Consider the following 55348-nt stretch of genomic DNA (forward strand, 5'->3'; position numbering starts at 1 on the left):
CACACCCCACACGGCGGGCCGGCGGGGCTCGGCGACGGGGGCCTCCGGTTCGCACCGCGCTCCTCGCCCGTCGCCGTCCCCGGGAGGTCCTGGTGGTCCTGCTCACCGCCCCGCACGCAGAGCGCCCCCTGAGCGCGCTGCTCACGCCCGTCCGGGCGACGCGGCTCGTCCTGCGACCGGAGGACGTCGGAGGGGCGGCCGCGTGGCAGACCCTCGTGCGCGACGGGTTCCTGCGGGTCCTGCGTAGGGATGCCGCCTGCCCGGCCGACGCCGCCATCGGCCCGACGGTGCGTGCAAGCCTGCTGGCGGCCGAGGTCCCGACGGGCGCCGTCGTGACCGGCCGGACGGCAGCATGGGTACACACCGGGCACGACGACGGTGCGGCCCTCGACCTGACGTACCCGGCCGGCCGCCACCAGCCCGACCGGCCCCCCGGTGCGCGCCTGTGGCAGGGACCCCTGCTGCACGGCGACACGGCGCACCTCGACCTGGTGCCGGTGACCACACCGGACCGCACGGTGGTGGAGCTCGTGCTGCACGTTCCGGCCCCGGTCCCCGCCGTTCTGGCGCTCGCGCGCGGCGCCGGCGCGGACCTGTCCGCGGCACGACGCTCGCTGGAGCGCCGGACCCGTGCCGTAGGGCGACCCCGTGCCCGGGAGCACCTGGACGCCGCCGAGGCCGCGCTCGCACGGGCAGATGCTGAGGCTGAGGCTGGGGCAGCAGTCCTCGACGGCCCGGCGTAGCGTGACCCCATGGCCTCCTCGAAAGCCGTCGAGATCGACGCTGCCGGGCGCTCCGTCCGCATCTCCAGCCCGGACCGTGTCGTCTTCGCCGAGGCAGGGCTGACCAAGCTGGACGTCGTCGAGTACTTCCTCAGCGTGGGCGACGGGATCCTCGGTGCACTGCTGCACCGGCCCACCACCCTCGAACGCTGGCCCAAGGGATACTTCGAGGGCGCCGTCATGGCGACCCGGTCCGACAGCCACGGCGACGCCTTCTACCAGAAGCGGGTCCCGAAGGGCGCGCCGTCGTGGCTCGAGACCGCACGGATCGCGTTCCCCAGCGGACGCACCGCCGACGAGGTCGCGCCGCACGAGCTGGCGGTCGTCGCGTGGGCGGCGCAGATGGGGACCCTGACGTTCCACCCGTGGCCCGTGCGCCGCGACGACGTCGAGTCCGTCGACCAGCTGCGCATCGACCTCGACCCCCAGACGGGCACGACCTTCGACGACGCCGCCGCCGTCGCACCCCACCTGCGCGCGCTGCTCGACGAGCTCGGGCTCGTCGGGTACCCGAAGACGTCGGGCGGCCGCGGCATCCACGTGTTCGTCCCGCTGGCCCCCGAGTGGTCGTTCGCCCAGGCCCGCCGCGCCACCATCGCGATCGGCCGCGAGCTGGAACGGCGCCTGCCCGAGCAGGTCACCACGCGGTGGTGGAAGGAGGAGCGCGGCGAGAAGATCTTCGTCGACTACAACCAGATAGCGCGCGACCGCACGATCGCCTCGGCCTACTCGATCCGCGCGAACCCGCGTGCCACGGTCTCGACGCCGCTCGAGTGGGACGAGGTCGGCGACGTCCATCCCGACGACTTCACCGTGGCGACCGTGCCTGCCCGGTTCACCGAGCGCGGAGACCTGTTCGCCGCGCTGCGCGCCGACCGCGACCCGGCCCTCGACTGCTCGCTCGACGCGGCGCTGGCGCTCGCCCGTCGCGACGAGGAGGAGCACGGGCTCGGCGACCTGCCGTACCCGCCCGAATACCCCAAGATGCCGGGCGAGCCGAAGCGGGTGCAGCCGAGCCGCGCCAAGGACCGCCAGCGCACCGCCGAGTGACCGCGCCGTCCGCGGACGCACGGACCCGTGCGCTCAGACTCCGCGCTCAGGCCCGGCCCGCCCGTACGACAGGTACACCGCCCCGTCGCTGAAGGTCCGGCTCTCCCGCAGCTCCAGCGAGGCCTGCATCCCCTGCGGCAACGCCCGCCGACCCTCGCCGACCGTTCGCGGCAGGACGAAGAGGTCGATCTCGTCGACCCGGCCCGCCCGGAGCGCCTCGGCCGCGGTCGTCGGGCCGGAGACCTCCACGACGCCGTCGGTCTGCGCCACGATCTCGTCCAAGCGGTCCAGAGTCAGCCGCCGCTCGACCGTGGTGCGCGGTGCGTCCACCGGGTCGAGCGCGTCCGAGCAGACGATCTTGTCCGCCCGCGCCCACAGCGCGGCGAACTCGTCCTCGACCTGCCGGCCGGGCGGCCAGTCGTCCCACACCCGCAGCATCTCGTACATGCGCCGGCCCATCACGAAGACGCTGACGTCACCCACGCGACGGTTGATGAACTCGTGCCTGTCATCGCTGGGCGCCGTCCAGCCGATCTCCCCGTCCCCGTCGTTGACGAAGCCGTCGAGCGAGCAGGTGATCATCCCGAATCTCAGTGTTCCCATGCCCTACCGACCGCCTCTGCCTCCGAGACTCATCGCGCCGTGGTGCCCGGAGCACCCGGTAGCAGACCGGCCAGGTCGTAGCCGACCGGCTCGGCGAGCTGGTCGTACGTGCAGCTGGCGGGGTCGCGGTCCGGCCGCCAGCGCTTGAACTGTGCGGTGTGGCGGAACCGGGTCCCCTCCATGTGGTCGTAGCCGACCTCCAGCACGCGCTCGACCCGCAGCGGGGTGAAGGACAGGTCCTTGCCCGCGCTCCACCGTGACTGCGCGCCCGGCCGCCGCCGGCCGCCCTCCGAGCCGGCGGGGTCCTGCCAGTCCGCCCACGGGTGCTGTGCAGACTCCGGCGACCCCGGCTCGACGCGCAGCGGCACGAGCTCGTCGTACAGCGCGGCACGGCGAGCGGCCGAGAATGACGCGGCCACCCCCACGAACTGCAGGGTGCGGCCGTGCCCGGCACCCTCAGGGTCGTTGCCGTACAGCCCGAGGAGCAGCGACCCCACGAGCGGCCGCCCCGGCGTCGACGTCTTGTGCTCACGCAGCCCGGCCAGCACGACGTCCGCGGTGCGGGCGTGCTTGATCTTGAGCCAGCCACGCTTGTTCGGCTCGTACGGGCCGTCGTCCCGCTTGGCGACGACGCCGTCCAGCCCGGCACCTTCGAACGTCTCCAACCATCCCCGAGCGGTCTCGGCGTCCGTCGTGCGAGGCGTGGCATGCACCTGCGGGCCGCCCAGCCCCAGGGCGTCCAGCCGCGCGAGACGCTCCGACAGCGGCAACCTCGACAGGTCCTCGTCGCCCACGGCGAGCAGGTCGAACACCACCATGCTCGCGGGCACCGACTCGGCGAGCAGACGCACCCGCGACTCCGCCGGGTGGATACGCTGGCTGAGCGTGTCGAAGTCCAGCCGAGCGACGTCGTCGCGCCCGGCGGGCGGGCGAGCCACGACGATCTCTCCGTCGACGACGCAGCGTGGCGGCAGCTCGGCGCGCACGGCCTCGACGATCTCGGGGAAGTAGCGGTCCATGGGCTTCGCGCCGCGCGAGTAGATGCGGACCTCGTCGCCGTCGCGATAGACGATCGCGCGGAAGCCGTCCCACTTGGGTTCGTACACCCAGCGGGCACCGTCGTCGGGCTGATCGGGCACCGTCGCGACCGAGCGAGCCAGCATCGGTCGGATCGGTCCGTCCAGAGGAAGGTCCATGAGGGCGAACCTACGCCGTGGGCGCGTGGCGTGCGCGGGGTTCAGGCGTCGACCGGCGCCTCGGGCGCGTCCGACCCGACCTCGGCGGCCTTCGTGCCGGTGATGCGGTAGACGTCGAAGACCCCGTCGATCTTGCGCGCTGCGGCGAGGACCTGCTGCAGGTGCGCCGGCTCGGCCATCTCGAACACGAAGCGCGAGACGGCGATGCGGTCGGTCGACGTGGACACGGTGGCCGACAGGATGTTGACGTGATGGTCGGAGAGGACCCTGGTGACGTCCGACAGGAGCCGCGAGCGGTCGAGCGCCTCCACCTGGATCTGCACCAGGAACATCGTGTTCGCGCCGGTGGTCCACTCGACGTCCACGAGCCGCTCCGGCTGGGAACGCAGCTGGACGACGTTCGCGCAGTCCGACCGGTGCACGCTCACGCCGGCCCCGCGCGTGACGAACCCGACGATCTCGTCGCCCGGCACCGGCGTACAGCACTTGGCGAGCTTGACCCAGATGTCGTCGACGCCCTTCACGGCGATCCCGGGGTCGCCCGTCGAGCGGGACCGACGCGTGGGCTGGCCCGGCCGGGCGACCTCGGCGGTGTCCTCCGCCGTGCCGTCCTCGCCGCCGAGAGACTTCACGAGCGACTCGACCACGTGCTGCGCCGAGACGTTGTTCTCCCCGACCGCCGCGTAGAGTGCGGTGACGTCCGCGTACCGCAGCTCGTTCGCCAGGCCGACGAGCGTCTCGTGGCTCAGCAGCCGCTGGATCGGCAGGTTCTGCTTGCGCATCGCCTTGGTGATGGCTTCCTTGCCTCGCTCGACCGCCTCCTCACGGCGCTCCTTGGTGAACCACTGACGGATCTTGTTCCGGGCGCGACCAGACTTCACGAAGGCGAGCCAGTCCTGCGACGGCCCGGCCGTGTCGGCCTTCGAGGTGAGGACCTCGACGACGTCACCGTTCTGCAGCGGGGAGTCGAGCGGGACCAGCCGGCCGTTGACGCGGCCACCCATCGTGCGGTGCCCCACCTCCGTGTGCACGGAGTAGGCGAAGTCCACCGGTGTCGACCCCGCAGGCAGGGCCATGACCTCGCCCTTCGGGGTGAAGACGTACACCTCGGCAGCGCCGATCTCGTACCGCAGCGAGTCGAGGAACTCGCCCGGGTCCGCCGTCTCCCGCTGCCAGTCCACGAGCTGGCGCAGCCAGGCCATGTCGTTCGCGCGCGGGTCCTTCGACCCGCTCTTGGGAGCGCGAGCGGACTCCTTGTACTTCCAGTGCGCCGCGACGCCGTACTCGGCCCGCCGGTGCATGTCGTGCGTGCGGATCTGGATCTCGACCGGCTTGCCGCCCGGCCCCACGACCGTCGTGTGCAACGACTGGTACATGTTGAACTTCGGCATCGCGATGTAGTCCTTGAACCGGCCCGGGACCGGGTTCCATCGCGCGTGCAACGCTCCGAGGGCCGCGTAGCAGTCGCGGACGGAGTCCACCAGGACGCGGGTGCCGACCAGGTCGTAGATCTCCGCGAAGTCGTGCCCGCGCACGATCATCTTCTGGTAGATCGAGTAGTAGTGCTTCGGGCGCCCGGTGACCGTCGCCCGGATCTTGGCGCCGCGCAGGTCCGCGGAGATCTGCTCACGCACCACCCCGAGATACTCCTCGCGAGCCGGAGCGCGCTCGGCCACCAGGTGCACGATCTCGTCGTACACCTTGGGGTAGAGCGTCTGGAAGGACAGGTCCTCCAGCTCCCACTTGATGGTGTTCATGCCGAGCCTGTGCGCCAGCGGCGCGTAGATCTCGAGCGTCTCGCGGGCCTTGCGGGAGGCCGAGGGCCCTGAGACGTACTTCCAGGTACGAGCGTTGTGGAGGCGGTCAGCGAGCTTGATGACCAGTACACGGATGTCCTTCGCCATCGCGACGACCATCTTGCGCACGGTCTCCGCCTGCGCAGCGTCTCCGTAGGTCACCTTGTCCAGCTTGGTGACGCCGTCGACCAGCATCGCGATCTCGCTGCCGAAGTCCTGGGTGAGGTCGGTCAGCGAGTAGTCGGTGTCCTCGACCGTGTCGTGCAGCAGCGCGGCCGCGAGCGTCGCGCCGTCGAACCCGAGCTCCGCGAGGATCGTCGACACGGCGACGGGGTGCGTGATGTACGGGTCACCGGACTTGCGCTGCTGGCCCCGGTGGGCGCGCTCAGCGGTCGCGTAGGCGCGCTCGAGGACACCGAGATCGCTCTTCGGGTGGTTCGTGCGCACCGCCTGCAGCAACGGCTCCAGCGCGGGCGTGTTCGCAGGTGCGCCTCGTACGCCGAGGCGGACCAGGCGGTTGCGCACCCGGCTCCCGCCGGACGGCCGGGGCGCGTCCATGTTGCTTCGGACCTGCGTCTCGTCGCTCACGGGCACCTCCTTTGACCAGCGTCGGGCGGGCGACGTCCGGGAGGGCAAGTCTACGACCCCGCCCTGAGCAGGGTGTCGACCGTCCTTCCGGCGAGCCTGTCACGGCCGCCCAGGCCCGCGAGCTCGAGCAGGAAGGCCAGCCCGGCAACCACTCCCCCGCAACGTTCCACCAGGGTGGCCGCGGCACGCGCGGTGCCGCCCGTCGCCAGGACGTCGTCCACCAGGAGAACACGAGCACCCGGCCGGAGTGTTCCCGGCCGCAGCTCGATCGCCGCGACCCCGTACTCGAGCTCGTACTCGACCCGCTCGACCGGGGGCGGAAGCTTGCCCGCCTTGCGCAGGGGGAGGAATCCCACACCCAGGCGGGTGGCCAGCGGCGCCCCGAGCAGGAACCCGCGCGCCTCCATGCCGGCCACCACGTCGACGCCCCCGTGCGCAGCGACGATGCGGGCGAAGGCCTCGATCACGTCCGCCAGCGCCGCCCCGTCCGCGAGGAGCGGTGTGATGTCCCGGAAGACCACCGGGGGGTGCGGGTAGTCCGGCACGTCATGGATCAGCGCGCGGACCTCGGCGGCCCTGGCCGGGCCCAGCCCGGCCAGGGCGACCAGCGAGATGTCGTCCGTCAACGTCGTCCCGTCACCGCTTGCGCCGCGGCTGCGCCGCGTTGCCCTGGTGATGCCCCGGGATCAGCTGCGACCGGCCGGCGGCCGCGGCCGCGAGCTCGGCCTCCTGGCCACCCGAAGCGGCCAGCTGCTGGCGCTCGACGAGGACCCTCTCGGTGTGCTCGCGGTACTTGGGCTCGCGCTCACGCAGCGCCACGTCGAGCGGTGTCGCCAGGAAGATCGACGAGGCGGCACCGACGGCGATACCGACGAACAGCGACAGCGACAGGTCGCGGAGCGTGCCTGCCCCCAGCCACAGGGCACCCAGGAAGAGGATGCCGGCGACCGGCAGCAGAGCGACCACCGAGGTGTTGATCGACCGGACGAGGGTCTGGTTGACCGCCAGGTTGGCCCGCTCGGCGTAGGTGTTGCGCGACTGGTCGAGGACGCCTGTCGTGTTCTCGCGGACCTTGTCAAAGACGACCATCTTGTCGTACAGCGAGAAGCCGAGGATCGTCAGGAAGCCGATGATCGTCGACGGCGTGACCTCCCAGCCGACCAGGGCATAGATCCCTGCGGAGATCAGCAGGTCGGACAGCATGGCGAGGATGCCCGCCACCGACATCCGCCAGGCCCGGAAGTAGGCGGCCATGAAGCCGGCAGCGAGCACGATGAAGACGATGACGCCCCACAGCGCACGTTCGGAGACCGCCTCGCCCCACGTCGGACCGACGAAGGACTGGTCGACGTCCGCGGTCTCGACCCCGTAACCCCGCGCGAGCGCTTCGGCGATAGCGGTCGCCTCGGCGTCCTCCACGATCTCGGTCTGCACCCGCACCGCGCTGCCGCCGATCACGGCCACGCGCGGCTCGTCCTCGGGCAGCACCTCGTGCACCGCGTCGATGGCCACGGACTGCTCGGTCGAGCTCACCTCGTTGACCGTGAACTCCGTGCCGCCGCGGAAGTCGATACCGAGGACGAGCGGCTTGACGACGAGGATCGCGACCGAGGCGATCCCGAGGATCGCGACGATCGTGAACCAGATCTTGCGCTGGCCGATGATCGGGTAGGAGCGGCGACCGGTGTACAGGTCGTTGCCCCACTGGGCGAAGGTCATGCTGCCGGCCATCAGCGGTTCTCCTCGTTCTCGCCGGAGCCGGCGTCATCGTTGCGTGGCGAGCCCGGAGCGTCGTTTGGTGGTTCGTCCCCGGATCCGCTCGAGGCCTTGCGCTCGGCCGCGCGGCGCTCCGCGATCGTCAGACGGCGCCCCGAGGCATCGGTCGCCGGCACGGCGCCGGCCCGTGCACCCGCCAGGGCGGGCTCCGGCTCGGGCGCGTCCACCGCGGCGTCCGCTGCCGGACCGGGCGTCGAGAACCTGCCGGCGCCCGCGTAGCGCGGACCGGCGGCGCGGAGCCGTTGCGGCGACAGGCCCGACCAGGCGTGGCCGTCCCGGAAGAACGGCACCTTGGTCAGCAGCTGCAGCATCGGGTGGGTGAACCAGAAGACCACGGCGATGTCGATGATGGTGGTCAGACCCAGTGTGAAGGCGAACCCCTGGACGCCGCCGACCGCGAGGAAGTAGAGCACGATCGCCGAGATCAGGGTGACCGACTTGGCCGCGAGGACGGTGCGCTTCGCCCGGCGCCAACCGCGCTCGACGGCCATCGCCATCGACCGTCCGTCGCGGACCTCGTCGCGGATGCGTTCGAAGTACACGATGAACGAGTCAGCCGTGAAGCCGATCGCGACGATCAGGCCGGCGACGCCGGCCAGCGACAGCCGGTATCCCATCCCCCAGGACAGCAGAGCGATCGAGAGGTAGGTGATGACGCCGGCCACGAGCAGCGAGCCCACGGTGACCAGGCCGAGCGTGCGGTACTGGAAGAGCGAGTACACGACCACCAGCGCCATGCCGACCAGGCCCGCGAGCAGACCGTTGCGCAACTGCTCCGAGCCCAGCGTGGCCGAGATGGTCTCCTGGCTCTGCACCTCGTAGTTGATGGGCAGGGAGCCGAAGCTCAGCTGGTTGGCCAGCGTGGCGGCGGAGTCCCGCGTGAAGTTTCCGGAGATCTGCGGCCGGCCGTCAGAGATGATGACGCCCGGGTCGAGCGACGGCGCGGAGATGACCAGGCCGTCCAGCACGATGCCGAACTGGTTCTGAGGGCTCTGGAGGCCCTGGAGGCGCTGCGTCGTCTCGCGGAACTGTGCGGAGCCCTCGGAGTCCATCTCGATGAAGACGCCCCACTCGTTGGTGACGGAACCGTTCGGTCCCGGCACCAGGCCGGAGCTGGCCGTCGTGACGTGCGTCCCGTCGACCTCCATCGGCCCCAGGATGTACTTCATCATGCTGCCGTCGTTGGCACACGTGACCAGCACGAGGTCGGGGTCGTCGCCGCCGCCGCCCACGAGGTTGTCCGGGTCGGTGCAGTCCAGCGCGTCGAACTTCTCCTGCACGGCCGGGGTGATCTGTGCAAGGTCCGACGCGTCCGTCGGCTCGACGTCGGCCGCTTCCTCGGCGATGCGGGCGTCGACGTCACCGGTCTCCTCGGCGTCCTCGGAACCTTCCTCGGTTCCCTCGGAGCCTTCCTCAGATCCCTCGGCGTCGTCGCCCTCGGTCTCCTCGGCGGGGTTCTCCTCGGCCGGTAGCCCCATCTCGTAGGTCAGCACGGGCCGGAACCGCATCTGCGCGGGCTGGGACACGAGGTCGATCGTCGCCTGGTCCACCTCGCCGGGGATGCCGACGACGATGTTCTCGCCGCCCTGGTTCGCGATCTCCGCCTCGGCGACCCCCGAGGAGTCGATCCGCTGCCGGATGACGTTGATCGACTCGTCGATCGACTCCGGAGTGATCTCCGAGCCGTCCGTCGAGACGGGCGTCAGGATGATCTGGGTGCCACCCTGGAGGTCGAGAGCGAGCCCCGGGGCCAGGCTCGCGCCCGCCGGGTTCTCGTCAGTCTTGGGCTCGAGGTAGACCCCGGCGAGCAACGCCGCGAACGGCACCACCATGGACAGGATCGCGAAGACCACGAGCGTGCGTACTGGACGCGATCGCTGCGTGCTGGAGTTGGCCACTTGGTTCTCTTCCCGTGTGCGCGCGGCCGCCATGGCCGACGCGTGATCGCGCCGACCGGGCGTACCCGGTCGGCGCAGAGGTCACTTGTCCTCGGTCTCGCCGCTCTCCCGGCGCTTGTTCTCCAGGTACTCCCGCTGCGCGGTGTCCAGCCCGGAGAGGTCGTCGGGAACCTCGACGTTACCGTCTGCGGGGGTGATGCTACCTGCATCGTCCGAGCTCTCCGAGGCCTCGGCCTCCTCGGTCTCGTCAGCGACGGCGGTGTCCGTCCGCTTGGCGACCGCGGCACGCAGCCAGCGGGTCCGGGTGCCCGGCGTGGTCTCGATCGTGATGGTGTCGGACTCGTCGTCGATCTCGACGACGGTGCCCACCATCCCGGAACCCGTCATGACCTCCTGACCGGGTGCGAGCGCAGCACGGAACTCTGCTTGCTGCTTCTGCTGCTTGCGCGTGCGCGAGCTCATGAAGAACATGAGCGCCGCCAGCACGACGAAGAGGATGATGATCGAGAAGTCCACGTGGAGTCAGTCCTTCGGCGGTGGTCGGGGTGTTCTGCCCAGTCTAGGGCCGCGGGACGCGGCCCTAGGCCTCGTCGAACAACGTGCGCGACGCCCGGGAGGTTCCCGGCTCCGCGGCCGGAAGACCGGCAGCCCACGCCCCCGCCGGCGGTTCCAGACCCAGGTGGTCCCACGCCTCGGTCGTCGCGACGCGGCCGCGGGGCGTCCGCGCCACCAGTCCTTCCCGCACCAGGTACGGCTCGGCGACGGTCTCGACCGTCTCCGGCTCCTCACCGACCATCATCGCCAGCGTCGTCAGGCCGACGGGCCCGCCCCCGAAACGCCGGCACAGCGCGTCGAGGACGGCCCGGTCGAGCCGGTCGAGCCCGATCGGGTCGACCTCGTAGACCTTCAGCGCCGAACGGGCCGCCTGCAGGTCCAGGACGCCGTCGCCGCGCACCTGCGCCCAGTCGCGGACACGCCGGAGCAGCCGGTTGGCGATGCGGGGCGTGCCCCGGGAACGACCGGCGATCTCGTGCGCGGCCTCGTGCCGGACGTCGACCCCCAGCAGGCCCGCGGACCGCAGGATGACCCGCTCGAGCTCGGCCGCGGCGTAGAAGTCGAGGTGCCCGGTGAACCCGAACCGGTCGCGCAGGGGGGCCGGCAGGAGCCCTGAGCGGGTGGTCGCGCCGACGACGGTGAACGGGGGCAGGGCGAGCGGGATCGCGCTCGCTCCCGCGCCTTTGCCGACGACGACGTCGACGCGGAAGTCCTCCATCGCGACGTACAGCAGCTCCTCGGCCGGCCGGGCGAGGCGATGGATCTCGTCGATGAAGAGCACCTCGCCCTCCTCCAAGGAGGACAGCACCGCGGCGAGGTCGCCGGCGTGCTGGATCGCCGGTCCGCTGGTGACGCGCAGCGAGGTGCCGAGCTCAGCGGCGATGATCATCGCCAGCGTGGTCTTGCCGAGGCCCGGCGGTCCGGAGAGCAGCACGTGGTCGGGAGCGGTGTCGCGGGCGATGGAGGCGTGCAGGACGAGCGACAGCTGATCGCGCACCACTTGCTGGCCGACGAACTCGTCGAGCTTCTTGGGGCGCAGCGCGGCCTCGGCCGCACGCTCGACCTCGTCAGCGCCGGAACCCACCGTGCGACCGCCGAGCTCGGCCGGGTCGATCGCGCCCTCAGCCACGGGGCCCGAGCCTCCGTAGCGCGGCACGCAGCGTCGCGGGCACGTCGGTCTCGGCGACCGTCTCCGTCCCGGCCTCTGCGAGCACCTTGGCCACTGCGTCCTCCGCGACCTTCACCGACCACCCCAGTCCGGCCAATGCGTCGACCACCTGGCCCCGTCCGTCCGTCGTCGGTGCGGCGACGTGCTCCGCCCCGCCGTCGGCCCCGGGCGCGCCCAGCTTGCCCGTGAGCTCGAGGACGATCCGCTGGGCGCTCTTCGCCCCGATGCCGGGGACCCGTCGCAGTGCCGCGAGGTCCTCGCCGGCGATGGCGCGACGCAGGGCTTCCGGCGTGAGCACGGCCAGCATCGCGAGGGCGATCCGTGGGCCGACGCCTGAGACGGACTGAGCGGTCTCGAACACCTCACGCTCGTCGGCGTCCGCGAAGCCGTAGACGGTCATCGAGTCCTCGCGCACCACCAGCATGGTGTGCAGCTGCGCGGGCTCCCCCGGGCGGAGCCCTGCGAGGGTCGCCGGGGTGGCGTGGACCAGGTATCCCACACCGTTGACGTCGATCACCGCGCGGTCGAGGTTCACCTGCGTCACCGTGCCGGCCAGGGATGCGATCACCGGGCTCCCTCCTTTCCTCGAACACCCGTACGGTACCCCGCGGGCCGCTGCGCCGTGCGCTCCGCGGCCGCCCAGGCGCGTTGCGCCGGGGTGGTCTCGTGCCGGTCACCACCTTGCAGGGCGCCGGCCGGACGCCACAGATGGGTGATCGCCAGCGCGAGCGCGTCGGCCGCGTCGGCCGGCTGCGGGACGCTCTGCAGGCGCAGGATGCTCGCGACCATGCGCTGGACCTGTTCCTTGCCCGCCCGGCCCGAGCCGGTGACCGCGGCCTTCACCTCGCTCGGCGTGTGCAGCGCGACCGGCACGCCTCGGCGCGCGGCCGCCACCATCGCCAGGCCGGCGACCTGCGCGGTCCCCATGACCGTGCCGCGGTTGTTCTGCGCGAAGACGCGCTCCACCGCCACCACGTCGGGCGTGTGGTCGTCGAGCCAGGAGTCCAGCCCGCGCGAGATGTCGAGCAGCCTCAGGTCGGTGCTCGTCTCCGGCACGGTGCGCAGCACGCCCACGCCCACCAGGTCGGCCCGCCGGCCGGGACGGGAGTCCACCACCCCGACGCCACAACGGGTCAGACCCGGATCCACTCCCAGCACTCGCACGGCGTCACTGTCTCACGCAGCACCGACAACCTCTGGGAGCGAAACGTCCGGAGGTGCTCAGTCGTCGCCGTCGAGGGCGGCCATGACCTCGTCGGAGGCGTCGAAGTTCGCGTAGACGTTCTGGACGTCGTCGCTGTCCTCGAGCGCGTCGATCAGGCGTGTGATCTTGCGGGCACCCTCGACGTCGACCTCGACCTGCATCGAGGGGTGCCAGATGGAGTCCGCCGAGTCGTACTCGATGCCCGCCTCGACGATCGCGGTGCGCACGTCGACCAGGTCGGTCGCCTCGCTCAGCACCTCGATGTGCTCCCCGACGTCGGTCACCTCCTCGGCGCCAGCGTCCAGCGCGGCGAGCATCACGTCGTCCTCGGTGACGCCGTCCGTTTTCGGGACGACGACGAGTCCCTTGCGTGAAAAGAGGTACGACACCGACCCGGGGTCGGCGAGGTTGCCACCGTTGCGGGAGAAAGCGGTCCGGACCTCGGCCGCGGCACGGTTCTTGTTGTCGGTGAGGCACTCGACGAGCACGGCGATGCCGTTGTTCCCGTAGCCCTCGTACATGATCGTCTGGTAGTCGACGGCGTCGGCGCCCTCGCCGGAGCCGCGCTTGAGCGCGCGGTCGATGTTGTCGTTGGGGACCGACGACTTCTTCGCCTTCTGGACGGCGTCGAACAACGTCGGGTTGCCCGCCATGTCGCCGCCGCCGGTGCGCGCCGCGACCTCGATGTTCTTGATCAGCTTCGCGAAGAGCTTGCCCCGCTTGGCGTCGATCGCCGCCTTCTTGTGCTTGGTCGTGGCCCACTTCGAGTGACCTGACATGCCTCTACCTGACTCCCTGCGTCTCCGTTGGCTCTTTCACTGGCGTCGAACGGCGGCGGGGAACCTCCGCCGGTCGCCCGCGACCATGCTGACGAACAGCCTGTGCACGCGCGTGTCCCCCGTGATCTCCGGGTGGAACGCGGTGGCGAGCAGCGGCCCCTGCCGTGCCGCAACGATCCTACCGGCGGCCGCTACGGCACGGCCCTGGGTATCCACGGCCGGGATACGCGACAACACCTCGACGTCGCGCCCGGCCTCCTCGATCCAAGGAGCGCGGATGAATGCGGTGCGCATCGCAGCCCCGGCGGAGACGCCCACGACGTCGAGGTCGGTCTCGAACGAGTCGACCTGCCGGCCGAACGCGTTGCGCCGCACGACGACGTCCATCCCGCCGAGGGTCTGCTGGTCGGCCGTGCCGTCGAGGATCCGGTCCGCGAGCAGGATCATCCCGGCGCACGAGCCGTACACCGGAAGCCCTTCCTTGATCCGTGCCCGCAACGGGTCCCGCAGCTCGAAGATGCGCAGCAGCTTGTCGATGGTCGTCGACTCCCCGCCGGGGAGCACGAGCCCGTCGACGAGTGCCAGCTCGTCCGGTCGTCGCACGGTCACGGGGCGGGCGCCCACAGAGGCCAGGGCAGTCAGGTGCTCATCGACGTCGCCCTGCAGGGCCAGGACGCCGATGGTCGGAGTGTTCACAGCCATTCATCCTACGACCGGCCGACTCGTGCGGGCGGTGTGCGCCACCTCACAGCCCAGGGGCTTGAGCCCGTCGCGACGACAGGGTCTGGACTGCTCAGGCAAGCACCCAGCACCGATCGCGGCAGAAGAGGACGAAGCAGCGTGCGTTCCGACCATGAAGACCAGAAGGCCCTGGCCAGCGGGCCTCACCAGGCGTCAGTCCCACCCGGGGTGGAGTACCACCGGGTCCTGGCGGGAGAGAATCGTCGCATCGGTCGCGGCGTCCTTGCCATCGCACTTCTCATCGGCGGCATGTTCGCCTTCATCTCCGCCTTCTACTACCTCGGTAGCTGGGTCGACGGGCTCCTCTCGCCCGGCGGGCCGCACGACGACGGTCGGGTCCTCACCCCGGTGGCGCACACCGCCAGCCTGATCGCCACCGCGCTGCTCGTGCCGTGGAGCATGGTGATCCAGCACTGGCTCTACGGAGTGCGTGGCGCCTCGCTGACCTCGGTGGCCTCTCGCTTCCGCTTCGGCCTGTTCGGGAGAGCGCTGCTGGCCATCGGCCCCGCGCTGCTGATCGCCTTGGCGATCGCAGAGCACGTGACGCCCTACCGGACCACCGAGTGGCTGCAGAGCGACGTGATCTGGCTGCTCGTCGTGAGCCTCGCGCTGGTGCCGCTGCAGGCCGCGGGCGAGGAGTACGGCCTGCGCGGACTGGTCTTCCGCATCGCGGCGAGCTGGGAGCGCGGTCGGACGACGTCGCTGATCCTGGGCATCGGCGTGTCGTCCCTGATCTTCTCCGTGATCCACACCACGGGGAACCCGATGTGGAACGCGTTCTACGTCGTCTTCTCCGTGACCACGGCGTTCATCACCTGGCGCACCGGTGGGCTCGAGATCGCGATCGTGCTGCACGCCGTCGTGAACACGCTCACGTTCGTCTTCTGGATCGCGCTGAACGCCGACCTCGCCGAGCGGCTCGACCGTTCCGCTCCCCTGAGCCCCGGCCTGGTGATCTTGAACAGCCTCGTGTTCGTCGGCGCGGCGGTGGTGGTGTGGCTGCGCACCCGGCGCTCGGGGCCGGTGACCACGTGACCCGGCCGACGTCGCGCTGAGTGATCTCAGGCCGGAACGCCGGCCGCCCTCCGGGTAGACGCCGGAGGGCGACCGGCACGGGTTCACGCCGCGGCGAGCTCCAGGCCCGGGCCGAAGACCTCGTAGTGGAGCTGGTCGTCACGCACGCCTCGATCGGCGAGTGCTGTGCGTGCCGCCGCCATGAAGGGCAGCGGACCGCACAGGTACACCTCGGCGTCGGCCGGTACGTCGACGCCGTCCAGGCTGAGCCGTCCGGCCCGCAGCAAGGAGTCGGCGTCACGGGCGCCGAGGTCCTCGTACCAGCGCACGAGCTCGCCGTCGGCCAGGTCCCCGACGAGCTCGCGCAGCTCGCTGCGGTGGGCGTGCCGGGCCGGCGACCTGTCGGCGTGCAGGACCACGACTCGCCGGTCGGTCCCCGTGGCTCGCAGGTGGTGCAGGAACCCGATCATCGGCGTGACGCCGATACCCGCGGACATCAGCAAGAGCGGCGCCTCGCCGTCCACCAGCGTCAACTCTCCGAAGGGCAGGGAGACCTCGACGAGGTCGTCCTCGAAGAGGTTGGCGTGCAGGTGCCCCGACACCTCGCCGGCCGGCGCGATGCGGTCACCGTCGTGGGTGGCGGGAACGGCCTTGACGGAGATCGACCAGGTGCCCGGCGCACCGATCCCGGTGAGGCTGTACTGGCGGATCTGACGTGCGCCGTCAGGCAGGGTCACCGCAACGGACACGTACTGCCCGGCGCGCCCCGCCGGCAGCTCGTGCCCGTCGGCGTCCCCGAGCTCGAACGAGACGGTGTCCGGCGACTGCTGCGTGCGCCGTCGGACCCGGACCGTGCGCCAGACCTGGCCGGGATCGACGGCGGCCTCGGCGTACAGGCCCTGCTCGATCTCGATCAGGGCGTGCGCCATGTGCCAGTAGACCTCGCTCCACGCGGCCGCGACCTCGTCCGTCACCGCCTCGCCGAGCACCTCGGCGATCGCACCGAACAGGTGCTCGTGCACGATCGGGTACTGGTCGGCGGTGATGCCGAGCGAGGCGTGCTTGTGCGCGATCCGCGCCAGCACCTCGTCTGGCTCCGGGCCGTCGTCGTCCACGAGGAACGTCGCGTACGCGGCGATCGCCCCGGCGAGCGCGCGCTGCTGGTCACCGCGAGCCTGGTTGCCACGGTTGAACAGGTCCCGCTCGAGCTCGGGGTGCGCGGCGAACATCCGTCGGTAGAAGGCCGGGGTGATGTCGCCGATGGCACCTCCTATCACGGGCAGCGTGGCACGGACGACGTCGGCGGACCGGGACGAGAGCATGAGTTCTCCTGTCGTTCTTCTGCGGGTGCTGGCTGGACGCGATGCGCTCAGCGAGGTGGTCCCGACCCCAGGGTGAGGAGCAGGGACCGGGTCGGTGGGGCGGCAAGGTCCTGGATCGTCAGGGGGTCCAGGACCTCGAAGAAGGCCTCGCGGGCGCGGGCCAACGCACCGCGCAGGCGACACCCGCCACGCAAGGGGCAGGGCACCGCGCCGTCGCAGTCGACGACCTCACCGTCGCCCTCGAGCGCACGAGCCACGGCCCCCACGGAGATCAGGTCGGCCGCAGAGGTCAGCCGCACTCCCCCGCCGCGGCCTCGCCGCGCCTCGACGACGCCGAGCGCCGCAAGCCGCGTGACGACCTTCGCCGCGTGCGCCGCCGAGACGTGGAGCTCCTCGGCCAGCCCGCGGGTGGTGGCCGAGCTCTCGTCGTCGAGGACGGCAAGCCGCATGACGATGCGGAGTCCCAGGTCGGTGTACGCGGTGAGCTGCACACGGCAACGCTATCTAAAGTCGCATCCGATATGCGTCTTTAACGGGTGTGAAGGAGAGCACACCTGCGCAGCCGACGATCAGTCGTCGTCGTGCTCGGTGCCCAGGTGGCGCACCACGCCGTCCCACCCCGCGCGGAGGGCCTCGACGACGTCGGGCAACACCGTCGGGAAGATCTCGACCCGCTGGTCGCGCAGCTCAGCCACGCTCATCCAGCGCATCTCGTCGAGCACGTGACGCTCCTGAGCGGTCCAGCCGGCGTCCGTGGGCTCGTGGTCCGTGACGCGGGCGACGAAGAACACCTCGTCCTGGTGGCACGTCTCGGCGAAGAAGTGGAAGATCCCCGCGCGCGTCAGGACCGGGCCCTCCAGATCGTCCTCGGTCAGCCGCAGGCCGGCCTCCTCGCGCGCCTCGCGCACCGCCGCCGCGGCCTCGGACTCACCCGGTTCGATGCCGCCGCCGACGGTGAACCACCAGCTGCGCTCCGGCTGGTCGGCGTCGTGCCCGCGGACGAGGAGCGCGCGCCCCGCGGCGTCCAGGATGATGACACGAGCCGCACGGCGGTGCCGCCGTCCGTCGACACCGAGGACCCAGTCGGGTCCCAGCGAGGACGACGCGTTCGATCGGACCGGCATGGCGTCCAGCATAGGTGCCCAGCATCGCCAAGGTCGGGACCACCTGCAACAATCCGTGGTCGTGAACGACGTCGTGAGCACCGTTGTCCTGAGCACCGTGCGGGGGCTCGGGTGATCCACACCTTTCACCTCGCCGAGATGCCGGCCACCGTGACGGCACGCGCGCTGCTGCGCCCGCCGTCGGGCACGACCGCGCCCGGGCTCGACCACGCCGAGTGCCTGGCCCTCATGCGCCTGGGCGCGCCCGCCGTCTCCCTGGACCGGCTGCAGCTACGACGGATCGCGGTCTTCGCGCAGTGGCGCGACGCGGGTGCCGTGGACCGCTTCCTGTCCGACGACGTCCTCGGCCGCCACCTGGCGAGCGGCTGGCACGTGCGCCTGGAGTACCTGCGCCGCTGGTCCCGGCTGGCGGCCTTGCCCGGTCTGCCGGCCCGGGCGGGCGACTGGGACCAGGAGGAACCCGTGGTCGCGGTGACCGTCGCCCGGATGCGCCTGCTCGAGGTGCCGCGGTTCCTGCGGTGGGGCAGGCCCGTCGAACGCCAGGTGCGGGACCACCCCGCCACCACGCTCGCCCTGGCCGCGTTCCGACCGCCGAGCACGATCTCCACCTTCTCCGTGTGGCGTACCGTCCGCGAGATGGAGGAGATGGTGCACGGCCGCACCACCCTGCCCGGCGCGGAGCGGCACGCGGACGCCATGGTCGAACGCCGGCGTCGCGACTTCCACCACGAGTTCGCGACGTTCCGCTTCCGCCCGCTCTCGGAGCACGGCACGTGGGAAGGGCGCACGGGGATCGTCCCGCCGGGCTGACCCTGCTTCCCCGCGGATCCGCGGCCATGCCCCCCCGTCCGAGCTACGGAGACTGTCCACATCAGGGGGATTCGCGTCCCCACGGTCTTCCATAGGTTCTCCGGTAGCGGCGCCGACGCGTCGTGACACGCAGAGAGCTGGAGGGCATGACGTTGAGGACGACACGACGCACAGCGAGCACCGGAATCCCCCGGAGGATCACGAAGGCGGTGGTCGCGGCGGCGCTCACCGTCGCGGCGGCGGCAGCCTGTGCCGCCGCTCCGGACGCGGACGCGGGGGGCGGGACCGCACCGTCGGTCGCCACCGAGACGGCCGACGCACCGTCCATCACCTGGGGCCCGTGCCCTGCGCCGGCCGAGGGCGCCGGTCGCGACCCCCGGCTCACCTGCGGCACCGTGACGGTCCCGCTGGACTACCAGGACCCGGATGGCGAGACGATCGAGGTGGCTGTCTCCAAGCTGCCGGCGACGACGTCCAGCGACCGCCGCGGCGCCCTGCTCCTGAACCCGGGCGGCCCGGCGTTGCCCGGCCTGGACACCCCGGGCGTCGTCGCGCCGACCCTGCCGTCGTCGGTCCTGGAGGCCTACGACCTGATCGGCTTCGACCCCCGCGGGGTCGGGCACAGCACCCCGCAGAGCTGCGGCCTCGACGACCCGTCCCTCGCCGGCCTCTTCCCCTACCCGGCCGCGGACGGCTCGATCGACGCGAACGTCGACCACGCCCGCGCCGTCGCCGAACGGTGCGCGACGAACGCCGGGGAGCAGCTCCGGTACTTCACCACCGCCAACACGGCCCGCGACATGGACCGCATCCGCGCGGCCCTCGGCGAGGAGAAGATCTCCTACTGGGGCCAGTCCTACGGCACGTACCTCGGCACCGTCTACCAGTCGCTGTTCCCGGACCGCGCCGACAAGATGGTCCTCGAGGGCAACGTCGACCCCACGAAGGTCTGGGCGCACGCGAAGGACAACTGGGGCAAGGCCATGTCGGAACGCTTTCCCGACGCGGCACGGGTCGCCGCGGCGCAGCACGCCACGCTCGGACTGGGCGGCACGGTCGACGAGGTGACCGAGAACTACCTCGCGCTCGCCGACCACCTCGATCGGAGCCCGGCACCGGTCCCCGACACCCCGCTGGTCCTGACGGGCCCGATGCTGCGCACGGTCACCTACAGCCTCCTGCTGCACGACGAGAACCTCCCGGTGCTCGTGCAGTTCTGGAAGGCCGCCGCCGGGCTGGCGGACGGCACGCTCACCGAGGCGGACGGTCAGCTGCTGCAGCAGGTGTTCAGCGCGCCGCCGCCGACCCCGGGCGTGCCGGCCGACAACCAGGCCACCATGTTCCTGGCGCTGACCTGTGGCGACGCGCAGTGGTCGGACGACGTCGACGAGTACGCCCGCCGCACCTCCGAGGACCGGGCGGCCTGGCCGCTCACCGCGGGCATGCCCGCCAACGTCTGGGCATGCGCGTTCTGGCCGGAGCCGATCGAGGAGCCCGTCCGCGTCACCGACGAAGGACCGCGCAACACGCTGATCCTGCAGAACCGCCGGGACAACGCCACACCGTGGGAGGACGGTCGCGGGCTGTCCGTGGCCCTCGGCGAGCGAGCGGCCTTCGTCGGCGCGGACCACGGCGGGCACTACGTCTACGGCCAGGGCTCCACGTGCGTGGACGAGGCGACGGTGGCGTTCCTGACCACCGGCAGGCTGCCGGAGGAGGAGATCTACTGCACGGACGTCGACCCGTCGCAGTCACCGCAGCCAGGTAACTGACGACCGTGCCATCGCGGCCGGTGGCGAGCAGGTGTTGCGGGCACTCTGCCCGACCTGCTCGCTACCAGCCGCGCTCGGCGAGCCGGACGGGCTCGGGCTCGTCCTCGACGTTGATGCCGACCATGGCCTCGCCCAGCCCGCGAGACACCTTGGCGATCACGTCCGGGTCGTCGTGGAACGTGGTGGCCTGCACGATCGCCTTGGCACGCGCGGCCGGGTCGCCCGACTTGAAGATGCCGGAGCCGACGAAGACGCCCTCGGCTCCGAGCTGCATCATCATCGCGGCGTCGGCCGGCGTGGCGATACCGCCCGCGGTGAAGAGCACGACAGGGAGCTTGCCCGTACGGGCGACCTCGGCCACGAGCTCGTACGGCGCCTGCAGCTCCTTGGCCGCGACGAACAGCTCGTCCTCGGGCAGCGAGGCGAGGCGCCGGAGCTGCTGACGGATCTGGCGCATGTGCGTGGTGGCGTTCGAGACGTCGCCGGTGCCGGCCTCACCCTTGGAACGGATCATCGCCGCGCCCTCGGTGATGCGGCGCAACGCCTCGCCGAGGTTCGTCGCACCGCAGACGAAGGGGACGGTGAACTTCCACTTGTCGATGTGGTGGGTGTAGTCGGCCGGTGACAGCACCTCGGACTCGTCGACGTAGTCCACACCGAGGGACTGCAGGACCTGCGCCTCGACGAAGTGTCCGATGCGGGCCTTCGCCATGACGGGGACCGACACCGCGTCCACGATGCCCTCGATCATGTCCGGGTCGCTCATCCGGGCGAGCCCGCCCTGGGCGCGGATGTCGGCCGGCACCCGCTCGAGCGCCATGACCGCGACCGCTCCGGCGTCCTCGGCGACCTTGGCCTGCTCCGGGGTGACGACGTCCATGATGACGCCGCCCTTGAGCATCTCGGCCATGCCTCGCTTGACGCGGGCGGTGCCCACCTCGCCGACGCCCGTCGTGCCGGCCGGGGTTCCGGTGGTCTCGGTCAACGCAACCTCACAGTGTTCTTGCGAGCACGCCCCTGGCGCGGTGCCGGGCATGCCGACGTGGTCCACGCCGTGCCACCCATCCTACGGGCGTGTCAGGAGAGGTCGATCCCGTCCGGCATCTGGTCGTCGAGCTCCACGGTCTGCGGCAACGGTGCCCGCCCGGCCAGCCGCAGCCACCGCACGCGACGCGGTCTGCGCGCCCGCTGCGCCTGGGCCACGGCCTCGTTGTGGAAGCGCCGGGCGAGCTGGGCGCGGTACCACGCCGCCCCGAGGTCGCCCACCAGCTCGGCGCCCGGCTCGGAGTCCCGCAGGCCCGCGACCGTCTCGGAGTCGTCGAGCACCGAGCGCAGCGTCACGGACAGCTCGGACTCGGCTCCCTCGCGATCGGCGGGCAGGCCCGTCAGGGCGAACGCCTCGGACGACGACGGCTCGCCCGCCGCGGTGGGGGCCGACCGTTCGGACGTCTCGGTCACCGCGAAGGCTGCGTCAGCGACGAGCACCGAGCTCGCCGGGTCCAGCAGGCCGGACGACGCCAGGTCCAGGGACGTGCGTACGCGACGGTCGAGCTGCGCCTGCAGGGCGAGGCGTGAGGCCACGACCTTGTGGTGCAGACGGTCCAGGCGCGAGGCGGAGACCCAGACGAACCACAGCGCCAGGCCGACGACGACCACGGCCAGCAGGGCTACCTCGGACCAGCTCATCGCTCACCCGCCACGTCCGCGCGGGGCCGCCGGCCCAGCAGCCAGGACGACCGCCCGGCCAGGAGGTCCTGGCGCACCGTCCCGTCGCCGAGCGCCTCGGTGGCGGCGACGGCCATCTCGTAGACGGCCAGCACCTGGTCGGTGACCGTCGTCCAGTCGAAGCGGCGGACGAACGTCGTGGCGCGCTCCCGGCGCGCCCGGGTGTCCGCACGGTCGGCCAGCGCCCCGACGACCGCCTCCGCGAGGGCGCCCGCGTCACCCGTGCGGAACAACCGGCCCGCGGTGCCGTCGTCGAGCACCCGGCGGAACGCCCCGAGGTCGCTGGCCACGACGCCGGTGCCCGCGCTCATCGCCTCGACCAGGACGATCCCGAAGCTCTCGCCGCCGGTCTGCGGAGCGACGTACAGGTCGGCGGACCGCAGCAGCGCCGCCTTGTCCGCGTCGCTGACACCGCCGAGCCACTCGAAGGCCGCTCCGTGCTCGCCGAGCACGGCCTGCGCCGCCGCCCTCCCGGCGTCCCCCTTGCCCGCGACGAGGAAGCGAGTCCCGGGTTCTCGGGCGAGGATCGCCGGCGCGGCCTCCGCGAGCACCTGCAGGCCCTTGCGAGGCTCGTCGAGGCGGCCCAGGAACGCCACGGTGGGCGCCTCCGGGGTCCCCCGCCACCGCTGCGCGTCGGGCGCGTCGGCGAAGCGGTCGACGTACACGCCGTTGGGGATGACGACGGCGTCCCCGCCCAGGTGCTCGACCAGCGTGCGCCGCGCGTCCTCCGACACCGCGATGCGGGCCGAGATCTTCTCCAGGGACTGGCGCAGCAGGGGGTGCGCCACCTGCAGCGCCCGCGAGCGCACCTGCGAGGTGTGGAACGTCGCCACGACGGGTCCTTCGGCGACCCAGAGCGCGAGCATCGACAGGGACGGCGTCATCGGTTCGTGCAGGTGCAGCACGTCGAACCGGCCGGCGTCGATCCAGCGGCGGACCCGGGCCGCGGCGCGCGGACCGAACGCCAGCCGCGCGACGGAGCCGTTGTAACGGACCGGGACCGCACGCCCCGCCGGGGTGACGACGTCGGGCACCTCGGTGTCGTCGTCGGCCGGGGCCAGGACGGAGACCTCGTGACCCGCGTCGCGCAACGCCTCGGCGAGGTCGCGCACGTGGAACTGCACCCCGCCCGGGGCGTCGAACGAGTAGGGGCACACGATGCCCACCCGCAACGGCCGCATCACGCCTCCCCCGCCAGGGCTCGCGTGCGGGCGTACCGCTGCGGGTCGAGATCCTCGACGAACACCTTCTGCAGCATGTGCCAGTCAGCCGTGTGCTCGCCGATGAACCCGCCGAGCACGTCGACCCAGGCCTGGGTGAGCTGCTGGACCTGCTCACGCCGGTTCCCGGCGTCGGGCGGCCCGACGGGGGCGTGGAAGCGGATGACGATGCCCCACGCGGTCCCCGCACGACGGCGGCGCTCGCCGTCCAGCCGCTCGTGCCGGATGCCGACGGGGATCAACGGCACACGGGCGGCCACCGCGAGGGCGGCAGGCCCGGCGGCGACCCGTGCCCGGTGGCCGCACAGGTCGACCTCGATCCCGCGGGCGGTGAGGTCGCGGTCCGCCAGGAGCGGCACGAGCCGGGGACCGTCCTCGGCGCCGCGCACCAGGTCGCGGAAGACGCCGTCGTCCCCGAGGGGCAGCACGTCGATGCCGATGGAGCTCCGGAACCTCACGAACTCGTCGAACAACGCCTCCGGCCGTAGCCGTTCCGCCACCGTCAGCACGGGTGCGACGTTCAGCGACGCCCAGGCACCGGCGAGGTCCCAGTTGCCCAGGTGCCCCAGCGCCAGCGAGACCGCTCCGCCCTGCTCCACCGGCTCGAGGTTCTCGTACCCCTCGACCCGGACCCGGGCGTCGAGCTGTTCGCGCGTGGCACCCTGCAGGGTGAAGGCCTCGCGGAAGTACCGCAGGTACCGCCGCATGCCCGCCCGGGACAGTCGCCGGACGGCCCGGACGTCGAGGTCCGGGCGTACCTTCGCGTAGTTGGCCTCCATGCGGCGCACGCCCGCGCCGCGGCGCAACCAGGCGGCATCGGCGGCCAGGTCGAACACGGCACGGAGTAGCGTCTCGGGCACCTTCGGGGCGTGGCGCCAGGCGAACGTGTAGGCGGCAGTGAGGTCCATCACGCCTCCTCGGTGGTGGGCAGGAGCTGGTTCCGGACCGTCAGGACACGTTGGGCGACCGTCACCAGGCTGGCGAGCGCGAGCAGCCCGAGCACGACCACCAGGACGGCGACCGGCAGACCCAGCTGGACGAACGCGGTGGGCACCAGTGCCACGACGAGCCGGTCGGAGCGCTCGGCGATGCCGACGGCCGCCGTCGCACCGACCGACTCGGCGCGAGCGCGGGCGTAGGGGACGACCGACCCGAGCACCAGGCAGGCCAGGGCCACGATGGTCCCCGCCGTGCCCCACGGCTCGTCGGCGTGCAGCACGAACCACAGCGTGATGCCGGCGAACACCGCGCCGTCGGAGACCCTGTCGAGCGTCGAGTCGAGGAACGCGCCCCAGGGACCGCTGCGACCGCTCGCCCGCGCCATGACGCCGTCGAGCGAGTCGGTCAGGACGAAGAGACCGATCAGGAGCGCGCCGAGCGTGAGGTGGCCCGCGGGCAACAAGGTCAGCGCGAGGACGGTGACGATCACGGTGCCGGTGACCGTCACAGCGTCCGGAGAGACCCCGCGACGGATCAGCAGGTTCGCCAGGGGGGTGAACAGGCGCTGCATCGTGGCCCGCAGGCGGCCGAACATGGGAGCTCCTCGTCTCGTCGTGCGTGCCGGCAGGCCGGCGTCGCCAGGCTAGCGCCCGGCGCCGGTCAGCGGGCGGGCCACGCCGCAGCGAGCCGCGCGCGGGTGTCCGCGAGCAGCTCGGGCAGCGCCTTCGTCCGCCCGACGACGGGCAGGAAGTTCGCGTCGCCCTGCCAGCGCGGGACGACGTGCTGGTGCAGGTGCGCGGCGATGCCGGCGCCGGCGGCCTCGCCCTGGTTCATCCCCAGGTTGAACCCGGCCGGCGCGTAGACCTCGCGCAGGACGCGCATCGCGGTCTTCGTCATGGCGGCGAGCTCCGACGTCTCGCCGTCCGTCAGGTCGGTGTAGTCCGAGACGTGCCGGTAGGGCAGGACCATCAGGTGGCCACCGTTGTACGGGTACAGGTTGAGCAGCGCGAAGCAGTCCGCCCCGCGGGCGACGACGAGGCCCTCCTCGTCCTCGCCCGCGGGGATCCGGCAGAACGGGCAGTGCTGCGGCGTGGAGTCAGCGGGCTTGTCCTGCCCGCCGATGTACACCATCCGGTGCGGCGTCCACAGCCGGGAGATGTCGTCCTCCGGCGGGCCGAACCGGTCCGCCGGGTCGAGCCGCGGCTCGCCCTCCTCGCCGGTCACGCTCAGACCTGCTCGCGGCTGCGGACCGCCGTCACGATCCGCTCGACGGCGTCGGCCACGGGCACGCCGTTCTCCTGCGTGCCGTCGCGGAAGCGGAACGAGACGGCGCCCGCCTCGGCGTCCTCGCCGCCCGCGATGAGCACGAACGGCACCTTCTCCTTGGCCGCGTTGCGGATCTTCTTGCCGAACCGGTCGTCGGACCGGTCGATCTCGGCACGGATCCCCTGGCGCGTGAGCTGGGCGACGACGTCCGACAGGTAGTCGTCGAACGCGTCCGCCACGGGCACGGCGAGCACCTGGACCGGTGCCAGCCAGGCCGGGAACGCGCCCGCGTAGTGCTCGACGAGGATGCCGAAGAACCGCTCGATCGACCCGAACAGCGCCCGGTGGATCATGACCGGCCGCTGCCGGGAGCCGTCCGACGCCGTGTACTCGAGCTCGAACAGCTCCGGCTCGAAGAAGTCGAGCTGGATCGTCGAGAGCTGCCAGGTCCGTCCGATGGCGTCCTTCGCCTGGACCGAGATCTTCGGGCCGTAGAACGCCGCGCCGCCCGGGTCGTCCACCAGGTCCAGCCCGGAGGCGGTGGCCACCTGCCGCAGCACCTCGGTGGCCTCGTCCCACGTGGCGTCGTCGCCGACCGACTTCTCGGGGTCGCGGGTCGACAGCTCGAGGTAGAAGTCGTTCAGGCCGTAGTCGCGCAGCAGCTCCAGGACGAACGTCAGCAACGAGCCGAGCTCGTCGCGCATCTGCTCGCGGGTGCAGTAGATGTGCGCGTCGTCCTGCGTGAAACCGCGGGCACGCGTCAGACCGTGCACGACGCCGGACTTCTCGTACCGGTACACGGTGCCGAACTCGAACAGCCGCAGCGGCAGCTCCCGGTAGGAGCGTCCCCGCGAGGAGAAGACGAGGTTGTGCATCGGGCAGTTCATCGGCTTCAGGTAGTAGTCCTGGCCGGGCTTGCGCACATTGCCCTCGTCGTCGAGCTCCGCGTCGAGCTGCATGGGCGGGTACATCCCGTCCGCGTACCAGTCCAGGTGGCGCGACGTCTCGAAGAGCTTGGCCTTGGTGATGTGCGGCGTCGCGACGAACGAGTAGCCCGACTCGATGTGCCGCTTGCGCGAGTACTCCTCCATCTCCATGCGGACCATGGCGCCCTTGGGGTGGAAGACGGGCAGGCCGGACCCGATCTCGTCGGGGAAGGAGAACAGGTCGAGCTCGCTGCCGAGGCGGCGGTGGTCGCGCCGCTCGGCCTCGGCGAGGCGCTCCAGGTGGGCCTTCAGGTCGTCCTTGGTCGGCCACGCGGTGCCGTAGACGCGCTGCAGCTGCGGATTCTTCTCGCTGCCGCGCCAGTAGGCCGCCGCCGAGCGCATGAGCTGCACGCCGTTGCCGATGAGCTTCGTCGAGGGCAGGTGCGGGCCCCGGCACAGGTCCGACCACACGACGGTCTCGCTCTCGCGGCCCGCCCCGCGGACGTTGTCGTAGATCGTCAGCTCGCCGGCGCCGACCTCCACGGAGGATCCGTCGTCGTCGGACGACGATCCCTTGAGGCCGATGAGCTCCAGCTTGTACGGCTCGGCGGCGAGCTCGGCGCGGGCCTCGTCCTCGGTGACGACCCGACGGCGGAACGTCTGGCCCTCCTTGATGATGCGGGTCATCGCCTTGTCGAGCTTCTTGAGGTCGTCGGGCGTGAACGGCTCCGCGACGTCGAAGTCGTAGTAGAAGCCGTCGGCGATGGGCGGGCCGATGCCCAGCTTCGCGTCGGGGTTCACCTGCTGCACGGCCTGGGCGAGCACGTGCGCGGCGCTGTGTCGCAGCACGGCGAGCCCGTCGGGCTCGGCGATCGTCACCGGCTCGACGACGGTGCCCGGCTCCAGCTCGCGCGACAGGTCCAGCAGCTCGCCGTCGACCCGCATCACGACGACGTCGCGGCGATCGGCGAAGAGCTCGGTGCCCGTCGTCGTCGACTCCACCGTCACCGTGGTCGTGGGCTCGGCGGGGTGCGGTACGGCGTCGGACACGGTGGTGCTCCTTGCGGTGGTCGATGGTGGCGCCGCCCGGTGGCGACGCCCCCCGATCGTACCGACACGGCGCTCCGTCGTCGCACCGCTCCGCCCGGTCCGGGACAATGGCACGGTGGTTCCGCACGACACACCCGCCGACGCCCGCGACGCCCCCGACCTGGCAGCGCTCGACGCGCACGTGATCAGGTGCCACGCGTGCCCCCGGCTCGTGGCCTGGCGCGAGCAGGTGGCGTCCCAGCGGCGTGCCGCGTTCCGGGACGAGACCTACTGGGCCCGGCCGGTCCCGGGGTTCGGCGACGAGCACGCCGCCGTCGCGGTGGTCGGCCTGGCGCCGGCCGCGCACGGCGCCAACCGCACCGGGCGCATGTTCACGGGCGACCCCAGCGGTGACTTCCTGTTCGCCGCCCTGCACCGCACCGGGTTCGCGAGCCAGCCCCGTGCGACCGGGCGCGACGACGGCATGCGGCTCACCGGGATGCGTCTGGTGGCGCCCGTGCGCTGCGCGCCACCCGACAACCGGCCCACGCCGGACGAGCGGCGCCGCTGCGCCCCGTACCTCGCCCGCGAGCTCGAGCTGCTCGCCCCGACCGTGCGCGTCGCCGTCGCGCTCGGCGCTGTCGGATGGAACGCGCTCCTGGCGACCCTCGGCGAGCAGGGCTGGGCGGTCCCCCGCCCGCGCCCGCGGTTCGCCCACGGTGCGCAGGTCACCCTCGCCCCGGCCGACGACGGCACGCCGGGGAGCTCGACACGCACCAGCCTGACGGTGCTCGGCTGCTACCACGTCTCGCCCCACAACACGTACACCGGCCGGCTGACTGAGCCCATGCTCGACGACGTGCTGCGCACCGCGCGGACCCTGGCGGGGCTCGACGCGGTACCGTCCTGACATGACGCCCCGGGACCTCGCGGTCGACCGCTCCGACCCGCCGCTGCAGGCTGACGAGGCCACGACGCTGCGCACCTTTCTCGACTACCACCGCGACACCCTGCGGTGGAAGACGGCGGGCCTCGACGCAGCGCAGCTGGCCACACCGCTCGCCCCCAGCGACATGACCCTGGGCGGCCTCCTCAAACACCTGGCCTACGTCGAGTCGAACTGGTTCTCCGCCGTCATGACCGGTGGTGACGAGCTCGACCCGTTCGACACGGTCGACTGGTCCGCCGACCGTGACTGGGACTGGCACAGCGCCGCCGACGACTCCCCCGCCGAGCTCCGCATCCTCTTCGACCGCGCCGTGGCCGCCTCGGACCAGGTCATCGACGGGGCGCTCGCGAGCGACGACGGACTCGACCTGCTCTCCGTGCGCACCGACGGACGCACCGGTGAGGCGTTCACGCTCCGCTGGGTCCTGGTGCACATGATCGAGGAGTACGCGCGGCACAACGGGCACGCCGACCTGCTGCGCGAGGCGGTCGACGGTCTCACCGGGGAGTGACACGCCCGCTCATGCGGCACGCGTCGGCTGCTTCGCGATGATCTGCTCCGAGACGAAGGCCACCACGACGGCGACGAGCACCACCGGTGCCATCGCGGCGGAGTGCGGTCCGAGCAGCAGGACGACCAGGACCGCGGAGGAGACAGGGAACGGCAGCACCGCCGCCGTCGCCGCCCCCATCCCGATCGCCATCGCCGGGACGGGACCGAGTCCCGGCAGGCCCGAGGCCAGCACGCCGGCCGCGGCGCCGAGCAGCACCGCGGGGAAGATCCCGCCGCCCCGCAGCGCACCGAGCGAGACCCCGTAGCCGATCGCCTTGAAGGCGAGCAGCGCGACCAGGGCCCCCGCCGACCACGCCGCCGGGTCCGCCGCGAGCGGCCCCAGCAGCCCCTGACCGGAGAGGGTGACCTCCTCGGGGGACCTGCCGGTCAGCAGCGCGTACGCTCCCGCACCCAGGCCGACGACCACCGCCGCACCGACCGCAGCCTGGAAAGGGCGGACGGTGGCACGCGCCTTGGTCCAGTGCCCCCACCGGTGCACCTGGCGGATGCCGAAGGCGATGACCACTGCCAGCGGCACCGCCCACAGCACGTCGGCGAGGTCGAGGCGCACCGGGGCGTCGAGGTCGGGCATCGCGAGCGACGGGATGCTCAGGCCGGTCCACGCACCCATACCCGTGAAGACGAGCGATCCGATGCCCGACGCGAGCAGGCAGGGCAGGACGACGCGGGCGAGCTTCGGCCCCGCCAGGCCGGCGGCCTCCAGGACGAAGACGGCCGCCACGAGCGGGCTGCCGAAGATGGCGGCGAGCGCGGCGGAGGCCCCGGCCGCCGTGATCAGCGCGCGGGCGGTCGGGTCGTCGAGCCTGGCCACCGGCCGCACGAAGATCAGGGCGAAGGCCGAACCGAGAGCCAGGAGCGGCGCCTCGGGTCCAAGGACCGCACCGAGCGGCAGGCCGCCGAGGGAGGCCAGCAGGATGCCCGGGACGTAGGAGGCCGGTACCGGCTCCAGGCCGAGCCCGTCGATCGGCACGTGCCCGCCGTGGCCGGGCAACGAGCGGATCGCGACACCGACCAGCACTCCGCCGAGCATCAACCAGGGCAAGGCCCACCACCACGGCACGCCGTCCAGGCCCACAGCGTCCGGCAGGACCTCCCAGACCGCGTGCTCGATCGCGTGCAGCAGGGCGAGGAACCCGAACGCCACCAACGAGACGGGCATCCCGATCGCCGCCGCGAGCAGGAGCAGACGCACATATCCGCGGGTCCGCACGGCCCGCTGCTCGCCGGAGACCGGGCCGTCGGGCTCGACGACGGGTCCGCGCTGCTCGGCGTCCGACACGTGGGGTCTCGGGTCAGCCGAGGATCTTGGCCTTGGCCGCGGCGAACTCCGCGTCCGTGAGCAGGCCCGCCGACCTCATCTCCCCGAGCTGCTGGAGCTGTGCCAGCGTGTCCGCGCCGGACGGAGCGGTTGGGGCCGGCTGCGCCTGCTGCTGCGCGAGCCGGGCCTGCTGCGCGTCGTAGGCCGCGGCACCGGCCTGCTGCTCCGCCTTCGCGCTCGCCCGGTTGTTCATCCCGCGGCTCACCGCGTTCGCCGTCCCGGCGACCACGGCGGTACGCGCCATGGTCCCGATCAGGCCGGGGCGTCCGATCCTCCTGGGCATCTGTCAGTCCTCCTCGGCGAGGGTGGCGGCCAGCTCCTCGATGGCCGCGGGCGGCACCGTGGTCATGTCGATCAGCGACCCGCCGGCGTCGCGCAGGGCCGAGGTGAGACCCGTGGCCCACGTGTGCTCGAAGACGAGCATCCCGACCGCTGCGCCGGGCGTCAGGTCGTCGGCGACCGCCGCGACGTCGTCCTCGGCGAGGAGCCCGCTCGGCTCCCCGACAAGGTCCGCCAGCTCGTCCGCGGCGTCCGCCGCCTCGAGCCACTCGACGGAACCGTCCTCGTTCTTGCGGATCGCCAGCATGTCCAGGACCTTGATCGTCCCGGCCTGGGAGAGCCGGACGAGCTCCGCGACGATCTCGCCCTTGAACTCGCTGTGCGGGAACTCCAGCAGGAGGAGCTCCACCGGTGCGGCGGCGTTCATGTCCTGCCTCTCGGTCGGCGAGTCGGGCGCGACGAACGTCCAGGTCACCCGTCACGATCATCGAACCGCACCGAGAGGACCGCAACAGGAGGCAGCACCGGGCACGCCCTCGCGAGGGTCGTGTGAGGTGACTGTGAAGGCGGCCGCGTCGGGCGGCGCGCCTCGGGCAACCGCTCGCAGAATGGCAGGGTGCGTACGACCGACACCCCGATCTTCGATGCTCTCGCCCGCGAGTTCGAGGCCCAGCGCCCTCTGGTCCACGTGGCTTCCGCGCTGGGTGCCGACCCGCTCGGCGATCCGCTCTCGCGCACCCACGCCACGGAGGTCTCATGGTCCGGACAGCGGCGGGGCACGCTCCCCCGGCGCGCGCGTTCCCGCGCGGAGGGCTCGCCCGCCTGAGCCCGGGCTGCGGTCGGATGCCTGGAATCTCCAGCCGCCCCGCGACGTTGAGAAGAAAAGCACAAAGTCCATGTCCCGGTGCGGGCCGTCGGCCCCCGGGACCCACCCGAGGGGGTCTTATGCCACGCATCCGAATGCCCAAGCGCATCGAGTTCGAGAACGACGCCGGCCAGACCGTCCGTTATGTCCGGCGCGGCGACGGCGGCTACGTCTCGCCGCAGGCCGTGGTCGCACCCGACGTCGTCGTCGGCCGCGGGACGTACGTCGAGAGCGGCGCACGCGTCGACGCCGGCGCCCGGCTCGGTGAGGTGACCTGGGTCGACCATGACGCGGTCGTCGGGCGCGACGCCCGGATCGGCAGCAGCGTGCACCTGGGTCCCGGCTCGTTCGTCGGCGCCGGGGCGCGCGTCGCCGACCATGTCCAGCTCGGGCGAGACGTCCGCGTCGAGGCGTCCGCGACCGTCGAGGCGGAGGCGTCGGTGCCGGACGGGGAGGTCGTCCGACACCGCTACGCCCAGGCCGCCTGACCGCGGCGCCGCCCTCACCTCGGCAGCGTCGCCGCGCGCCCCCTTGCCGGACCGCGCCGCAACCGGCACGCTGGTGTGACGTGCCTCACGACGACGTGGGGTGCCGCGCTGAGGAGGTGCCGGATGACGTCCACCGAGCTTGCCGCTCTCCGCCGTGCGATCGAGCAGCTCCGCCACACCGTCGCTGGGGTGCACCACGCCTTCGGTGACGTGCCCGCGGTGCGCCGGCTGCGCAACGACGTGGAGCGGTTGGAGATCGACGCCGGGGAGCTGGCATCCGCCCCGCCCCCGCGCGCGGACACCCTGACCGAGCACGTCGTCGTCCCGGACACTCCGCTGGACGAGTCGCTGTGGACCGGGGCCGACGACGAAGGGGTCGGCGGCTACCACGGCGACCGGCCGTGACGGCGACCGCCGGAGGGGTCGACGCCCCCGGGCGCGCCGAGGTCGGTGCGCGGACGCTGCGCACGGACCGGTGGTGGCTGGCTCCGGCGGCCACCGCCGTCGGCCTGCTGGCCTTCGTCGTGTACGGGGGCGTGCGGACGTTCCAGCAGCAGTACTTCTTCGCCGACGAGCGCTATCTCACGCCGTTCTACTCGCCGTGCGTGTCGCTCGGGTGCGCGTCGGAACCGGGAGCGGCGCACTTCGGGATGTTCCTGCCCGACCATCCCCTCATCCCCTACGCGGCCCTCAGCCTGCCGTTCCTGCTGGGTTTCCGGCTGACCTGCTACTACTACCGCAAGGCCTACTACCGGTCGTTCTGGCTCTCACCCCCGGCGTGCGCCGTGCCCGAGCCGCACGCGCAGTACTCGGGCGAGACCCGCTTCCCGCTGATCCTGCAGAACGTGCACCGGTACTTCTTCTACGTCGCCGTGCTGGTGTCGCTCGTCAACACCTACGACGCGCTCGTCGCGTTCCGGCATCCCACCGACGGGTTCGTGGTCGGCGTCGGCAACCTCGTGCTGCTGGTCAACGTCGCGCTGCTGTGGCTCTACACGGTGTCCTGCCACTCGTGCCGGCACGTGATGGGCGGGCGGCTCACGCACTTCTCGAAACACCCCGTGCGCTACCGGTTGTGGACCTGGATCTCGGTGCTCAACACCCGCCACATGCTGTTCGCGTGGGTGACGCTCGGCACGCTCGTGCTCACCGACCTGTACGTCGCGCTCGTCGCTGCCGGGACGATCACCGACTTCCGCATCCTCGGCGCCGGGGGCATGTGATGACCGAGACGGAACGCCACGACTACGACGTCCTCGTCATCGGGGCGGGCGGCGCCGGGCTGCGGGCCGCGATCGCGGCGCGGGAGCGCGGGATGCGCACCGCCGTCGTCTGCAAGTCCCTGTTCGGCAAGGCGCACACGGTCATGGCGGAGGGCGGGTGCGCCGCCGCCATGGGCAACGTCAACTCGAACGACTCGTGGCAGGTGCACTACCGCGACACGATGCGGGGCGGGAAGTTCCTCAACAGCTGGCGGATGGCGGAGCTGCACGCCCAGGAGGCGCCCGACCGCGTCTGGGAGCTCGAGACCTACGGCGCCCTGTTCGACCGCACGGACGACGGGCGGATCCACCAGCGCAACTTCGGCGGCCACACCTACCCCCGGCTCGCGCACGTCGGCGACCGGACGGGCCTGGAGCTGATCCGGAGCCTCCAGCAGCGCATCGTCGCGCTCCAGCAGGAGGACCACGCCGCCACCGGCGACTACGAGTCCCACCTGCGCGTCTTCGCCGAGTGCACGGTCACCGAGCTCCTGACCGACGACGACGCGATCGCGGGTGCGTTCGGCTACCGGCGGGAGTCGGGTCGGTTCATCGAGATCGCGGCGCCCGCGGTGGTCCTCGCGACCGGCGGGATCGGCAAGTCGTTCCAGGTGACGTCGAACTCGTGGGAGTACACCGGCGACGGGCACGCACTCGCTCTGCGCGCCGGAGCCAACCTCGTCGACATGGAGTTCGTCCAGTTCCACCCGACGGGGATGGTCTGGCCGCCCAGCGTCAAGGGCATCCTCGTCACCGAGGGCGTGCGCGGCGACGGCGGCGTGCTGAAGAACTCCGAGGGTGAGCGGTTCATGTTCCGCTACGTCCCGGAGGTGTTCACCGGCCAGTACGCCCAGAGCGAGGAGGAGGCCGACCGCTGGTACGAGGACCAGGAGAGCAACCGCCGCACCCCCGACCTTCTCCCCCGCGACGAGGTCGCGCGGGCCATCAACACGGAGGTCAAGGAGGGCCGGGGATCACCGCACGGCGGCGTCTACCTCGACATCGCGAGCCGCATGGAGTCCGAGGAGATCAAGCGCCGCCTGCCGTCGATGTACCACCAGTTCAAGGAGCTGGCCGACGTCGACATCACCGCCGAGGCGATGGAGGTCGGCCCTACCTGTCACTACGTGATGGGTGGGATCGAGGTCGACCCGGACACCGGGCGGTCCAGCGTGCCGGGGCTGTTCGCGGCCGGCGAGTGTGCCAGCGGCATGCACGGCTCGAACCGGCTGGGCGGCAACTCTTTGTCCGACCTGCTCGTCTTCGGCCGCAGGGCCGGTCTCGGCGCGGCCGACCACGTCGAGGCGCTCGACCGCCGGCCGGCGGTCGACGAGCAGGCGGTGGGCATGGCCGCCGCGAGGGCGCTCGAGCCGTTCGACGCGCCGCCCGGCACCACCGCCGAGAACCCCTACACCCTGCACACCGACCTGCAGCAGACGATGAACGACCTCGTGGGCATCATCCGCACGGACGCCGAGATGGTCTCGGCGCTCGAGCGCCTCGACGAGCTCCGCGACCGGGTGCGCGACGTCGTCGTCGAGGGCCACCGCCAGTACAACCCGGGCTGGCACCTCGCGTTGGACCTGCGGAACATGCTTCTGGTGGGCGAGGCCGTGGCGACGTCGGCCCTCCTGCGCACGGAGAGCCGCGGCGGTCACACCCGCGACGACTACCCCGACCTGGACCCCGCCTGGCGCCGCCGCGTCCTGGTGACCCATCTGCGCGACGACGCCGACGGCGGGACGCGCGGTCCGGTGGTGCCGCGCCTCGTGGTCGAGCCCGCCGAGCGAGCGGCGATGCGCGACGACCTCCTCGCACTCTTCGAGCTCGCGGAGCTCGAGAAGTACTACACGGCGGACGAGCTGGCGACGCATCCCGAGCGCTCGGGTGAGAGGGGCACGGCATGACGTACACGGGCCGGTTCCGCGTCTGGCGCGGAGACGCCGAGGGCGGCGCGCTGCACGACTACGAGGTGGAGGTCAACGAGGGTGAGGTGGTCCTCGACGTCCTGCACCGGCTGCAGGCGACGCAGACGCCGGATCTCGCGGTGCGCTGGAACTGCAAGGCGGGCAAGTGCGGGTCGTGCTCCGCGGAGATCGACGGCCGCCCTCGGCTGCTCTGCATGACGCGGATGTCCGTGTTCGCCCCGGACGACGTCGTGACGGTGACCCCGATGCGGACGTTCCCCGTCCTGCGGGACCTCGTGACGGACGTCTCGTTCAACTACGCGAAGGCTCGTGAGGTCCCGTCGTTCAGCCCGCCGGCCGATCTTGCACCCGGCGAGTACCGCATGCAGCAGGTCGACGTCGAGCGGTCCCAGGAGTTCCGCAAGTGCATCGAATGCTTCCTGTGCCAGGACGTGTGCCACGTGGTGCGCGACCACGAGGAGAACAAGGAGGCGTTCTCCGGGCCCCGGTTCCTGATCCGCATCGCCGAGCTGGAGATGCACCCGCTCGACGTCGCGGACCGCGTGGACGCCGCCCAGGACGAGCACGGCCTCGGCCGGTGCAACATCACCAAGTGCTGCACCGAGGTGTGCCCCGAGGGCATCAAGATCACCGACAACGCGCTCATCCCCATGAAGGAGCGCGTCGCAGGTCGCCGGTACGACCCGCTCGTCTGGCTGGGTCGGACGATCTCGCGCCGCCGCTGAGGGTCACCAGCGGTTGTGGACCTCCTCGGCCCAGCCGACGAGGCCGGAGAACTCGACCGGTTCGCCGCCGCCCGGAGGCGTGAACGTCCCCGACCAACGGCCGAAGCACTGGTCGGTGACGGAGGACACCACGGCGAGGTTCGTCCGCGACACCTTGTCGTAGAACGGCTCGAACGTCGCGTCGAGCCCGCCGCCCGTCACCCGCCACGGACGGCGCCAGTCCGCGACGTCGTAGTCCCACGTGAGCTCGGCGGGGATGAAGTGCAGCCGCCCGTCGACGACGACGGCGTTCTCGGTGGACCCCGTCCCGGCCGTCCATCGTCCACCGACCTGGATCCCGACCGTCCGCCCGCCGGAGCGCCCGGCCCCTGCACCCCAGTTCCAGCTGACGTCGTACGGCCACCGTCCGCGCCCGTGGTCGAGCACCGCCCACGACTCACCGTCGACCAACTCGTGGGTCTCGCCCGCCGTCGTGACCGTCCCCCGCGCCGGCCGCGCGACGTCCTTGACGGTGTACTGGAAGCGGGTGTCGCTCCACGGCACCACCACCGCGAGCCGCTCGTGGCCGTCGGGCAGCTCGGCGACGACGTCGAACGATGCGTCGCCGGTCCGCGCACGCAGCCGGGTGCCGCCCGGCACCTCGTGGAAGGCGATGTCCAGACCTCGTGCGCGAGCACGGACGGGGCCGGCACCGAACGTCCCCGGCAGACGGACCCCTCGCGGCGGGACGACCGTCACGGCAGCGCCGTAGGTCTCTTCCGTCGCACGGTCGAGCACCCACACCTCGTGCACGGCCGCGTAATCGATCGAAGACACCGTGGCGGCCAGGACGTGCGTCGGGGTGACGACGCCCCAGTACTCCCACCTCTTGTTGCGGCCGAGGAACCGCCGCCCGTCGCGGGCGATGCCGTCGGTGTCAACCAGCGGACGGCGTGCCCATCCGACCGCGCGACGGTCCAGCCGCCCGTCGGGCCGGGTCAGGGAGGTGCGCGCGGTGAGCTCGGGGAGCGTCATGACGCCCGATCATAGGCTGCGGCGGGCCGCCTGCAGGAGACTTGCAGAAGGCCCGCCCCCCGCCTGACCCCCCGGCCCGGGGCCGAGGCAACCGGCGGCGGCGGGCGGCTTGCTGTTGCGTTGCAGAAGGCCCTCGACCGGAGTCTCCGCCGGTCGAGGGCCTTCTGCACAGGGTGGGCGATACTGGGTTCGAACCAGTGACCTCTTCGGTGTGAACGAAGCGCGCTACCACTGCGCCAATCGCCCGAGTGCGAGGTCGATAGTAGTCACAGATCGGGCGCTGGTCCAAACCGGGACGGTGCGGCGTGGCCCACAGGCCGGGCGGCGTCGCCCCAGGTGAGATCGGGCGCGGGTCAGGGGTCGACGCGCTCGCGGCAGAGCTCCTCGAACAGCACGCGCGCCTCCGCCGAGACCTCCCCCACCGCGACCTCGACCCCGTCGAGCCAGGTCACCGGCTGGATGTTGCGTCCCGAGGACGTCAGCACGAGCTGCACGTCACCGGAGTCGACCTCGTCAAGGACCGCAAAGGGTAGTTCCCCCGCACGGGCTTCGCGCACGGGGAGCCCGTTCTCGGCGCCCCACTCGAGCAGCAGCTGCCGAGTGATGCCGGCCAGTGCCCCGGACTCGAGCAGCGGGGTCACGAGCTCTCCGCCCCGTTCGACGAACACGTTGGAGCCCGTCCCCTCGCAGAGGTCCCCCACGGTGTTGGGCAGGATGGTCTCGTCCGCGCCCTGCGCCTTGGCGTGGGCGAGGGCCACGACGTTCTCGGCGTACGACGTCGTCTTGAGTCCGGCGATCGCTGAGCGCTCGTTGCGCGGCCACGGAGAGCGCACCGAGCGCGACTCCGGTGCCATGACCGATTCCTGCGCGGCGACGACCACGGTCTGCGCGCCCTCCACACGGTTCGAGCCGAGCGGTCCCACGCCGGCCGTGACGGTGATGCGCAACCGGCCGTCGAACGCCCCGCCCGACCGCACCGCCTCCTGCAGGACGGCCGCGACGCCGTCGCGCACCTTCTGCTCGTCGGGCACTTCCAGACCCAGCCCGGCGGCGGACCGCGCGAGCCGTGCCAGATGCCGCGTGAGCGCGAACGCCCGCCCGTCGAGCACCGTGCACGTCTCGAAGACGCCGTCACCCACCGTGATGCCGTGGTCGACCGCGCTCATCGCGGCCTCCCCCGCACCGACCAACCGGCCTTCGGCCCAGATCACCAGACTCATAGGGTCAGTCTGCCCGACGACGGCGGTAGACCAGGTGCGTCCGTCACCGCGGGCAGTGTCGCCCCGACCGCCAGAGGTTGCTCTCGGGGGCGGTGACCGTCGTCGAGGCGAGCCCGACGAGGCGCTCCGCCTTGAGCTCGGTCTCGCGCCACTCGGCCACCGGGTCCGAGTCCCACGTGATCCCGGCGCCCGTACCGAACCGCAGGACGCCGTCGTCGCGCGGGCCACGCTCCCACCAGAAGGTACGGATGCCGACGGCGAGCTCTGCGCAGTCGCCGTCCACCCAGCCGACCGCGCCGCAGTACGGCCCCCGAGGCGCCGTCTCGAGCTCGTCGATGATCCGCAGCGCCGAAGACTTGGGAGCCCCGGAGACGGACCCTGGCGGGAAGGTGGCTCCCAGCACCTGGCCCCACCGGTCCTCCGCCGCCGCGACCTCGGGGGCCAGGGCGCCGCGGACCCGCGAGACGAGGTGCACGAGCCCGGGGTGCTCCTCCAGGCCCAGCAGGTCGGTGACGGCCACGGTTCCCGGCGTGCACACCCGTTGCAGGTCGTTGCGCACCAGGTCGGTGATCATCACGTTCTCGGCCCGGTCCTTGTCCGTAAGCCCGGCCGCTGTGCGGGCGGTGCCCTTGATCGGACCGGACGCGAGCGCTCCGCCGTCCAGGGACAGGTACAGCTCGGGCGAGGCCGAGACGACCCACACCGGTTCGACGCCGGAGCTCGCCGGCACGTGGACGCCCGCACCGTACGGTGCAGGGTTCCCGGCGGCGAGCCGGGCCGCGAGTGCCGCAGCGTCCGGCTCGACCGGTGTGCCGCCGTCGTGCACCAGCGGGAGCGGCGCCTGGAGCACCCGGCACACGTTGACCTGGTAGACGGTCCCCTCGCGGACGTGGTCGTGGACGCGACGCACGGTGGCCTGGTAGGCGTCCCGGTCCAGGGAGCTGCGCCAGCTCGTCGGCTCCGGGCCACGCCATGCGGTGCCCGACGGCGCGAGGTCGCCGGGCGGGACGCCGTCGGACACGTGGGCGAACCGCCAGGCCCGCGCGCGGCCGCCGCGCCCGAACGCCTCGAAGTCGACCACGACGAACCACGGCCCGGTCTCCGCGAGGCGGTGCGGCTCCTGGTCGAGGTCGACGCACTCGACGACGTCGCTGGCGAGGCGGCCGGCGAAGGAGGCCCAGGATCTCTGTTCGTCCACGCAGCGAACGCTATGCCAGGCACGCCCCGCGGGACGATTGGACGGAATCGGGCTAGGTCAACTAATGTTTCCCTCGCGCCGGAACGCCGGGGAGCGATCCCCTCCGTCCGGTCGTGCGGATGTAGCTCAGTTGGTAGAGCACCACCTTGCCAAGGTGGATGTCGCGGGTCCGAGTCCCGTCATCCGCTCGGAGGCCCACTCCCTGCCTCCTCGGCGACGAGGTAGCGGGAGAGCACGCTTTCTCAATGGTGGGTTGGCCGAGAGGCGAGGCAGCGGCCTGCAAAGCCGTATACACGGGTTCGAATCCCGTACCCACCTCGGGCGATTGGCGCAGCGGTAGCGCGCTTCCCTGACACGGAAGAGGTCACTGGTTCGATCCCAGTATCGCCCACCACCCACGAAGGCCCCGGACATCCGTCCGGGGCCTTCGTGCATCCTGAGCCCGCCCGGCGTAACGTCACGAGCATGTGCCGGAACATCACCACCCTGCGAGGCCTCGAGCCTGCGGCCACGGCCGAGGAGATCGAGGCCGCTGCTGCCCAGTTCGTCCGCAAGGTGACTGGCGTCGCGTCGAACGCGGCCCCGGCGTCGCGCGAGCCCTGCGAGGCCGCCGCCGCCGAGATCACCCAGATCGTCACCCGTCTGCTCGGCGAGCTGCCTGCCCGCCGGCAGCCACCGCAGACCGTCCCGCCCCTGCGGCGCCCGGAGGTGCAGGCGCGCCTCGCAGCGCAGCAGCCGGCCTGATCCGCACCCCGCGCCCGGCGATGGCCCCGGCCTGCCGAGGCGCAGGTCACACCCGTGGCGATTGGACCAGCACCCGAGGGTTCCAGTAATGTTCCTCAGGCGCCGGAACACCGGGGAGCGATCCCTGGAACACCTGTCCGGCCATGCGGATGTAGCTCAGTTGGTAGAGCACCACCTTGCCAAGGTGGATGTCGCGGGTCCGAGTCCCGTCATCCGCTCCACGGGCGATTGGCGCAGCGGGAGCGCGCTTCCCTGACACGGAAGAGGTCACTGGTTCGATCCCAGTATCGCCCACCACCCACGAAGGCCCCGGACATCCGTCCGGGGCCTTCGTCCGTCTCAGGTGGTGTCGACGACGCCCACGTGGCGGTGTGCCAGAATGCGGACGAACCTCGCGAAGGAGACGCCCGTGACCCGCTCGTCCTCGGACCGCCCGGCCCGTACCCGCCGCCGTCTCGTGCGCCTGGCGATCGTCGCCGTCGTGCTCCTCGTGACCGGGGTGTTCACGCTCGACGGCCTCGCACGCAGCACCGAGGGCACGCTGTCCTCCTTCCTGGCGGGCGTCACCGCACCGGAGGCCTCCCCCGGGTCCGCCCTGGCCGCGGTGGACGACCTCGCGGTCAAGGGCCGCGCGCCGAAGACCGGTTACGACCGCGACGAGTTCGGCCCCGCCTGGGCCGACGTCGACCGCAACGGGTGCGACACCCGCAACGACATCCTCGCGCGGGACCTCACCGAGGTGACCTACGAGGAGGGCACCCACGAGTGCATCGTCCTCACCGGCGACCTGGCTGACCCGTTCACGGGCGAGGCGATCGCCTTCCAGCGCGGGCAGAAGACGTCGACTGCCGTCCAGATCGACCACGTCGTCGCCCTCTCGGACGCTTGGCAGAAGGGCGCCCAGGCGCTGGGCGAGGACGAGCGCCGTGAGCTGGCGAACGACCCGCTGAACCTGCTCGCCGTCGACGGCCCGTCCAACGGCGCCAAGGGTGACGGCGACACCGCGAGCTGGCTGCCGCCGAACACGTCCTACCGTTGCGAGTACGTCGCGCGCCAGGTCGCGGTGAAGCTGCGCTACGAGCTGTGGGTCACCACCGCAGAGCAGGCGGCCATGACCGACGTCCTGTCGACCTGCCCGGACGAGACGCTGCCGACCGCCGGGTAGGCTCACCGCCGTGGACACCGAGCGCAGCGCCGAGAGCCCGTCGGCAGTCTCCGCAGCCATGCACCGCGCGAAGGTGCACGCCCGCGCCTCGCACGTGACGGTGGGCCAGGCGCGTCACCACGACGACGGGACCGTGGAGATCGACTGCTCGTGCGGCATGGTGCTGTGCAACGGCCCTCAGTGGTCGCTGGACGAGCACATCCGTCTGCACCGGGCCGAGGCGCGCTACCTGGCCGTCAGCGAGGTGGCCCCGGCGGGCATGCCCCGGCTCATCGCCGTCGGTGCGGACCGCCGGCCGCGCTGAGCGCTCGCTCAGAGCTCCTCGGGGTCGTCCCAGGAATGTCCGCTCGAGGCATCCTCGTGCAGATGCCGTTCCGCCTCGGACAGCGAGTGCGGCGCCTTGCTGGCGTCTCCGCCCGACCGAGGGTCGCCGTGCGGATCGGTGTGCGACCGGCGTCGGGGCGCGATCCGTGCCTGTGACGCGATCGACTCGTCGAGGAGGTGCCGGGCCCGGTCGGGGCTGCCCTCCGGGTGCTCTGTGCTCATTCACCAGGTCTACCAGCGGCTGGCTCCGTTCGCTGACGCTTGGCACACTTTTTTGGTCGAATTGCGAGTCCTGCACCGCACCGGCCCGCGACGTTCACCGGGCCGGCCCGAACCCAGCCCGACGCGCCCGCAGCCGGGTTCCGTGGAGCGACACGGACCGGGCTATGGTGTCGGGCGTGACCGCAGCCGATCCCACCGACGAGGCAGCGTTCGCCCCCGGCACCCGCGCACCGCAGCCACGGACCAGGGAACGCTGGCCCGGACGCAGGCCGTTCGTCTGGGCGCCTCGCGCACGCACCGTCGAGGTGCTCCTCCCCCAGGCGCACGGCCACGCCGAGCGCCGTCCCATGCGCCTCGTCGGCGCGCACGAGCCCGGCTACTGGCGCGCGGACGACGAGCTGGCGCACGGGACGGACTACGCCTTCTCGATCGACGGCGGGCCGGCCCTCCCCGACCCCTGCAGCACCCTCCTGCCGCACGGCCTGCACGGACCGAGCCGCGTGCTGGACGAGACGTTCGCGTGGCAGGACGACGCGTGGCGCGGCGTCGACCTCCGGCGCGGGGTGCTGCTGCACCTCGACATCGCCTCCGTCACCGCTGAGGGCACGCTCGACGGCGCGGCGGCGCTGCTGCCCGCCATCGCAGCCCTCGGTGTCGACGGCGTCGAGCTCTCCCCGCTCACCGCCTTCGACCCTCGGACCGGTCCCGAGGCGGGGGTCCGCCTGTTCGCCGTGCACGAGCCCTACGGTGGCCCCCGTGCGCTGCAGCGATTCGTCGACACCGCGCACCGTGCCGGCCTGGCCGTGGTGCTCGACCTGCCGCACCGCTGGTCGGTCGCCGACGCGCTGGGCCTGCACGCGTTCGGCCCCTACGCGACCGGTGCGCGCATGGGGCCCCGCGGCGGCTCTGCACCCGCCCGCGACACCCCCCGCATCAACCTCGACGGGTCGGGCAGCCGGGGCTCCCGAGACTTCCTGATCGCCGACGCCCGGCGATGGCTCGAGGAATACCACGTCGACGGCCTGCTGCTCGACGTGGAGGCCCTCGTCGACCGTTCCGCGATGCCGTTCCTGAGCGAGCTCGCCGACGCCGTCCAGGCCGTCGCCGCGCAGTCCGGCCGGCCCCGGACGCTCTTCATGGACGGCCCCGGACGCAGCGACCGGCTCACCACCATCATCGAACACATCCTGTCGGGCGCGGGCGGGTCGGCGCCGCTGGCCGCCCTGAGCGACCTCGCCGAGGCGACGTTCCCGCCGGGTTCCACGGTCGCCCGGCCCCCGTCGACCTTCCGCCGCGCCCAGCGGGCGGCCGCACGGTCAGCCTCCGTGCTGGTCGGCGACCTCACCCGGCTCCCCGCGGCCGCGCGCGCGGTGCCCTGGCCCGACCCCCGAGCTGCGCTACCGCCCGCGGACCCCGACGACCAGGCCGCGCTGCTCGCGTTCGCCGCCCTCGCCGGCACCGGCCTCGTCCTCGACACCGAGCACGTCCCGGTACGACACCACGAACCCGACGACCAACGGCTCGTGAGCTGGACCCGGCGACTCCTGACGCTGCGCCCCTCGTCGCTCGCCGACCTCGCCGAGGAGGTCCGCCCGAGCCCCGCGCCCGGCGTGCTCGTCGTGCGACGCGGCCGCAGCGCACTCGTCCTCGTCACCGCACGCGAGCCCGTGGAGGTCGACCTCGAGCGACACCTCGACGAGCCCGCCGGCACCTGGCGGGTCGCCGCGTCCTGGGACCCCGACGGGACCCACCTGCTCGCCGGCACCCTGCAGGTCCCCGGCCGCACCGTCGTCGTCCTGCGCGCCGACCTCGAGCCTGCCGCCGAGGTGGACTGACCCGCCGACCTCGGCGGCGGCCGACTCATGCGTCGGCCAGGCGGCGACCCTCCTGCGCCAGCGCCCCGAGGCGGGACAGGGCGCGGAAGTACTTCTTGCGATAACCGCCGTCGAGCATCTCGTCGGTGAACAGTGCCCGCTGGGTGGCGCCGTCGACACCCGCCAGCAGCACCGGCACGTCCCGGTCGTAGAGTCGGTCGACCAGCACGACGAGCCGCAGGGCGACCTCCTGGCGCGTGACCGCCCGCACACCCGTCAGCGCCACGAGCTCCACCCCGTCGAGCAGCGCGCCGTACCGGCTGGGGTGCACCGTGGCCAGGTGTGCGAGCAGGTCGTCGAAGTCGTCCAGCACCGCACCCGGCCGCGTCCGCGCCGTGGACCGCACGGACTCCTCCGGCAAGGGGTCCGCGTCCGTGACCACCGAGCGGTGGCGGTAGTCCTCCCCGTCGACCCTGAGCACCTCGAAGCGCCCGGCGAGCGCCTGGATCTCCCGCAGGAAGTCCTCCGCCGCGAACCGCCCCTCCCCGAGCGCGTCCGGCAGCGTGTTCGACGTCGCGGCGAGCGCCACACCACGGTCGGCGAGCTCACGCAGCAAGCGCGACATCAGGACGGTGTCGCCCGGGTCGTCCAGCTCGAACTCGTCGATGCAGACCAGCCGCCGCGTCGCAAGCGCGTCGACGGTCGGCAGGAAGCCCAGCGCGCCGACCAGGTTGGTGTACTCCACGAACGTGCCGTAGGCCGCGCTGCCCTCACCGACCGCCTCGGTCACGGCGTGGGCCAGCGAGGTCAGCAGGTGGGTCTTGCCGACCCCGAACCCGCCGTCCATGTACACGGCGGGCGCCGCGCGCCGTCGGCCCAGCAGCGCCCGCAGACCGGTGGGCGCCGGTGCCGCGATCTCTGCGGCGACCTGCTCGAGCCGCGTGAGCGTGGCACCCTGGCTCGGGTGCCGCGGGTTCGCCCGGTAGGTGGCGAAGCGCGCGTCGTCGAAGTGTCGCGGCGGGACGAGGTCGGCCAGGAGACGCTGCGGGGACACCGTGGGGCGCACCGACACCAGGGAGCCGTACTCGTCCACGGTCGTGCGGGACGGGGCTCGAGAAGCGGCTCGGGAGGCCGAGGACTGGGCTGCGGTCACGATCCTCCAGCGTACGTGCGCGGCGTACGCTGGCCGCTGTGAGTTCTGACACCACGCCGTTGCGCGTCCTCGTGCCGACCCTCGAGGACCTGCCCCCCGACCCGCAGGAGCAGCGGCTGGCCGCGCTCTACGGGCTGCCCGAGCACCCGCACGTGCGCGTGAACATGGTCTCCAGCGTGGACGGCGGCGCCTGGGGCGACGACGGCCGCTCGGGCTCCATCAACGACGCCGCGGACTGGCGGCTCTTCCGGGTCCTGCGCGCGCTGGCCGACGTCGTCCTGGTGGGAGCGGGCACCGCGCGGGCCGAGTCCTACACCGCGCTCGACCGCCCTCGCGGGCTGGAGCACCTCTCCCCCGGCCCGCTCGAGCTCGCGCTCGTGACGCGCAGCGGTCGGGTGCCGGCCGGCGCCCTCGACGGCCCGCGGCTCCCCTGGGTGGTCACGGGTGCGGCGGGCGCCGCGACGGCGTCCGCGGCGGTCGGTGACGACCGCGTGGTCGTGGTCCCCGACGACGACGGCGCGATCGACCTGGAGGCCGGCCTCGCCACGCTCGCAGCCCACGGGCTGGGGCGCGTGCTGTGCGAGGGCGGCCCGCGTCTGCTGGGCTCGATGCTCACCGCGGGCCTGGTCGACGAGCTGTGCGTCACCACCACGCCGCATCTCGTCGGCGCCGGACCCGGCCGGATCGTCGCCGGCCCGCCCACCGCGGACCCGGCTCTCGCCTCCGAGCGCGTGCCGGCCGACCAGCTCCGGCCGGCGCGGCTCGACCGTCTTCTCGTGGCGCCGTCGGGCACGCTCCTGGCGACCTGGGACCTGCGCCGTCGCACGTAGGCGCTGGGCACCGGCGCCCGGGGTGCCGTAGGTTGCTGGCATGCCTGACGCACCCTGGTCCATCGTGGTCCTCACCGAAGACGCGCTGACGTCGGCCGACGTCGCGCACATCACCTCGCTGCACGGCGACGACGAGGTCGCCTATCGCGTGCTGGTCCCCGCGGACACCGAGCACAACGTCGTGGCATCCTTCCTCGACCATCTCGGGATGCTCGAGCTGCGCGAGGCGTGGGACGACCTGACCGGCCGCGAGCCCGACCCCCAGCAGGCGACGTCCACGGCCTCGGAGCAGGTCGTGGAGTCCGTCGAGCTGCTGCGCGCGACGGGCGCGACGGCGCAGGGCGAGGTCACCGAGGACGACCCGCTGCCGACCCTGCGGGCCGCCGTCGAGGCCGGTGCCCAGGAGGTCGTCGTCGTGACCTACCCCCACGCCGTGGCGGACACGTTCCACACCGACTGGGCCTCCAAGGCTCGCGACGAGCTGCACGTGCCGGTGCTCCACCTCTACGCGGGCACGTCCGAGCTGGGCTGACCGAGCTGGGCTGACCGAGCTGGGCTCCCGTTCAGCGCACCCGGTGACCGGCCCGGGTGATCGTCGCGCGCACGAGCTCGTCCATCGAGTCCAGGAACGGCGGTTCGTCGAGCAGCCCGTGGTCCACCGCGGCGACCGACAGCTCGGTGCAGCCGAGGACCACGACGCCGGCACCGCGACGGACCAACCCTGCCGCGACGGCGCGGAGCTCGTCCGGGTCGGCAGGGTGCCCGGCCTTCACCTGGTCGTAGATGACCGCGTTGACCCGCGCCTGGTCGGCCTCGTCCGGCGTCACGACCTCGATGCCGTGCACGGCGAACGCGTCGTCGTAGACGCCGGAGGCTACCGTCCCGGCCGTGGCCAGCAGACCGACCTTCGTCAGCCCGGGGGCCCGTCGCCGCGCCGCCGCGACCGTGACGTCCACGATGGAGACGAACGGCACGGTGATCGCGTCGAGCACCTGCTGGGTGAAGTAGTGCGCGGTGTTGCACGGCATCACCAGGAAGCTCACGCCGAACCGCTCGAGGCGGCGCGCGTCGCGAGCCAGGACCGGGCCCGGGTCGAGCGTTGAGCGCCCGACCACGAAGTCCGTGCGGTCCGGCACCGTGGCGTGGTTGAGCACGACGAGGTCGACGTGCTCCTGGTCCCGCTCAGCCTGGGTGAGCTGGACGACGCGCTGCAGGAAGTACGCCGTGGCGAGCGGACCGACGCCGCCGATCACACCGACCGGCGGCGTCTCGTCGTGCGGGGCAGGCCCGTCGGTCACGCCGCGCCCTTCCACGCCAGCCGTCGTGCCTCGGCCAGCGGGTAGTGGCGGGCGTACTTGCGCCACTGGTTGAGCTGGGCGATGCACAGGTAGGCGATACGGCGCGGGTCCGTCTCGGCCCGGTACCACAGCGGGTTGGTGGACCGGCCCCGCCGCGCGAGCTGCCGTGCCTCGGCCCGCACACCGGGGTCGAGCACGTAGCGCCGCAGCAGCGGTCCCGGCAGCACGGTGTACAGGCTCCGCGCCTCGAGCTCGCCCGTCGCCGAGAGCGGCACGTCCGGACCGAGCACGGAGCGCGGGTCGGGGTCGAGCCCGCGCACGTGCTCGTGGACGGAGAACTTCACCGCGTGCGCCCCGGCGGCGGCGATGTAGAAGTTCGACCGGCCGAGGCGGGGGTTGAGCTCGAAGAAGACGTACCGACCGTCACGCGGGTCGTACTTCAGGTCGAAGTTGGCGAACCCGGTCCAGCCCACGTGCTCCAGCAGCCGCGTCGCCTGCTCGACGACGTCACGCTGGGTCTGGGTGATGATCCCGGCAGGGTTGCCGAGCGCTCCCGGGGTGTGCTCCTCGAGCAGCACGTGCCCGAACGCCGAGAACCGCACCTTGCCGCTCGCGTCGGAGTAGCAGGTGAGGATCCGCATGCCCGAGTCGTCACCGGGGATGTAGTCCTGGATGACGAACGACCCCGCGTAGCCGGCAGCGCCCACGCGGGCGAGCAGCTCGACCAGCTCGTCGCGGGAGTCGACGAGGAAGACCTTCTTCTTCCCCACGAACTCCACGTCGTGGTAGGCGGCCGTGCTGGCGGCCTTCGCGATGACCGGGAAGGTCAGGCCGGAGGTGTCGGGCTCGGCCCCGTCGGCCCCGCCGATCTTGTGGATGACCGTGGTCGGGTGGGCGATGCCGAGCTCGGCGCACAGGTCGCCGAAGCCTTCCTTGTCGGTGAGCCGCAGCAGCAGCTCTTCCCCGACGTACGGCACCGTGTAACGGTCCTCCAGCCGGTCGCGGTTCTCCACCAGGGTGCGCACGAGCCAGTCCGCCGAGCCCATCACGACGAGGTCGGCGTCGGTGTGCTCGTCGGCGATCGCCCGCAGCCGGGCCACGATCGCGTCCGGGTCGTCGATGCGGGGCTCGGCGACGTGGTGCAGGATCCGCGAGTAGCGCACAAGCCCGGTGGACATCCCCGAGACGACGACGGGCTTGACGCCGTAGGCCTCGTGGAACGTGCGGGCCAGGGAGTACGCCCCGATGTCGCCGCCCAGGACGACGGGCTGCAGCCGGCGGTTCATCGGTTCCTCCGTCCACCGGTGGGCCGTGCGGCCGCGGCCCGCTGAGCGGCCGCGTAGTTGGCCTTCAACGCGCTCGTCGGGTAGTACCGCCGGTACTTGCGCACGTGGTTGACCAACGCCGTGAGGATGTACAGCCGGCGTCGCGGGCTCGCGTCGGCCGGGTACCGCAGCGGGTGCACGGTCCGGCCGGTGCGCATGAGGCCCACGACGCGGGCGCGCAGCCCGTCGTCGAGCACGTAGCGGCGCAGCATCCGGTGCGGCACGACGGCGTAGAGCACCTCGCGCTGGGCGGTCACACGCTCCCGACGCTGCCGGTGGATCACGTCGTCGACCAGCACCTCGGTCGGGTTCTGGCCGCCCGCGGTGACGTAGTAGTTGTTCCGCCCGATGCGGGGGTTCTGCTCGAAGAACTTGAAGACGCCGTCGCGCGGGTCGAGCTTGACGTCGAAGTTCGCGAAGCCACGCCACCCCGTGTGCTCGCAGATGCGCTGCGCCGCGTCGAGGATCTCGTCGATCGGCTCGACGATCATGGCCGACGGGTTCCCGCGTGCCGCAGGCGTCCGCTCCTCGAGCAGCACCTGCGCGGAGCAGCGCAGCGTGACCCGGCCGGACGTGTCGGAGTAGGTGGTGACGGACCGCATCTGGGTGTCGTCGCCCGGGATCATCTCCTGGACCAGGAAACGTCCGCGGAAGCCTGCCCCGCGCAACGCCGTCCAGAGCTCCTCGAGCTCACCGGGCGAGGCGATCTCGTAGATCTTCTTCTTCCCGGGGAACCGCGCCTCGTGGTAGTCGGCGCTGGATGCCGGCTTGGCGATCACGGGGTAGTCGAACGCGACCGGCTCGGGACGCCAGGCGTCATCGGCGGCCGTGGCGAAGTCCTGGATCACGGTGGCGGGCGTCGGGATGCCGAGCTCGGTGCACACCGCGGAGAACTCGGCCTTGTCGCAGATCCGGTCGATGAGGTCGACGTCGGCGTAGGGAAGGACGTACCCGGCGGTCTCGAGGACCGTGCGGTGATGGGCGAGGATCCGCACCACCCAGTCCATGTTGGACTGCAGCAGCAACGGCTCACGATGGCCGGCGGCCCGCCGGTCGGTCGCCACGCGCTCGAGGGTCGCGACGATCTCGTCCGGCGCGGTGCCGGACAGCACCGTGTCGATGAGCTGCGAGTGCGCGATGGGGCCGGGCTCGGCGAACGCGACCACCGTGGTGCGCAGCCCGAACTGCTCGTGGAAGGAACGGGTCAGGCCGTACACGCCGATGTCCGACCCGACGATCACGGGATGGAACCCGGGGCCCGCGACGGCCCCGGGTCCCGCGAGGGAGCTGGTCACGAGGGTGTCAGGCCTCCTGCTCGGTGCGGTCGGCGGACCACTGCGTGTGGAAGGTCCCGTCCCGGTCCGTGCGACGGTAGGTGTGCGCGCCGAAGAAGTCGCGCTGCGCCTGGATCAGCGCCGCCGGCAGGCGCTCGGCCCGCACGCCGTCGTAGTACGCCAGCGACGAGCTGAACGCCGGTGTCGGCACACCGTTCTGCGCGGCGCCTGCGACGACGCGGCGCCACGCCGCGAGACCGTTGCCGACCGCGTTCGTGAAGTACTCGTCGGCGAGCAGCAGCGGGAGGTCCGCGTCACGCTCGTAGGCCTCGGTGATCCGGTTGAGGAACCGGGCGCGGATGATGCAGCCACCGCGCCAGATGCGGGCCATCGCACCCCGGTCGATGTCCCAGCCGTTCTCGGCCGACGCCGCCGCGATCTGGTCGAAGCCCTGGGAGTAGGCCACCACCTTGGAGGCGTAGAGGGCGAGACGGACGTCCTCCACGAAGCGGGCACGGGACTCGTCGTCCGCGCCGACCTCCCAGGCCTGGGTGTGGGCCGGCAGCGCGGCCCGACCGGCCTCGCGCTGCGGCACCGAGCCGGACAGGGCACGGGCGAACGTGGCCTCGGCGATGCCGGTGATCGGTACCCCCAGGTCCAGCCCGTTCTGCACGGTCCAGCGGCCGGTGCCCTTCTGCTCGGCCTGGTCGAGCACGATGTCGACGAACGCGGAGCCGGTCTCGGCGTCGACGTGCTTCAGGACGTCGGCCGTGATCTCGATGAGGAACGACTCGAGGTCGCCCGTGTTCCACTCGGCGAAGATGTCGCCGATCTCCGCCGCGGACGCACCGAGCCCCTGCTTGAGCAGGTCGTAGGCCTCGGCGATCAGCTGCATGTCGGCGTACTCGATGCCGTTGTGCACCATCTTGACGAAGTGGCCGGCACCGTTCGGGCCCACGTAGGTGCAGCACGGCGTGCCGTCGACCTTCGCGGAGATGGCCTCGAGGATCGGTCCGAGCGACTCGTAGGACTCGCGCGTCCCGCCGGGCATGATCGAGGGCCCGAGCAGCGCGCCCTCCTCACCGCCCGACACGCCGGTGCCGACGAAGTGCAGGCCGCGGGCGCTCAGCGCCTCCTCACGGCGGATGGTGTCCGGGAAGTGGGCGTTGCCGGCGTCGACGACGATGTCGCCGTCCTCCAGCAGCGGCAACAGCTCGTCGATGACGGCGTCGGTCGCGGCGCCGGCCTTGACCATGATGACGACCTTGCGCGGCCGCTCGAGCGACGCGACGAAGTCGGCCATGGTCTCCGACGGCACGAAGTCACCCTCGTCGCCCGCCTCCTCGACCAGCGACCGGGTCTTGCCGTAGCTGCGGTTGTGCACGGCCACGGTGTAGCCGTGCCGGGCAAAGTTGCGCGCGAGGTTGCGGCCCATCACCGCGAGTCCGGTGACGCCGATCTGGGCACGTGCTGTCATCGATTCCTGCTTCCTCGTGAAGATCGTGTCCGGGCGTCTCGTCGTGGCACACCCGGGAGGCCGCGAACAGCCTAGTCGTCCCTGTGACGCGACACGCCCACCCGCCGGGATCCGGACACCGCCGGTCGTCGTACGGTGGTCCGGTGAGCGGAACCCGGCGTGACGTGCCCGAACGGTTCGCGGCCGCCCTCGAGTCGTTGCGCGGTCGGCGGCTGCGGCCGGAGGTCCGGCTGGTCGAGGTCCCCGGGCCCCAACGGGTGGCCCCGTTCGCTCTCGCGCTCGAGGGCGAGGTCCTCGTGGACGACGACGAGATCGCCACCGGCCGGTTCGTCGGTCTGCACGACCCCGACGGCCAGGAGGCGTGGCGAGGCGACTTCCGCGTCGTGACCCTGGTGCGCACCCGCCTCGAGGCCGAGCTCGCCACCGAGGAGATGCTCGGCGACGTCGCCTGGACCTGGGTCACGGAGAACCTGGGGACCGCCGGCGTGGGTGCCGTCGCCGCGGGCGGCACGGTCACCCGGGTCCTGTCGCAGAGCTACGGCGCGCTGGCCGCCACGCCCGCCGCCGTCGACCTCGAGATCCGCGCGTCGTGGACCCCGACGGACACCGACCTCGGGGCGCACCTCGAGGTCTGGGCGGACCTGATGTCCACGGCGGGGGGCCTGCCTCCGCTGCCGGACGGCGTGACGGCCTTGGACGTGCGGCGCCGTACGGTAGGCCCATGAGCTCTGCGGTCACCCCCGACGCCATCGACCCGGCCGAGATCGCGCCGCTGACGGAGCCGGCCGACGGCGTGGGGCGGGTCGTGGACGCCCCGGCGGCGCTGGAACGGGTCGCCAGCGCTTTTGCGGCCGGGTCCGGACCGGTCGCCGCGGACGCCGAGCGAGCCTCGGGCTACCGCTACGGCCAGGCGACGTACCTGGTCCAGGTCCGCCGCCAGGGCGCCGGCACAGCGTTGATCGACCCGGTCCCGCTGCGGGACCTGTCCGTGCTGAGTGCCGCCGTCGGGGACGTCGAGTGGGTGCTGCACGCCGCCTCGCAGGACCTGCCCGGTCTCGCCGAGCACGGCCTGCGCCCGGCCCGGGTCTTCGACACCGAGCTCGCCGCGCGGCTGCTGGGGATGCCGCGCGTGGGCCTGGCCGCCGTCGTGGCGGACACCCTGGGTCTGGGGCTGGCCAAGGAGCACTCCGCCGTCGACTGGTCCACCCGACCGCTGCCGGAGGACTGGCTGCGGTATGCCGCCCTGGACGTGGAGGTTCTCGTCGAGGTGCGCGACGTCCTGGCGGCCCGCCTCGAGGAGGCGGGCAAGGCCGCGTGGGCGGCGCAGGAGTTCGAGCACGTGCGCACCCTGCCGCCGCCGGCACCTCGCGTGGAGCCCTGGCGTCGCACCTCGGGCACCCACACGGTCAAGGGCCGCCGTCAGCTCGCCGTCGTCCGCAGCCTCTGGGAGGCGCGGGAGGCCAACGCCCGGCAGCGCGACGTCTCCCCCGGGCGGGTGCTGCCGGACCGCGCGATCATCGCGGCCGCCCGCGCCCTGCCGCGCAGCGTGCCCCAGCTCGTCGCGCTGCCGGAGTTCGCGACGAAGGGGGCCAAGCGCCGGGCCCCGGCCTGGCAGCAGGCGATCGACGCCGCGCTCGCCCTCGACGAGGCGGACCTGCCCACGACGCGGGGCCCGCGCACCGACGCACCGCCGCCCCCGCGCGCCTGGGCAGACCGAGACCCGGTCGCAGCACAGCGACTCACCGCGGCGCGCGAGATCGTGTCGCAGCTCTCCGAGGAGCTCACGGTCCCCGCGGAGAACCTCCTGCAGCCGGACGCGCTGCGCCGCGTCTGCTGGACGCCGCCCGCACGTTCCGGCCCGGAGGAGATCGCCGAGTTCCTGCGTGCTCGCCAGGCCCGCGAGTGGCAGATCGAGCTGGTCGCCGAGCGTCTGGCCAGGGCCTTCGCCAGCACCTGAGCAGGCGCCGCCCGGTTCGGTCGAGCGCTGATACTGCGTATCAGATGGGCTATGCTGTTCCTGGTACTCGCGGTAGCGTGTACCCGAGCCCCGGGGCGATCCCCCGAGGTCCCGAGCGACGATGCTCCCGGCACCGTCGGAACCGACCCCCGCAACGGACGGAGCTGCCATGACCGTGGCCCCCCAGGCCCCCGGCACCACCCGCGACCCAGCCCGACGAGCCTTGCGCGACGTCGTCTTCGTCGAGGGCGTGCGCACCCCCTTCGGCAAGGCCCGGGCAGACGGCCTCCTCGCGGAGACCCGCGCCGACGACCTCGTCGTCAAGGCTCTGCGCGAGCTGCTGCGCCGCCACCCCGAGCTGCCGGTCGAGCGCATCGACGAGGTCGCGATCGCCGCGACCACCCAGCAGGGCGACCAGGGCCTCACCCTCGGTCGCACGGTCGGCCTCCTCGCCGGCCTGCCCCACTCCGTGCCCGGCTACGCCATCGACCGCATGTGCGCCGGCGCCATGACCGCGGTGACGACCACCGCGTCCAGCATCGCCGTCGGCGCGTCCGACGTCGTCGTCGCCGGCGGCGTGGAGCACATGGGCCGCCACCCCATGGGGCTCGACGCCGACCCGAACCCCCGCTTCCTCTCCGAGAAGCTGGTCGACCCGGAAGCCCTCAACATGGGGGTCACGGCGGAGAACCTGCACGACAAGTTCCCCCACCTGACCAAGGAGCGCGCCGACGCGTACGCCGTCGGCAGCCAGACGCGCTACGCGAAGGCCGTCGCGAACGGCGACATCGGGCCGGAGGTCGTCCCGGTCGCCGCGCGCTCGGCCGAGCTCGGCTGGGGCCTGGCCACGGCCGACGAGCTGCCCCGCCCGGACACCACGATGGAGGGCATCGCCCACCTCAAGACGCCGTTCCGCCCCGGCGGACGCGTCACCCCGGCCACCTCCTCGCCGCTCACCGACGGCGCCACCGTGTCGCTGCTCGCCGCGGGCGAGACCGCCGACGAGCTCGGCCTGCCCGCCGCCATGCGCCTCGTCTCCTACGCGTTCGCCGGCGTCCCGGCCGAGATCATGGGCTACGGCCCGGTGCCGGCCACCGACAAGGCGCTCGCCCAGGCCGGCCTGACCATCGACGACATCGGCCTGTTCGAGATCAACGAGGCCTTCGCCGTCCAGGTGCTCAGCTTCCTCGACCACTACGGCATCGCCGACGACGACGAGCGCGTCAACCGCTACGGCGGAGCGATCGCCGTGGGGCACCCGCTGGCCAGCTCGGGCGTCCGGCTGATGACCCAGCTCGCCCGGCAGTTCGCCCAGCACCCCGAGGTCCGCTACGGCATCACCACCATGTGCGTCGGTCTGGGCCAGGGCGGCACCGTCGTCTGGGAGAACCCGCACCACGCCGACTACTCGGGCCATGTCCCGGCCACCACGGAGGGCTGAACACGATGACCGAGAACACGACCGCACCCCGCGCCGAGCGCGTCACCCACTCCCTCGTCCGCGACGTCACGTTGCCCGACGGCGGCGGCACCCTCGCGCTCGTCACGCTCGACAACGGGCTCGACCACACCAAGCCGAACACTCTCGGGCCCGAGGGTCTCGCCGAGCTCACCGCGGCGCTGACGGCCCTGCAGCAGCGCGCCGCGGCCGGCGAGATCGCGGCCGTCGGCATCACGGGCAAGCCGTACTTCCTGGCCGCGGGTGCCGACCTGCTCGGCGTCGGCGCCGTGACGTCGCGCGAGCAGGCCCTCGAGCTCGGCCGCTCCGGGCACGACGCCTACGAGCTGCTGCACACCATGGGCGTGCCGACGTTCGCGTTCGTCAACGGCCTGGCCCTCGGCGGCGGCCTCGAGGTCGCCCTCAACTGCGACTACCGCACCGTCGCGTCCGACGCCGCGGCGCTCGGCCTGCCCGAGACCGGCCTCGGGCTGGTCCCCGGCTGGGGCGGGGCCTACCTCGTCCCCCGTCTGGTCGGCATCGAGAAGGCCGTCGACGTGCTGCTCACCCGGCCGGCGGCGAACAAGCCGTTCAAGCCCGCCGAGGCACTGAAGATCGGTCTCGTGGACGAGCTGTTCGAGGCCGCCGACTTCCTCGAGCAGTCCATCGACTGGGCCGCCCGCGTGCTGCGCGGCGAGGTGACGCCCGCCCGGCGCGACCTCGACCCGCAGCCCGTGTGGGACGCCGTCGTGCAGGGCACCCGCGAGCGCCTCGACGCGCTCGTCGCCGGGTCGCGGCCCGCGCCGTACCGTGCGCTGGACCTGCTCGCCGGGGCACGTAGCGCCTCTCGCGCGGAAGGGTTCGCCGCCGAGGACGAGGCGTTGGCCGACCTCGTCATGACCGACGAGATGCGGGCGAGCGTCTACGCGTTCCAGCTCACGTCGGCCGGGAAGCGGCCGGTCGGCGCTCCGGACACGAAGCTCGCCCGGCCCGTCACCCGTGTCGGCATCGTGGGTGCCGGGCTCATGGCCGCCCAGATCGCGCTGCTGGTCTCCCAGCGCCTCGGCGTGCCCGTCGTGATGCGTGACCTCGACTCCGAGCGCGTCGCCAAGGGCCTCGGGTTCGTCCGCGACACCGTCGACAAGCTGGTCGGCCGTGGCCGGATGAAGCCGGAGGTGGGCATGCGGATCGTCGCGAGCGTCACCGGCACCACCGACATCCACGA

56 protein-coding genes, 6 tRNA genes and 1 pseudogene (1 of these 63 running past the window's edge) are annotated in these 55348 nt (G+C 72.3%); 28 read left to right on the forward strand and 35 right to left on the reverse strand.

What is annotated here, in order from left to right; genetic code table 11:
- Positions 1–743: pseudogene (locus ACH5HR_RS01755) on the forward strand (hypothetical protein); the annotation flags it as partial.
- A 9-nt stretch (positions 744–752) separates the two neighbouring features.
- Positions 753–1832 (forward strand): non-homologous end-joining DNA ligase, encoded by a 1080-nt coding sequence (gene ligD / locus ACH5HR_RS01760; protein WP_416475929.1) that lies wholly within the window; start codon positions 753–755, stop codon positions 1830–1832.
- 33 nt (positions 1833–1865) lie between these two features.
- Here the strand turns inward: ligD and ACH5HR_RS01765 are convergent, their stop codons facing one another.
- The 12 genes from ACH5HR_RS01765 to pdxT form a co-directional block, all read right to left on the reverse strand.
- Entirely contained in the window at positions 1866–2435 is a 570-nt protein-coding gene (locus ACH5HR_RS01765) for a dihydrofolate reductase family protein (RefSeq protein ID WP_416475930.1), read from the reverse strand.
- A 29-nt stretch (positions 2436–2464) separates the two neighbouring features.
- Positions 2465–3631 carry an ATP-dependent DNA ligase gene (locus ACH5HR_RS01770; RefSeq protein ID WP_416475932.1) on the reverse strand — a complete coding sequence of 389 codons (1167 nt, stop codon included), beginning with the start codon at positions 3629–3631 and terminating at the stop codon, positions 2465–2467.
- Positions 3632–3672: 41 nt separating this feature from the next.
- Positions 3673–5985: a RelA/SpoT family protein gene (locus ACH5HR_RS01775; protein WP_402372084.1), complete on the reverse strand. Its 2313-nt coding sequence runs from the start codon at positions 5983–5985 to the stop codon at positions 3673–3675.
- Positions 5986–6065: 80 nt separating this feature from the next.
- Positions 6066–6641: an adenine phosphoribosyltransferase gene (locus tag ACH5HR_RS01780; protein ID WP_416475934.1), complete on the reverse strand. Its 576-nt coding sequence runs from the start codon at positions 6639–6641 to the stop codon at positions 6066–6068.
- A gap of 10 nt (positions 6642–6651) precedes the next feature.
- Complete coding sequence (secF, locus tag ACH5HR_RS01785) at positions 6652–7746, reverse strand: protein translocase subunit SecF (protein WP_416475936.1); 1095 nt, start codon at positions 7744–7746, stop codon at positions 6652–6654.
- Positions 7746–9623 (reverse strand): protein translocase subunit SecD, encoded by a 1878-nt coding sequence (gene secD / locus ACH5HR_RS01790; protein WP_402372083.1) that lies wholly within the window; start codon positions 9621–9623, stop codon positions 7746–7748. The genes secF and secD overlap by 1 nt, the downstream gene beginning before the upstream one ends.
- Before the next feature lie 147 nt (positions 9624–9770).
- Positions 9771–10205 carry a preprotein translocase subunit YajC gene (gene yajC / locus ACH5HR_RS01795; RefSeq protein WP_402371699.1) on the reverse strand — a complete coding sequence of 145 codons (435 nt, stop codon included), beginning with the start codon at positions 10203–10205 and terminating at the stop codon, positions 9771–9773.
- Positions 10206–10269: 64 nt separating this feature from the next.
- A complete protein-coding gene (ruvB, locus tag ACH5HR_RS01800; RefSeq protein WP_402371697.1) occupies positions 10270–11373 on the reverse strand; it encodes a Holliday junction branch migration DNA helicase RuvB in 1104 nt (367 codons plus the stop codon).
- Positions 11366–11980 carry a Holliday junction branch migration protein RuvA gene (gene ruvA, locus ACH5HR_RS01805; protein ID WP_416475938.1) on the reverse strand — a complete coding sequence of 205 codons (615 nt, stop codon included), beginning with the start codon at positions 11978–11980 and terminating at the stop codon, positions 11366–11368. The genes ruvB and ruvA overlap by 8 nt, the downstream gene beginning before the upstream one ends.
- A complete protein-coding gene (ruvC, locus tag ACH5HR_RS01810) occupies positions 11977–12576 on the reverse strand; it encodes a crossover junction endodeoxyribonuclease RuvC (protein WP_402371694.1) in 600 nt (199 codons plus the stop codon). The genes ruvA and ruvC overlap by 4 nt, the downstream gene beginning before the upstream one ends.
- A gap of 57 nt (positions 12577–12633) precedes the next feature.
- Complete coding sequence (locus tag ACH5HR_RS01815; RefSeq protein WP_402371693.1) at positions 12634–13395, reverse strand: YebC/PmpR family DNA-binding transcriptional regulator; 762 nt, start codon at positions 13393–13395, stop codon at positions 12634–12636.
- 36 nt (positions 13396–13431) lie between these two features.
- Positions 13432–14091: a pyridoxal 5'-phosphate synthase glutaminase subunit PdxT gene (gene pdxT / locus ACH5HR_RS01820; protein ID WP_416475940.1), complete on the reverse strand. Its 660-nt coding sequence runs from the start codon at positions 14089–14091 to the stop codon at positions 13432–13434.
- Positions 14092–14385: 294 nt separating this feature from the next.
- On the opposite strand from pdxT, the gene ACH5HR_RS01825 reads away from it, so the two are divergent.
- Positions 14386–15171, forward strand: coding sequence for a CPBP family intramembrane glutamic endopeptidase (locus ACH5HR_RS01825; protein ID WP_416475941.1), 786 nt, complete (start codon positions 14386–14388; stop codon positions 15169–15171).
- Positions 15172–15254: 83 nt separating this feature from the next.
- Here the strand turns inward: ACH5HR_RS01825 and ACH5HR_RS01830 are convergent, their stop codons facing one another.
- The 3 genes from ACH5HR_RS01830 to ACH5HR_RS01840 all read right to left on the reverse strand — a co-directional run bounded on the left by ACH5HR_RS01830 (position 15255) and on the right by ACH5HR_RS01840 (position 17596).
- Complete coding sequence (locus ACH5HR_RS01830) at positions 15255–16472, reverse strand: globin domain-containing protein (protein ID WP_402371689.1); 1218 nt, start codon at positions 16470–16472, stop codon at positions 15255–15257.
- A gap of 47 nt (positions 16473–16519) precedes the next feature.
- On the reverse strand, positions 16520–16963 hold the full coding sequence (locus ACH5HR_RS01835) for an RrF2 family transcriptional regulator (protein ID WP_416475943.1): 444 nt from the start codon (positions 16961–16963) through the stop codon (positions 16520–16522).
- A 78-nt stretch (positions 16964–17041) separates the two neighbouring features.
- Complete coding sequence (locus ACH5HR_RS01840) at positions 17042–17596, reverse strand: NUDIX hydrolase (RefSeq protein ID WP_416475945.1); 555 nt, start codon at positions 17594–17596, stop codon at positions 17042–17044.
- 111 nt (positions 17597–17707) lie between these two features.
- Here ACH5HR_RS01840 and ACH5HR_RS01845 point away from each other — a divergent pair, with 111 nt between their 5' ends.
- A complete protein-coding gene (locus ACH5HR_RS01845; RefSeq protein WP_416475947.1) occupies positions 17708–18406 on the forward strand; it encodes a hypothetical protein in 699 nt (232 codons plus the stop codon).
- Positions 18407–18552: 146 nt separating this feature from the next.
- The gene (locus ACH5HR_RS01850; protein WP_402371683.1) at positions 18553–20178 is read left to right on the forward strand and encodes an alpha/beta hydrolase; all 1626 of its coding nucleotides are present in this window, start codon (positions 18553–18555) and stop codon (positions 20176–20178) included.
- 61 nt (positions 20179–20239) lie between these two features.
- Here the strand turns inward: ACH5HR_RS01850 and pdxS are convergent, their stop codons facing one another.
- The 7 genes from pdxS to thrS form a co-directional block, all read right to left on the reverse strand.
- On the reverse strand, positions 20240–21163 hold the full coding sequence (gene pdxS, locus ACH5HR_RS01855) for a pyridoxal 5'-phosphate synthase lyase subunit PdxS (protein WP_416475949.1): 924 nt from the start codon (positions 21161–21163) through the stop codon (positions 20240–20242).
- A 92-nt stretch (positions 21164–21255) separates the two neighbouring features.
- Positions 21256–21864, reverse strand: coding sequence for a hypothetical protein (locus ACH5HR_RS01860; protein ID WP_402371680.1), 609 nt, complete (start codon positions 21862–21864; stop codon positions 21256–21258).
- Positions 21861–23075, reverse strand: a complete 1215-nt coding sequence (locus ACH5HR_RS01865; RefSeq protein WP_402372082.1) for a glycosyltransferase family 4 protein — start codon at positions 23073–23075, stop codon at positions 21861–21863. The genes ACH5HR_RS01860 and ACH5HR_RS01865 overlap by 4 nt, the downstream gene beginning before the upstream one ends.
- 8 nt (positions 23076–23083) lie before the next feature.
- Complete coding sequence (locus ACH5HR_RS01870) at positions 23084–24031, reverse strand: phosphatidylinositol mannoside acyltransferase (RefSeq protein WP_416475950.1); 948 nt, start codon at positions 24029–24031, stop codon at positions 23084–23086.
- The gene (gene pgsA, locus ACH5HR_RS01875) at positions 24031–24657 is read right to left on the reverse strand and encodes a phosphatidylinositol phosphate synthase (protein ID WP_416475952.1); all 627 of its coding nucleotides are present in this window, start codon (positions 24655–24657) and stop codon (positions 24031–24033) included. Before pgsA ends, ACH5HR_RS01870 begins: the two co-directional genes overlap by 1 nt.
- Before the next feature lie 65 nt (positions 24658–24722).
- Positions 24723–25286, reverse strand: coding sequence for an HIT family protein (locus tag ACH5HR_RS01880; protein WP_416475954.1), 564 nt, complete (start codon positions 25284–25286; stop codon positions 24723–24725).
- A gap of 2 nt (positions 25287–25288) precedes the next feature.
- Positions 25289–27304 carry a threonine--tRNA ligase gene (thrS, locus tag ACH5HR_RS01885; protein ID WP_416475956.1) on the reverse strand — a complete coding sequence of 672 codons (2016 nt, stop codon included), beginning with the start codon at positions 27302–27304 and terminating at the stop codon, positions 25289–25291.
- 115 nt (positions 27305–27419) lie between these two features.
- On the opposite strand from thrS, the gene ACH5HR_RS01890 reads away from it, so the two are divergent.
- Together ACH5HR_RS01890 and ACH5HR_RS01895 are read left to right on the forward strand one after the other, a co-directional pair.
- Positions 27420–28193 (forward strand): uracil-DNA glycosylase, encoded by a 774-nt coding sequence (locus ACH5HR_RS01890; RefSeq protein WP_416475957.1) that lies wholly within the window; start codon positions 27420–27422, stop codon positions 28191–28193.
- Position 28194: 1 nt separating this feature from the next.
- Positions 28195–28743 carry a DinB family protein gene (locus ACH5HR_RS01895; RefSeq protein ID WP_416475959.1) on the forward strand — a complete coding sequence of 183 codons (549 nt, stop codon included), beginning with the start codon at positions 28195–28197 and terminating at the stop codon, positions 28741–28743.
- 9 nt (positions 28744–28752) lie between these two features.
- Here the strand turns inward: ACH5HR_RS01895 and ACH5HR_RS01900 are convergent, their stop codons facing one another.
- Genes ACH5HR_RS01900 through ACH5HR_RS01910 form a run of 3 tightly spaced genes read right to left on the reverse strand, consistent with a single transcriptional unit; the run spans position 28753 to position 30877 of the window.
- Positions 28753–30084: a chloride channel protein gene (locus ACH5HR_RS01900; RefSeq protein ID WP_402371668.1), complete on the reverse strand. Its 1332-nt coding sequence runs from the start codon at positions 30082–30084 to the stop codon at positions 28753–28755.
- 13 nt (positions 30085–30097) lie between these two features.
- A complete protein-coding gene (locus ACH5HR_RS01905) occupies positions 30098–30406 on the reverse strand; it encodes an SHOCT domain-containing protein (protein WP_402371666.1) in 309 nt (102 codons plus the stop codon).
- A 3-nt stretch (positions 30407–30409) separates the two neighbouring features.
- Positions 30410–30877, reverse strand: coding sequence for a DUF1269 domain-containing protein (locus ACH5HR_RS01910; protein ID WP_416475960.1), 468 nt, complete (start codon positions 30875–30877; stop codon positions 30410–30412).
- A 141-nt stretch (positions 30878–31018) separates the two neighbouring features.
- Between ACH5HR_RS01910 and ACH5HR_RS01915 the strand changes: the two genes are divergently transcribed.
- The 6 genes from ACH5HR_RS01915 (at position 31019) to ACH5HR_RS01940 (ending at position 35670) form a co-directional block, all read left to right on the forward strand.
- A complete protein-coding gene (locus ACH5HR_RS01915; protein ID WP_402371663.1) occupies positions 31019–31228 on the forward strand; it encodes a hypothetical protein in 210 nt (69 codons plus the stop codon).
- Positions 31229–31347: 119 nt separating this feature from the next.
- Positions 31348–31755 (forward strand): LbetaH domain-containing protein, encoded by a 408-nt coding sequence (locus ACH5HR_RS01920; RefSeq protein WP_402371662.1) that lies wholly within the window; start codon positions 31348–31350, stop codon positions 31753–31755.
- 123 nt (positions 31756–31878) lie between these two features.
- Positions 31879–32160: an Rv0250c family protein gene (locus ACH5HR_RS01925; RefSeq protein WP_416475962.1), complete on the forward strand. Its 282-nt coding sequence runs from the start codon at positions 31879–31881 to the stop codon at positions 32158–32160.
- Entirely contained in the window at positions 32157–32978 is an 822-nt protein-coding gene (gene sdhC, locus ACH5HR_RS01930; RefSeq protein WP_402371659.1) for a succinate dehydrogenase subunit SdhC, read from the forward strand. The genes ACH5HR_RS01925 and sdhC overlap by 4 nt, the downstream gene beginning before the upstream one ends.
- Entirely contained in the window at positions 32978–34924 is a 1947-nt protein-coding gene (locus tag ACH5HR_RS01935) for a fumarate reductase/succinate dehydrogenase flavoprotein subunit (RefSeq protein ID WP_416475964.1), read from the forward strand. Before sdhC ends, ACH5HR_RS01935 begins: the two co-directional genes overlap by 1 nt.
- Positions 34921–35670 carry a succinate dehydrogenase/fumarate reductase iron-sulfur subunit gene (locus tag ACH5HR_RS01940; protein WP_416475965.1) on the forward strand — a complete coding sequence of 250 codons (750 nt, stop codon included), beginning with the start codon at positions 34921–34923 and terminating at the stop codon, positions 35668–35670. The genes ACH5HR_RS01935 and ACH5HR_RS01940 overlap by 4 nt, the downstream gene beginning before the upstream one ends.
- Positions 35671–35673: 3 nt before the next feature.
- On the opposite strand, the gene ACH5HR_RS01945 is transcribed toward ACH5HR_RS01940, so the two are convergent.
- The 4 genes from ACH5HR_RS01945 to ACH5HR_RS01960 form a co-directional block, all read right to left on the reverse strand.
- Complete coding sequence (locus tag ACH5HR_RS01945; protein ID WP_416475966.1) at positions 35674–36684, reverse strand: DUF2804 domain-containing protein; 1011 nt, start codon at positions 36682–36684, stop codon at positions 35674–35676.
- A 174-nt stretch (positions 36685–36858) separates the two neighbouring features.
- A tRNA-Val gene (locus tag ACH5HR_RS01950) sits at positions 36859–36930 on the reverse strand.
- 107 nt (positions 36931–37037) lie between these two features.
- On the reverse strand, positions 37038–37904 hold the full coding sequence (locus ACH5HR_RS01955) for an aminotransferase class IV (RefSeq protein WP_402371654.1): 867 nt from the start codon (positions 37902–37904) through the stop codon (positions 37038–37040).
- Positions 37905–37947: 43 nt separating this feature from the next.
- Positions 37948–39102 carry a chorismate-binding protein gene (locus ACH5HR_RS01960; protein WP_416475968.1) on the reverse strand — a complete coding sequence of 385 codons (1155 nt, stop codon included), beginning with the start codon at positions 39100–39102 and terminating at the stop codon, positions 37948–37950.
- A 115-nt stretch (positions 39103–39217) separates the two neighbouring features.
- On the opposite strand from ACH5HR_RS01960, the gene ACH5HR_RS01965 reads away from it, so the two are divergent.
- The 8 genes from ACH5HR_RS01965 to ACH5HR_RS02000 all read left to right on the forward strand — a co-directional run bounded on the left by ACH5HR_RS01965 (position 39218) and on the right by ACH5HR_RS02000 (position 41315).
- A tRNA-Gly gene (locus ACH5HR_RS01965) sits at positions 39218–39290 on the forward strand.
- A gap of 59 nt (positions 39291–39349) precedes the next feature.
- Positions 39350–39420 (forward strand) — tRNA-Cys (locus ACH5HR_RS01970).
- 1 nt (position 39421) lies between these two features.
- Positions 39422–39496 (forward strand) — tRNA-Val (locus ACH5HR_RS01975).
- Positions 39497–39567: 71 nt separating this feature from the next.
- Positions 39568–39846, forward strand: a complete 279-nt coding sequence (locus ACH5HR_RS01980) for a DUF2277 family protein (RefSeq protein WP_402371652.1) — start codon at positions 39568–39570, stop codon at positions 39844–39846.
- A gap of 145 nt (positions 39847–39991) precedes the next feature.
- Positions 39992–40067: transfer RNA gene (locus ACH5HR_RS01985), tRNA-Gly, on the forward strand.
- Between the two features lies 1 nt (position 40068).
- Positions 40069–40143 (forward strand) — tRNA-Val (locus tag ACH5HR_RS01990).
- A 112-nt stretch (positions 40144–40255) separates the two neighbouring features.
- Entirely contained in the window at positions 40256–41011 is a 756-nt protein-coding gene (locus ACH5HR_RS01995; RefSeq protein ID WP_416475970.1) for an HNH endonuclease family protein, read from the forward strand.
- A 10-nt stretch (positions 41012–41021) separates the two neighbouring features.
- On the forward strand, positions 41022–41315 hold the full coding sequence (locus ACH5HR_RS02000) for a hypothetical protein (RefSeq protein ID WP_402371650.1): 294 nt from the start codon (positions 41022–41024) through the stop codon (positions 41313–41315).
- An 8-nt stretch (positions 41316–41323) separates the two neighbouring features.
- Here ACH5HR_RS02000 and ACH5HR_RS02005 read toward each other — a convergent pair whose 3' ends face one another.
- Entirely contained in the window at positions 41324–41557 is a 234-nt protein-coding gene (locus ACH5HR_RS02005) for a hypothetical protein (RefSeq protein ID WP_402371649.1), read from the reverse strand.
- Positions 41558–41733: 176 nt separating this feature from the next.
- Here ACH5HR_RS02005 and ACH5HR_RS02010 point away from each other — a divergent pair, with 176 nt between their 5' ends.
- Positions 41734–43392: an alpha-amylase family protein gene (locus tag ACH5HR_RS02010; protein ID WP_416475973.1), complete on the forward strand. Its 1659-nt coding sequence runs from the start codon at positions 41734–41736 to the stop codon at positions 43390–43392.
- 25 nt (positions 43393–43417) lie between these two features.
- Here the strand turns inward: ACH5HR_RS02010 and zapE are convergent, their stop codons facing one another.
- A complete protein-coding gene (gene zapE, locus ACH5HR_RS02015) occupies positions 43418–44524 on the reverse strand; it encodes a cell division protein ZapE (protein WP_416475975.1) in 1107 nt (368 codons plus the stop codon).
- Between the two features lie 38 nt (positions 44525–44562).
- Between zapE and ACH5HR_RS02020 the strand changes: the two genes are divergently transcribed.
- Both ACH5HR_RS02020 and ACH5HR_RS02025 read left to right on the forward strand, forming a co-directional pair.
- The gene (locus tag ACH5HR_RS02020) at positions 44563–45354 is read left to right on the forward strand and encodes a dihydrofolate reductase family protein (RefSeq protein ID WP_416475976.1); all 792 of its coding nucleotides are present in this window, start codon (positions 44563–44565) and stop codon (positions 45352–45354) included.
- Positions 45355–45394: 40 nt separating this feature from the next.
- Positions 45395–45886: a hypothetical protein gene (locus tag ACH5HR_RS02025; protein ID WP_416475978.1), complete on the forward strand. Its 492-nt coding sequence runs from the start codon at positions 45395–45397 to the stop codon at positions 45884–45886.
- Between the two features lie 31 nt (positions 45887–45917).
- Here ACH5HR_RS02025 and cuyB read toward each other — a convergent pair whose 3' ends face one another.
- The 4 genes from cuyB to gnd are packed head-to-tail and all read right to left on the reverse strand — an operon-like array spanning position 45918 to position 50728.
- On the reverse strand, positions 45918–46652 hold the full coding sequence (gene cuyB / locus ACH5HR_RS02030; RefSeq protein ID WP_416475980.1) for a cysteate racemase: 735 nt from the start codon (positions 46650–46652) through the stop codon (positions 45918–45920).
- Positions 46649–47938, reverse strand: coding sequence for a carboxylate--amine ligase (locus ACH5HR_RS02035; RefSeq protein ID WP_416475982.1), 1290 nt, complete (start codon positions 47936–47938; stop codon positions 46649–46651). Before ACH5HR_RS02035 ends, cuyB begins: the two co-directional genes overlap by 4 nt.
- Positions 47935–49272, reverse strand: a complete 1338-nt coding sequence (locus tag ACH5HR_RS02040; protein ID WP_402371640.1) for a carboxylate--amine ligase — start codon at positions 49270–49272, stop codon at positions 47935–47937. Before ACH5HR_RS02040 ends, ACH5HR_RS02035 begins: the two co-directional genes overlap by 4 nt.
- Positions 49273–49279: 7 nt before the next feature.
- Positions 49280–50728 (reverse strand): NADP-dependent phosphogluconate dehydrogenase, encoded by a 1449-nt coding sequence (gene gnd, locus ACH5HR_RS02045; RefSeq protein ID WP_416475984.1) that lies wholly within the window; start codon positions 50726–50728, stop codon positions 49280–49282.
- Positions 50729–50871: 143 nt separating this feature from the next.
- Here gnd and ACH5HR_RS02050 point away from each other — a divergent pair, with 143 nt between their 5' ends.
- The 4 genes from ACH5HR_RS02050 to ACH5HR_RS02065 all read left to right on the forward strand — a co-directional run.
- The gene (locus tag ACH5HR_RS02050; protein ID WP_402371637.1) at positions 50872–51453 is read left to right on the forward strand and encodes a DUF3000 domain-containing protein; all 582 of its coding nucleotides are present in this window, start codon (positions 50872–50874) and stop codon (positions 51451–51453) included.
- Positions 51450–52685, forward strand: a complete 1236-nt coding sequence (locus ACH5HR_RS02055; protein WP_416475986.1) for an HRDC domain-containing protein — start codon at positions 51450–51452, stop codon at positions 52683–52685. The genes ACH5HR_RS02050 and ACH5HR_RS02055 overlap by 4 nt, the downstream gene beginning before the upstream one ends.
- A 169-nt stretch (positions 52686–52854) precedes the next feature.
- The gene (locus ACH5HR_RS02060) at positions 52855–54126 is read left to right on the forward strand and encodes a thiolase family protein (RefSeq protein WP_402371634.1); all 1272 of its coding nucleotides are present in this window, start codon (positions 52855–52857) and stop codon (positions 54124–54126) included.
- Positions 54127–54131: 5 nt separating this feature from the next.
- Positions 54132–55348: the 5' portion of a 3-hydroxyacyl-CoA dehydrogenase NAD-binding domain-containing protein gene (locus tag ACH5HR_RS02065; protein ID WP_416475988.1), read on the forward strand. It continues 928 nt past the right edge of the window; 1217 of the gene's 2145 nt are visible here — the first part of the coding sequence; it begins with the start codon at positions 54132–54134; the stop codon falls past the right edge of the window.

Source organism: Isoptericola maris (genome assembly GCF_048065335.1).
In the GTDB taxonomy this organism is placed as follows: Bacteria; Actinomycetota; Actinomycetes; order Actinomycetales; family Cellulomonadaceae; genus Isoptericola; species Isoptericola rhizosphaerae.

Bases quoted from the DNA above. Each gene is read 5' to 3' on its own strand.
- ligD (WP_416475929.1), top strand. From the start codon at position 753: ATGGCCTCCTCGAAAGCCGTCGAGATCGACGCTGCCGGGCGCTCCGTC.
- ACH5HR_RS01765 (WP_416475930.1), bottom strand. From the start codon at position 2,435: ATGGGAACACTGAGATTCGGGATGATCACCTGCTCGCTCGACGGCTTC.
- ACH5HR_RS01770 (WP_416475932.1), bottom strand. From the start codon at position 3,631: ATGGACCTTCCTCTGGACGGACCGATCCGACCGATGCTGGCTCGCTCG.
- ACH5HR_RS01775 (WP_402372084.1), bottom strand. From the start codon at position 5,985: ATGGACGCGCCCCGGCCGTCCGGCGGGAGCCGGGTGCGCAACCGCCTG.
- secF (WP_416475936.1), bottom strand. From the start codon at position 7,746: ATGGCCGGCAGCATGACCTTCGCCCAGTGGGGCAACGACCTGTACACC.
- secD (WP_402372083.1), bottom strand. From the start codon at position 9,623: ATGGTGGTGCCGTTCGCGGCGTTGCTCGCCGGGGTCTACCTCGAGCCC.
- ACH5HR_RS01815 (WP_402371693.1), bottom strand. From the start codon at position 13,395: ATGTCAGGTCACTCGAAGTGGGCCACGACCAAGCACAAGAAGGCGGCG.
- ACH5HR_RS01825 (WP_416475941.1), top strand. From the start codon at position 14,386: ATGTTCGCCTTCATCTCCGCCTTCTACTACCTCGGTAGCTGGGTCGAC.
- ACH5HR_RS01830 (WP_402371689.1), bottom strand. From the start codon at position 16,472: ATGCTCTCGTCCCGGTCCGCCGACGTCGTCCGTGCCACGCTGCCCGTG.
- ACH5HR_RS01840 (WP_416475945.1), bottom strand. From the start codon at position 17,596: ATGCCGGTCCGATCGAACGCGTCGTCCTCGCTGGGACCCGACTGGGTC.
- ACH5HR_RS01850 (WP_402371683.1), top strand. From the start codon at position 18,553: ATGACGTTGAGGACGACACGACGCACAGCGAGCACCGGAATCCCCCGG.
- ACH5HR_RS01860 (WP_402371680.1), bottom strand. From the start codon at position 21,864: ATGAGCTGGTCCGAGGTAGCCCTGCTGGCCGTGGTCGTCGTCGGCCTG.
- ACH5HR_RS01870 (WP_416475950.1), bottom strand. From the start codon at position 24,031: ATGGACCTCACTGCCGCCTACACGTTCGCCTGGCGCCACGCCCCGAAG.
- pgsA (WP_416475952.1), bottom strand. From the start codon at position 24,657: ATGTTCGGCCGCCTGCGGGCCACGATGCAGCGCCTGTTCACCCCCCTG.
- ACH5HR_RS01895 (WP_416475959.1), top strand. From the start codon at position 28,195: ATGACGCCCCGGGACCTCGCGGTCGACCGCTCCGACCCGCCGCTGCAG.
- ACH5HR_RS01905 (WP_402371666.1), bottom strand. From the start codon at position 30,406: ATGCCCAGGAGGATCGGACGCCCCGGCCTGATCGGGACCATGGCGCGT.
- ACH5HR_RS01920 (WP_402371662.1), top strand. From the start codon at position 31,348: ATGCCACGCATCCGAATGCCCAAGCGCATCGAGTTCGAGAACGACGCC.
- ACH5HR_RS01925 (WP_416475962.1), top strand. From the start codon at position 31,879: ATGACGTCCACCGAGCTTGCCGCTCTCCGCCGTGCGATCGAGCAGCTC.
- ACH5HR_RS01935 (WP_416475964.1), top strand. From the start codon at position 32,978: ATGACCGAGACGGAACGCCACGACTACGACGTCCTCGTCATCGGGGCG.
- ACH5HR_RS01940 (WP_416475965.1), top strand. From the start codon at position 34,921: ATGACGTACACGGGCCGGTTCCGCGTCTGGCGCGGAGACGCCGAGGGC.
- ACH5HR_RS01945 (WP_416475966.1), bottom strand. From the start codon at position 36,684: ATGACGCTCCCCGAGCTCACCGCGCGCACCTCCCTGACCCGGCCCGAC.
- ACH5HR_RS01955 (WP_402371654.1), bottom strand. From the start codon at position 37,904: ATGAGTCTGGTGATCTGGGCCGAAGGCCGGTTGGTCGGTGCGGGGGAG.
- ACH5HR_RS01980 (WP_402371652.1), top strand. From the start codon at position 39,568: ATGTGCCGGAACATCACCACCCTGCGAGGCCTCGAGCCTGCGGCCACG.
- ACH5HR_RS02005 (WP_402371649.1), bottom strand. From the start codon at position 41,557: ATGAGCACAGAGCACCCGGAGGGCAGCCCCGACCGGGCCCGGCACCTC.
- ACH5HR_RS02025 (WP_416475978.1), top strand. From the start codon at position 45,395: ATGCCTGACGCACCCTGGTCCATCGTGGTCCTCACCGAAGACGCGCTG.
- ACH5HR_RS02035 (WP_416475982.1), bottom strand. From the start codon at position 47,938: ATGAACCGCCGGCTGCAGCCCGTCGTCCTGGGCGGCGACATCGGGGCG.
- gnd (WP_416475984.1), bottom strand. From the start codon at position 50,728: ATGACAGCACGTGCCCAGATCGGCGTCACCGGACTCGCGGTGATGGGC.
- ACH5HR_RS02055 (WP_416475986.1), top strand. From the start codon at position 51,450: ATGAGCTCTGCGGTCACCCCCGACGCCATCGACCCGGCCGAGATCGCG.
- ACH5HR_RS02060 (WP_402371634.1), top strand. From the start codon at position 52,855: ATGACCGTGGCCCCCCAGGCCCCCGGCACCACCCGCGACCCAGCCCGA.